Raw genomic sequence first — 55,512 nt, forward strand, 5'->3', positions numbered from 1 at the left:
GGCCCGGCCAACTGAACACGGATTCCACCAGCACCGCGCCGCTCAGGATGGAGCCGAGCTGCAGGCCGAGCATGGTCATCAGCGGCAGCAGGGCGTTGCGCAGGGCGTGAAACAGCGTGATGCGCGTTTCCGTCGCCCCTTTGGCGCGCGCCGTGCGGATGAAGTCCGCGCCGAAATATTCCAGCATGGCGGTGCGCACCAGCTTGGTGTAGACGGCGAGATAGAAGGTGGCCAGCGAGAGCGCGGGCAGCACGGTGTGCCTGGCCACGTCCCACAGATATTCGAAGCCGCCCAGATCGGCGCCGATGTCCGTCATGCCGCTGGAAGGCAGCCACCCCAGCCTGGCGGAGAAGAGCACGATCGCCATCAGGCCCAGCCAGAAGGTCGGCAGCGCGTAGGTGACCAGCACGAAGACCGAAACGGCGCGGTCGGCGGCGCGATGCACGAAGCGCGCGGAGATCACGCCCAGCACCACCCCCGACACGACCGCGCAGCCCATGGCGGCGATCATCAGGAGCAGCGTGGCGGGCAGCCGCTCCAGAATCAGTTGCAGCACCGGCATGTTCTGCCGGAAGGAAAAGCCCAGATCCAGCATCGCGGTGTTCTTCAGGTAATACGCGAGCTGGACCGGCAGGGGTCTGTCCAGGCCGAAACTGGCGCGCAACTGCGCCATGTATTCGGGCGTGGCGGCACCCGCCTCGCCCGCGAGGACGTCCACGACGTCCCCCGGTGCGAGCTGCAGGATCAGGAAGTTCAGCAGGGCGATGCCGAATACGACCGGCACCACCTGCCAGATGCGGCGACGCAGGAACCTGGCGACGGCGGGAATCCGGTTTCTCGTCATGCGTGCTCTTCCCGATCCTTCCGGCGGCGTCTATTTCCTGGGTTCCAGCCAGGCGTCCGCGTAGGAGGAAAAGAGGCCGTCCGCCTGCAGCGCGAGTTTCTTGAAGCGCGCCGAGGACACGGTGATCCACACGGGTTCGACCAGTTCCAGCAGCGGCACGTCTTCCTGCACGATCTGCTGCCATTCGCGGATCTGCGCCTTGCGCCGCTGCTCGTCCGGCTCCTTGGCGGCCTGTTCCATGATGGCGTCCAGGTGCGGGTTGGAGTAGCCGGAGCCGTTGGTCCACGGCACACCCTTGCGGATGTTCTGCGTCCAGAAGATGCGCTGCACGCCCAGCGTGGGGTCGGGCAGGCGATGCATGCTGGACACCAGGATGTCGTAGTCCTGATCGGTGAACACGTGGCGCAGCATGGTGGCGAAATCCGGCGCCTGCAGTTCCACGTCCACGCCGACCTTGGCCAGGGCCTGCTTGATGAATTCCGCCGTGCGCGTGCTGAGCGGGCTGCCGGCGGCGCCGTCGTGGATGAGGCGCAGCCTGAAGCGCTTGCCGTTCGCGCCGGCCTTGTAGCCGGCCTCGTCCAGCAGTTGCGCCGCGCGCTTCGGGTCGAAGGCGTACTGGCGGGTGTCGGGCGTGTAGTACTTCGTCACGGACGAAGGCACGGGGCCGGTGGCGATCTTGCCGTAGCCCAGATACACCACCTTCAGCAGCGCGTTGCGGTCCACGGCATGGGCGAAGGCCTGGCGCACGCGCTTGTCGTTCAGGGGCGCGCTGCGCACGTTGAACTGGGCGAAGGCGATGGTCGCCAGATAATTGCCGTCGATCAGGTTGATGGTGTATCTGGACTTGTCCTCGAACTGCCTGAGGCTGGTCACGGGCAGGGCGTTGCCCACCACCACGTCCACTTCGCCGGACTGCAGGGCCACCACGCGGGCGGACACGTCGGGTATGAACTTGACGATGATGCCGTCGAGGAAGGGCTGGCCCGCCTTCCAGTAATCGGGGTTGCGCTCCAGGCGGATGTGGCTGCCCTTCACCCATTCCTTGAACACGAAGGGCCCGGTGCCCACGGGCTTCTGGTTGTACGGGTTGTTGACCACGTCCGTGCCTTCGTAGAGGTGCCGGGGCAGTACCGGCGCGCCGTAGGCATTGATGTAGTTGAGCAGGTAGGGCGCGGGCGCGGAGAGCGTCAGGATGATCCTGTGCGAGTTGGGCGTTTCCACCTTGGTCACGTTGCCGAAGGCGGATCTGCCGAAGGGGTGCAGTTTCTGCCAGACCTCCTTCAGCGTGTACGCCACGTCGGCAGCGGTGAAATCCTTGCCGTCGTGCCATTTGACGCCCTTGCGCAGATCGAAGCTCACGGTGAGGCCATCGGGCGAGACCTCCCACTGGGTCGCCAGCGACGGGACGGGTTGCAGATCGGCGTCGAAGGCGATCAGGCCCTCCTGGATCTTGCTGGCTACCTCGCCGATGAACATGGTGGTGTTGATGCCGGAATTGAGGCCCACCGGCTCGGTCGGGATGTTGACGTTCAGGATGCCGCCGCGCACCGGGGCGTCGCCCACGGTCTGCGCGATCGAAGGGTGGGAGGCGGCCACGCCGAGGGCGAGGCCCAGCACGGCTGCCAGCTTCAGAAACCGCCGGGATTGCATGGATGATCTCCGTTCAAGTTCGAGGGTGCTTCGATGCCCTTGCGGGCCAGGGCTATTTCTTCGGTTCCAGCCAGGCATCCGCCCAGTTCGAGAAAAGGCCGTCGCCCTGCAGCGCGAGTTTCCTGAAACGCACGGTGGAAACCGTGTACCACTGGGGTTCGACGAGTTCGAGCAGCGGCACGTCTTCCTGCACGATCTGCTGCCATTCGCGGATTTGCGCCTTGCGCTTCGTTTCGTCCGCTTCCCTGGCGGCCTGCTCCATGATGGCGTCCAGCCTGGGGTTGGAGTAGCCGGAACCGTTGGTCCACGGCACGCCCTTGCGGATGTTCTGCGTCCAGAAGATGCGCTGCACGCCAAGGGTGGGATCGGGCATGCGGTGCATGCTGGAGACCATCAGGTCGTAGTCCTGCTCGGTGAATACCCGGCGCAGGAAGGTGGCGAAATCCGGCACCTGTATTTCCACGTCCACGCCGACCTTGCCCAAGGCCTGCTTGATGAATTCCGCCGTGCGCGCGTTCTGCGTATTGCCGGCGGCGGTGATGATGCGCAGCTTGAAACGCCTGCCGTTCGCGTCGGCCTTGTAGCCGGCCTCGTCCAGCAATTGCGCCGCGCGTTCCGGATCGGGCGGATAGCGGCGGGTATCGGAGGTGTAGTAGTTCGCGATGGACGAAGGCACGGGGCCGGTGGCGACCTTGCCGTAGCCCAGATACACCACCTTCAGCAGCGCATCCTTGTCGATGAGGTGCGCCAAGGCCTGGCGCACGCGCTTGTCGCTCAGGGGCGCGTTGCGCACGTTGAACTGCGCAAAGGCGATGGTCGCCAGATAGTTGCCTTCGATCAGGTTGAAGGCATATTTGGAGGCGTCGCCGAACTGGCCCAGGCTGGTCGCGGGCAGTGCGGAACCGACGGAGACGTCCACTTCTCCCGACTGCAGGGCCACCACGCGGGCTGCCGCGTCGGGAATGAACCTGAAAACGATGCCGTCGAGATAGGGCTGGCCCTTCTGCCAGTAGTCGGGGTTGCGCTCCACGCGGATGTGGCTGCCCTTGACCCATTCCTTGAACACGAAAGGTCCGGTGCCGACGGGCTTCAGGTTGTAGGGGTTGTTGACGATGTCCGTGCCTTCGTAGAGGTGCTTCGGCAGCAGTTGGGCGCCGTAGGCATTGATGTAGCTCAGCAGGTAGGGCGCGGGCGCGGAAAGCCGCAGGACGATCCTGTGGGGGTTGGGCGTCTCCACCTCCGTCACGTTGCCGAAGGCGGATCTGCCGAACGGATGCAGCTTCTGCCAGACTTCCTTGAGGGTGAATTCCACGTCGGCGGCGGTGAAGTCCTTGCCGTCGTGCCATTTGACGCCCTTGCGCAGATCGAAGCTCACGGTGAGGCCGTCGGGCGAGACGTCCCACCGGGTCGCCAGCGCCGGGACGGGTTTCAGATCGGCGTCGAACGCCACCAGGCCTTCCATGATCTTGCTGGCGACTTCGCCGATGAACATGGTGGGGTTGATGGCCGAGTTGAGGCCGACCGGCTCGGTCTGGATGTTGGCGTTCAGAATGCCGCCGCGCACCGGGGTATCGCCCACGGTTTGCGCGGTCGCGGGACCGAATCCGGCCATGGCAAGGGCGAGACCCAGTATGGCCGCGATTCTTGGAAGGGTTGCAGATCTCATCGTGGAACTGACTCCGGTTGGGAACTCCGCCTTGGGCGTGAGCAGGGTGATGCAGCAATCGGCGCATGATCCGCGGAGCGTTTTGCCCTGCCGGAGCGGCAGGCAGGACGCCCGCCGCTCGGTGCTCGCTCCGCGGATTCGTCTGGCGCGGCCTACCGGCCGGGCGGTACCCAGGGCTTCAGCCCCAGGTGCTCGCGCAGCGTCGTGCCCGTGTATTCCCGGCGGAAACGGCCCCGTTTCTGCAGTTCGGGCACCAGGTGGTCGGCCACCGCTTCGAGGCCGCTCGTCTGCACGTCGATGTTCAGGTTGAAGCCGTCGGCGGCGCCGTTGTCGACCCACTCCAGGATGTCGTCCGCCACCTGCTCGGGCGTGCCGACCACGGTCCGGTGGCCGCCGGTGAGGTTGCTGTACAGCACGTTGCGGGTGGTGAAGCCCTGCGCCTTCGCTTCGTCGATGACGATCTGGCGGTGCCAGCGCGCGGCGAGCGGCACCCTGGCGGCGGCCGCCTCGATCTTGTCGTAGGGCAAAGGCTTGTCCAGCTCGAAATCGGCGGGCTGCAATTCGAACTGGCTGGCCAGCACTTCCAGCAGGTAGCGGGTGTCCAGTTGTTCGTCCAGATCCTTCTTGCGCCGCTTCGCTTCCGCCTCGGTGCCGCCGAGAATGGGAAAGAGGCCGGGGACCACGAGAAACTGCGACACGTCGCGGCCGAAGGACCTGGCGAGCGCCTTGGCATCCGTGTAGAACGCCCGGCCGCTCTCCAGCGTGCGCTGTCCGGTGAACAGCGCATCGGCGTAACGCGCGCCGAAGGCCTTGCTCTCGGCGGATTGCCCGGCCTGGAAGATCACCGGGCGCTGCGCGCCGGTCGGCGTCTGCAGCACGCCGCTGGAGCTGAAATGCTCGCCCTTGTAGTCGATGGGGCGCAGGCGGTTCCTATCCACGAAGACATGGTTCGCGGCGTCCGCCACCACGGCCTCGGCGGGCAGGGAATCCCAAAGCCGGGTCACGATCTCGGTGAATTCGCTGGCGCGCCGGTAGCGTTCTTCCTGCTCGAAGCCCTGTTCCAGCCCGAAGGTCCTGAGTACCGCCGGCGCCTGGCTGGTGGTGATGTTCCACGCGGCGCGGCCCTTGCTCACGTGGTTGATGGAGGCGATCTGCCGGGCCACGGTGTAGGGATGGCCGAACAGGCTGGTAGTGGTGGAAACGAGGCCGATGTGCCGCGTCGCCTGGCTCAGGGCGGAATGCAGCACGATGGGGTCGAGGGCGCGCCACGGGCGTTGGAACGGCTCGTCCCACGGGTAGGCGCTGCCCAGCGCGCCGACGTTGTCGGCCAGGAAAAGAGCGTCGAGCTTGCCGCGCTCGGCGACCCGGGCGATCTCGATGAAACGGTCGATGTCGGTGGACAGGGTTCGGGGGTCGGGCAGGGTTTTCCACGCGGCGTCGTGACGGCCGGATGCCAGCACGTTTACCCCCAGGACGATTTCCTTGCGGGAGGACATGGGTCGGGTTCTCCAATGGACGATTGGGAGGAGTGCCCTCCGATGCATGGATCGGAGGGCCTCGGCTTTTCTCTGGGGGATATGGAAGGAATTCGTCATTCCCGTGGCAGCGGGAATGGCGTTGGGAAAGTGTCCGCGAACTCTTCCTGCCTACGGCCTGATGGAGTACTCGGCCACCCTGGCATGCTTGGGCAGCACCTTGCGTTCGGACAGCCAGTCGGCGGCGCGCTGGAAATCGCCGAGGAACTGCGCGTCGTCCGCTTCGTAGAAACGATGCAGCCGCTTCAGGCCGACGAGATGGTCGCGCACGCCGTCGCTGTACTTGCCCGCTTTCTGGGCGATGATCTCGGATTCCAGCAGGTTCTCGTTCGCCCATTTGCCCTCGGCGGCATAGGCGTCGATCACGGCGCGCACCAGCGCGGAATTCTCCGTGACGAACTTTCTCGACGAGACGAGCGTGCCGAAATCGATGTAGAAAGGCAGGTCGGCGCCTTCGAAGAAGATGTCCTTGCCGCCGAACTGTTCGCGGGCGATGTCCACGCCGGGCGACCACATCGACCAGGCATCCACCTTGCCCTGGCCGAAGGCGGGCGCGGCATCGGGCGGGTTCAGGTAGACGAACTGCACCTGGTCGCGGCTCAGTCCGTTCTTCTCCAGTGCCGCCACGACCAGGAATTCCCCCAGGCCGGAGCGGTTGACGGCGATCTTCTTCCCCACCAGATCGTGGACGGTATCGATGCCGGAGTTCTTCTTCACCAGGATGGCCGTGCTGCGCGGATGCTGGACGTTGTACTGGACGAACACCAGCGGCGAGCCGGCCAGGATGGCGGCCAGGGCCGGCGTGGTGCTGCCGTAGAAGGCGAAATCGGCGCTGCCGCCGACCACGGCCTGGAGCGTGGGGGCGTGGTTGGGGAAAGGACCGATCCATTCGGCCTTGATGCCCTGCGCCGCCAGCGTCTTTTCGAACACGCCGCGTTCCTTGGCCAGCAGGGACAGCGCGCCGCTCGGTCCCCAGGTGAGGCGCACGGTATCGGTGTTGCGCGTGGCCGCCCTTGCCGCCAGCGCGCCTTGCGGCAGTCCGAGCAGTCCTGTGGCAGCGCCGCCGAGCAGCAGTCCGGTGCCCTGGATCAGTTTGCGGCGCGAAGGGTTGATGCGGTCCCGGGTCATGCTTTTCTCCTGTTCGGAATAGACAATGAAGACTCAGACATGGGCGGCGTCCGGCACGTCCACGCCCAGTTCGTGCAGCAGCCGGGCGCGCAAGGGACCGCGCCCGGCTTCCGTTTCCCTGGCCACGTCCAGGGAAATGGCAATCTTCCCGCTGCGCATCACCAGGATGCGGTCGGCGATGGCGATGGCCTCGTCCACGTCGTGGGTCACCAGCAGCACGCCGGGATGGTGGCGTGCCACCAGTTCGCGGATCAGCACGTGCATCTTGATGCGGGTGAGCGCGTCCAGCGCCGCGAAGGGCTCGTCCAGCAGCAGCAGTCCGGGCTCGCGCACCAGCGCCCGGGCGAGCGCCACCCGTTGCGCCTGGCCGCCGGAGAGATTGAGGGGCCAGTCGTTCTCGCGTCCCGCCAGTCCCACTTCGCCCAGCGCGTTCTGGGCCAGCACCCGGCCGGTGGCCGTGTTCATGCCCAGCGCCACGTTTTCCCACAGGGGCAGCCAGGCCATCAGGCGGTGTTCCTGGAAGACCACCGCGATCTCGCCGGTGCTCTCTATCGTTCCGTCGTCCGCTTCGTCGAGGCCGGCGAGCGCCCGCAGCAGCGTGGTCTTGCCGCAGCCGCTCTCGCCCAGCAGGGCGACGAACTCGCCGGTTCCGATCGCCAGATCGAGTCCGTCGATCACCACGCGCTCGCCGTACTGGCGGCGCAGGCCGCGTACCACGACGGCGTGACTGTTGGGAGAGAACTCGCCCATCAGCGCTTCCCTTTCGCGTAATTGGGATGCCAGGCAAGGAGACGGCGCTCCAGCCAGCGGGCGAGGCTGTCGCCCAGCGCGCCGAACGCGGCATAGATGATCAGGGTCAGGACGATGACGTCGGTCTTGAGAAACTCCCGCGCATCCATGACCAGGAAGCCGATGCCCTTGTCGGCGGCAATGAGCTCCGCGATCACCAGTGCCATGCAGGCCGTGCCGAGCGCGTAGCGCACGCCGGTCAGGATGGAGGGCATGGCGCCGGGCAGGATGATCCTGGAAATCTTTCCCCACACGCTCAGCCCGGTGACCTTGGCGACTTCCAGCAGCTTCGGATCGACCTGGCGGATGCCCAGCATGGTGTTGATGTAGATGGGAAACACCACCGCCAGCGTGACGAGGAAAATCCTGCCGCCTTCATCGACGCCGAACCAGATGATGACGAGCGGCAGCAGGGCGAGAAAGGGAATGGCGCGGACCATCTGCAGGGAACGGTCCAGCACCGCCTCGGCGAGACGGGAAAAGCCCACCAGCACCCCCAGGGAGAATCCGAGGGCGCTGCCGAGGATGAAACCCGCCAGGGCCCGCAGCAGACTCGCGCCCAGGTGGATGAAGAGATCGCCGTCCTGCGCCAGTTCCCAAGTGGTCCTGGCGACGACGCTGGGGGCGGACAGAATCTGCGGTGCGATGTAGCCGAGGCGGGAGAGAAACTCCCATGCCGCGACGACCGTTATCGGCACGAGCCATGAAATGAGGAAGAACGCCCGCTCGCCCAGCACCTTGTTCCGGGTGCACGGCGCAGGGTGCCGGGACTTGCGGGCCGCAGCCGTGCCCTGAGGCGCGGAGGGGGCTTCGGCTTCGGCCAGATCGTTGAAAGCGCCGGCAGCCAGCGTGCCTGTCGTTTTCATGCTGCATGCTCTCGATTCAGCGGGCGGGCATGCAGTCTCTTATGGCAAAAGTCGGCGATGCAAAAACAAAGTTCTTATATGCATAGCAGCCCGGGCATTCATATGCTTAGCAGGCCGATGGGGAACTCGGTATTTCAAGGAATCGGCCTTTTTTTCGGCCGGCCGTGAACGGTTTCGGAGTCTCCGTTTTTCAACAACGAATTTCTTATATGTACAGCGAGCCGGTTTTCATATGCTTAGCGGCTGGCGAGAAAACCGGCATTGCATGCACGGGGTTCAGGCGGTCTTGCGGTAGTCGTACAGATACTCGTCCAGCGGCACGTCGAGCAGGTTGTTGAACAGGTTGTTGGCCACCATCAGCCCGCCGAAGGCGATCAGCAGCACCAGGGTGCGGGTGTCGTGGCGTTCGGCCAGGCGGCGCCAGGCGTCCGCGTCCACGCCGTGGCCGTTGGCGAGGAAGGTGCGGGCCAGCGACTGCAGCAACTGCTCCTCCTCGGTGGGCACGAACGCCTCGGGCGGGATGCCCTTGTCGATGAGCAGGCGGCGGAAGAAGGTGGAGCACACCAGGCAGTCGGTGCCCGCCGAGATGGTGTGGCAGAAGATCCACACCGCGCGCTCGCCGAAGGCGGGGATCAGCAGGTCGCGCAGCTTGTACCACTCGATGTAGGCGTCGAAGGCTTCGGGGGCGTGCAGCAGGGTGCGCTGCATGTTGGTGACGCGCCCGTCGCGGGCGATCTTGGCGTCGTAGGAGACTTGCTGGCGCGGCGTCAGCGCGTCCGGGGAGAGGGGTTCGATGAGTTGCATGGCTGGACCTCCGATGGAAGGGAAAACGGCCGCTACAGCACCTTGGCCAGAAAGGCCTGGGTGCGCGGGTCGTGGGGGCGGTTGAAGAAGTCGGCGGCCGGGGCGTGTTCGACGATCAGCCCGGCGTCGGTGAAATAGACGTGGTCGGCCACCTCGCGGGCGAAGCCCATCTCGTGGGTGACCAGCACGCAGGTCATGCCCTCGGCGGCCAGTTCGCGGATGGTCACCAGCACCTCGCTGACCGTTTCCGGGTCCAGCGCGGCGGTGACCTCGTCGAACAGCATCACTTCCGGGCGCATCGCCAGGCTGCGCGCGATGGCCACGCGCTGCTGCTGGCCGCCGGAGAGTTCGCCGGGGTAGGCGTCCTCCTTGCCCTGCAGGCGCACCTTGGCGATCAGCGCGCGGGCGCGGGCCTCGACCTCGGCGCGCGGTTCGCGCAGCACGTGCAGCGGCGCCATCATGATGTTCTTCAGCACGGTCTTGTGCGGGAACAGGTTGTACTGCTGGAACACCATGCCCACCTTGCGCCGCAGGGCCAGGCGGTCGGTGGCGGGGTCGTGCACGTCCAGGCCGTCCACGTGGATGCTGCCGCCGTCGATGCGGGCCAGGCCGTTGATGCAGCGCAGCAGGGTGGATTTGCCGGAGCCGGAAGGGCCGATGATGCACACCACCTCGCCGCGGGCCACGTCGAGGCAGACGCCGCGCAGCACCTCCACGCCGTTGAAGGATTTGCGCACCTCGCGGCAGCGGATCAGCGGGGGGCGGCGCGTGGCCGCGGATGGATTCATGGCAGGCTGGGCGCCGGCCTGCGTTCGAGCAGGCGGGTGAGGCGCGCGATGGGGTAGCAGTAGGCGAAGAACCACAGCAGCAGGTAGCCGTATACCGGCAGCAGCAGGTCGTGGCGGTCCTGGTTGGCGAGCAGTTCGCCGGCCACGGACATCACCTCGTGCACGCCGACGATGTTGCACAGGGGGGTGGACACCACCACCAGCGCGTACAGATTCATCCAGCTCGGCAGCATGCGCCGCAGGCACTGGGGCAGCACGATCAGCCACACCGTCTGGCGGCGGCTGAAGCCCAGGGATTCGGCGGATTCCCACTGCCCGGGTGGAATGGACTGCACCGCGCCGCGCACGATCTCCGAGACGTTGGCCGCCGCGCCGATGGCGATGCCCAGGATGGCCTTGGCCCAGTCCGGAAAGGGCAGCGCGACGCCGAACAGGCGCAGCTGGAAGGGCAGCAACAGCATGCAGTAGAACAGCACCACCAGCCACGGCGCGTTGCGGAAGAAATGGGTGAGGAAATGGCAGGCGCGCCGCCACGGCGCGAGGCCCGACAACTGCCCCAGGCCGACCGCCAGGCCGAGCAGGCTGGCGAGCAGCATGGCGGCCACGCTGATCAGCACGTTCATCAGGAAGCCGGAGGCGATCGCCGGCGTCCATTGCCACAGCAGCAGCCAGGCCGGCGCGGCGCCGTCGGCCGCCGCGGCGGTGCCGGGGAGCAGCGCGGCCGGCAGGACGAATGCCCGCGCGCTCAGCATCCCAGCCCCGGCACGCGCAGGCGGCGCTCGATGCGCGCCATCAGCGCGTTGAAGCCGCTCACCAGCAGCACGTAGGACACCAGCACCACGTTCATCATCTCCGGCACGTTCAGCGCGTCGGACCAGATCTGGTTGCTCACGTAGAGGATTTCCGGCACGGCGATGGCGTAGGCCACGCTGGTCATCTTGATCAGGTTCACCAGGTTGTTGCTCAGCGCCGGAAAGCTGATGCGCAGCGCCAGCGGCAGCACCACGTACAGGTAGGCGCCCAGGCGGGTGTAGCCCAGGCTTTCGGCCGCTTCCTCGGTCTGGCGCGGCACGGCGTCGATGCCGGCGCGGAAGGTCTCGGTGTTGAAGGCGCCGGTGTAGAACGAGAAGCACACCACCGCCCAGGTGAAACCGCTGATCAGCGGTTCCGCCTGGCCGTGGGCGTTGTGCGCGGCGATGTAGGGGCCGAGGCCGAAGAACAGGAAATACAGCTGGATCATCGACGGCGTGTTGCGCACGAGTTCCACGTAGGCATTCACCAGCGCGCGCACGCAGCGCCAGCGCGAGCCTTGCAGCCAGGCGCCGACGGCGCCGATGAGCACGCTGGCGACGATGCACAGGGCCGCCATCTCCACGGTCAGCAGCACGCCGCGGAAGAAGCGCGCGGCGTCGAAGGGGTCGTAGAACACCACCAGGTTGATGCCGGTGCGCTCGTGCAGGTCGGCGAACCACCGCGCCAGCGCCTCCATCATCGCCGCGGCGTCTCCAGCGCGTCGCGCAGGCGGTAGTACTGGTACACGGCGCCCACGCCCAGCGCACGCAGGGCGTGGCCGGGAATGGGGCGCAGGGGCTGGAAGGGCATCGCCAGCTCGTCCGCCGGCCGGCCGCCGAGGAAGGCAGCGAGTTCGCGCCCGAACACCGTGCCCAGGCCCAGCCCGCGCCCGTTGCAGCCCAGCACCGCGAACAGGCCGGGCTCCGGTTCGTGCAGCTTCCAGGCGCTTTCCCGGTTCATCGCCATCCAGCCGCTCCACCAGTAGTCCACCGCCACCACGCCTTCCAGTTGCGGGAAGAGGGCGTGGATGCGCGCCAGGCTGGCGGCGATGCCGGGTTCCCGCTCGGCGCCGAACAGCGGCCCCTGGCCGCTGAAATGCAGGCGGCCGTCCGGATGGAGGCGCACGCCGGACATCAGCCGCCGGGTGTCGGTGAGGCCCTGCCCGCCGGGCAGGATGGCGCGCCGCAATTCCCCGGGCAGCGGTGCGGAGACGAACTGGTAGGCGCGCAGGGCGACGATGCTGCGCCACAGGTCGGCCCGCAGGCGGTCGCTGTAGCCGTTGGTGCACAACACCACGCGTTCGGCGCGGATTCGGCCGCCGCCGCACGCGGCCAGCCAGCCGCCGCCGTCGCGTTCCAGGGCCCGCACCCGCGTGCGTTCGTGGATCGCCGCGCCGGCGTCCGCCGCGGCGCGCGCCAGGCCGCGCGTGTAGGCGAGCGGGTCGATGGTGCCGGCGCGCGGGTCGAACACCGCGCCGCAATACACGCCGGGGCCGCTGCCGATCATCGCCGTGGTGCGTGGGGCGTCCAGCAGTTCCACGCGGTGGCCCAGGCGCGCCAGGTCGTCCACCCGCCGCGCCAGCCGTTCCAGCGCCCGCGGCGAGTGCGCGGCCTGCAGGCCGCCGCTGCGCACCGGCCGGGCGTCCATTCCATATTCGTCGACCAGGCCGAACACCAGGTCCGGCGCGGCGCGCGAGGCTTCAACGATGCGCGGGCCGTAGTGCGGCCCGTAGACCCGCAGGATCTCCGCCGGCTCCAGCCGGGTCGCCGCCGGCACGTGGCCCGAATTGCGCCCGGAGGCGCCCCAGCCCACGCAGTGCGCCTCGGCCACCCGCACGCGCTGGCCCTGCCGGGCCGCGTGCAGGGCCAGCGACAGGCCGGTGACGCCGCCGCCGACCACCAGCAGGTCGGCCTGGGCGTCGCCGTTCAGCGCCTCGCCGCCCGCATCGTCATCGGGACGGCCATAAGGGGTGCGCGGCAGGGCGGCGGCGTCTTGCGAGGGCAGGTACATGTCAGTTGCTCCACCGCGCGTGGCGCGGCCCACGACGCATGAAACGTGGTGGTTTTGCTCCCTCTCCCCTTGCGGGGGAGGGAGAAAGGTGGCAATCTGCCCGTCCCCCGTCAGGGGGCCCGGACTTTCGGCGGATGTCGTCCAGTTTCATTTCAGCGGAAAGCGTGCGGGTTGGCGGGCATCACGGCGCTCACTTGCTGCCGGCGGCGTATTTCTTCTCAAGCTCCGCAACGTATCCGCTGCGCTTGCCGGGGAACCATTTCTGCTCCAGTTCGCGGATGTAGCCGGCGCGATACCATTCCTGCGAAAGCTCGGTCAGCAATGCATGGAAGCGCTCCTCGCCGTGGCGCACCGCGATGGCGACGGGCTGGGGCAGGATCGATTCCAACGGCAATTCGTAATTGGCCCATTGGGGCTCTTCCAGGCGCTGGGTCAGCGCGTTGTCGTCATACACGAAGCCGATGCAATTGCCGTTCTGCAGGGCCGAATAGGCTTCCGGCGGCGATTTGAAGGCGATCACCTCGGCGCCGTATTCCTGCTGCACGTGGCGGTTGAAATACGCCCCCTGGTTGGCGCAGATCTTCCTGCCCTTGAGTTCCTTCCAGTCGCGGATGCCGGCGGATTTCACCAGCATCACATTGGCCGCCGAGGCGTAATAACCCGGCTCGACGATGGCGACGACCTTGCGCCGCTCCGGCGTGTCGTTCATCGCCGCGATCAGCACGTCGATCTTTCCCTGTTCGAGAAACTGGATTTGATTGGCGGCCTCGGTGGGGATGATTTCCAGCCCGACCTTCAGGCGTTCCGCCACCTTGCGCGCCAGATCGACGGAAAACCCTTCGAATTCGCCCGCCGCATTGCGCACGCCGAAGGGCTTGTAATTCGATTTGCCGCCCACCACCAGCTTGCCGCGCTGCTGGATGTCGTCGATCGCATCCGCCTGCGCGGGCGTGGCGAATTGCAGGCCCACGGCGGTCAATAGCAATGCGCTGATGCGGCCCAATGCGTGAACGTTCATTTGCACTCCTTCATGGCGGGCAGCGAAACGCCCTTATAGAAAAAACGGAATAAGCTTCTCAATAGAAATTATTACTTGGTTTTTTATCAACTATATATTCTCGCAATCGGCTCAACAATCGCCATTTGTGGCGATTAATCCATGACAAAAAATCATGTTTCGGAGCGAGCATGCCGAGTTTGAGAAAAAGGCTTCCGCCGCCCAACAGCATCGTCACGTTTGAATCCGCCGCGCGTCACGGCAGTTTCACGTCGGCCTCGGAAGAATTGCGCGTGACCCAGGCCGCCGTGAGCCGGCAGATCCGGCGCATCGAGGATTACATCGGCCAGGCCCTGTTCAAGCCGGCGGGGCGCGGGCGGGTGCTCACGCCCGCCGGGCGCGAGCTTTTCGAAGCGGTCTCCATCGGCCTCGGCCACATCGCCGGCGCGGTATCGAGGATTCAGGAAAAAAGCGCGCGCTCCTGCGTCACCATCGCCACGCCGCTGTCCTTCGCCAACCTGTGGCTGATTCCGCGCATCGCCTCGTTCCGGCGCGCCTATCCGGACATCGAGATCCGCTTCGTCACCACCGACGGCGACCTCGACCCCGCCGGCGCGGGCCTGCCCCTGGCGGTGCGCTACGGCGACGGCAAGTGGCCGCACCTGGCGGTGACGCCCTTCCTGGAACTGGAAGTGTTCCCGGTGTGCACCGCCGGCTACCTGAAGGAATGCGGGCGCCTGGAAAGCGTGGACGACCTGCTGGGCAAGACCCTGCTGGACCGGGAAACCGAAAACGCCTTCGCGATCCGCTGGAGCACCTGGCTGGAGGCCATGGGCGCCGCGCCCGAGCAGAGCCCGCGGCGCCTGTACTTCAACAGCTACGAGACGGTGATCCGCGCGGTGCTCACCGGCCAGGGCGTGGCGCTGGGGGTGGACGTGCTGCTGGAGGAACACCTCGGCCAGTCCATGCTGGTGGCGCCGCTGGATTGCCGGCTGCGCTGGCCGCAGGCCTACTACCTGGTGTCGCCCCACGGCGCCGAACTGACGCGGGAAATGTGCATCTTCGCCGACTGGCTGCTCAGCGAGGCCCGCGCCGCGCGCAGCGCCAGGCATTAGGCGGCGGGGCTGCTACTGCTGCGCCTGCTGCTGCGCTTCGCGGGCGGCGCGCTCCATGTCGCGCACGAAGTAGATGAAATCCATCTCCGCCGCCGGGGCGCCCAGGCGGGTGGCCACCGCCGAGATCTGCCCGCGGTGGTGGGTGAAGTGGTTCATCAGATGGGTGAGGATGTCGGCCAGCGTGGCGTGGTGCACCTCGCCGCCGCTGCGGGTGTAGCGCACCATGCCGTCGAACTCGGCCTGCTGCCGCTGCGCCAGCCAGTGGCGGAAGTGGCGCAGCTCGTGCTGCAGCCCGTGCTTGAGTTCCGTCCAGCGCGGCTCGCCGATGCGGTGGAAATCCACCGCCGGGCTTTCGCCGCGCAGCTGGGCCGCCCACAGGCGCAGCACCACCAGCAAGTGGTCCACGGTGTGGTGGATGCTGCCGAAGAACAGGCCCTCCTGCGCTTCCAGGGCCTCGGGCTGCAGGCGGGCCAGGCTGTCGAACAGCACCTGGTTGGCCCACAACTGGTAGTCGGTCTGCCGGATGAAGTGGCTGCGCCAGTCCGTCGCCATGCTTCGCCTCCCGCGCCCGGACGCCGCGCTAAACGGATTCGTTCAGCAGGCGTTCGAGCAATGCGTGCAACTTGTCGAAGTCGGGTTCGCCGAGATACTTCTGCACGATCTGCCCGCGCTTGTCGATCAGGAAGGTCGTCGGGGTGAGGCGCACGCCTTCGAAGGCCCGCGCCACCTCGCCGCGGGCGTCCAGCGCCACGGTGAAGGGCAGGCCGGTGCGCTCCGCGTAGGCCTTCACCTGGGCGGGCGGGTCGTAGTCCATGGCCACGGCGATGGTGCGGTAGCCGCGCGGGGCGAACTTCTCGTGGGTGCGCACCAGTTCCGGCATCTCCTTGACGCAGGTGGTGCAGGTGGTGGCCCAGAAATTCACCAGCACCACCTGGCCGCGCAGGTCGGCGGTGCGCAAGGTTTCGCCCTGCAGCGTGGTGAAGGCCACGTCCGGCGCGGCCGGTTTCCGGGTGAACACGAAAAAGCCCGCGATGGCGAGAACCAGAACCGCGATCGCGGCGATAATCTTGACCTTCATGTGCCTGACCGAGAGAGGTGCGTCATGGGTCCGATTCTGCGAGCTTTCGCCCTGCTTGTCATCTGCACGCCCTTGTGGGCGGCCGGCGGCCTTGCCAGCCTGGCCGGCTTCAGCGAGCAGAACAGTGCCACCGGTCTGCGAGAGGCCCTGACCCAGGGGGCCGGGCGCGCGGTGGACCTGCTCGGCCGCCGCGACGGCTTCCTGGCCAATCCCAAGGTGAAGATTCCCTTGCCCGAGGCGCTGGAGAAGGCCGAGCCCCTGTTGCGCATGACCGGGCGCGGCAAGGATCTGGACGAGCTGGTGACCGCCATGAACCGGGCCGCCGAGGCGGCCGTGCCGGAGGCGCGCAGCCTGCTCGTCAATGCGGTGAAGCAGATGAGCGTGCAGGACGCCAAGAACATCCTCACCGGCGGCGACGATTCCGGCACGCGTTACTTCCGCCAACACACGGAAGGCCGGCTCACGGAACTCTTCCTGCCCGTGGTCAAGCGCAGCACCGACCGCCTGGCGCTCGCCGGGCAGTACAACGCCCTGGCCGGCCAGGCCGCCACTTTCGGCCTGTTGAAGGCCGAGGACGCCCAGATCGAGGGCTACGTCACGCGCAAGGCCCTGGACGGCCTGTACCTGCTGATCGCCGAGGAAGAGCGCGCCATCCGCGCCAACCCGGTGGAAGCGGCCGGCACCTGGGCCAAGCGCATCTTCGGCGCCCTCAAGTAAGGCCCATGGCGGCCCTGCTCAACGCCCCCCAGCGCGAGGCCATCCGCTATCTGGACGGCCCCTCGCTGGTGCTCGCCGGCGCGGGCAGCGGCAAGACCCGGGTCATCACCCACAAGATCGCCCATCTGATCAACGAATGCGGCTTCGAGCCGTACAACATCGCCGCCATCACTTTCACCAACAAGGCCGCCAAGGAGATGCAGGAGCGCGTCGCCCACCTGATGGGCGGGCGGGCGCCGCGGGGGCTCACGGTGTGCACCTTCCACGCCCTGGGCGTGCGCATCATCCGCCAGGAGGCGGTGCACTGCGGGCTGAAGCCCCAGTTCTCCATCCTGGACGCCGCCGACACGGTGCAGATCGTCGCCGACGCCGCCAAGGACGGCGACAAGGGCATCGCTAAGCAGATGCAGTGGCAGATTTCCGCGTGGAAGAACGCCATGGTCACCCCGGCCGAGGCCGCGCAACTGGCCGACAACGAACTCGCCGCGGCGGCGGCCGCGGCCTACGTGGAGTACGACCGCACCCTGCGCGCCTACCAGGCGGTGGATTTCGACGACCTCATCGGCCTGCCGGTGCAGCTCTTCGAGAACAACGAAGAGGTGCGCGAGCGCTGGCAGCATCGCCTGCGCTACCTGCTGATCGACGAATACCAGGACACCAACCGCGCCCAGTACCGCCTGCTGCGCCAGCTCTCCGGCGAGCGCGGCATGTTCACCGCGGTGGGCGACGACGACCAGGCCATCTACGCCTGGCGTGGCGCGGACGTGGAGAACCTGCGCCTGCTGCAGCAGGACTACCCGAAGCTCAAGGTCATCAAGCTGGAGCAGAACTACCGCTCCTCGCGCCGCATCCTGGAGGCGGCCAACACGCTCATCGCCAACAACGAAAAGCTCTTCGAGAAGCGCCTGTGGTCCGAGCACGGCCCGGGCGAGCAGATCGCCGTGCATGGCTGCCGCGACGCCGAGGCCGAAGCCGAATGGGTGGCCATGAAGATCAATGCCCACCGCTTCGAGGCCCGCACCGCCTACAAGGACTACGCCATCCTGTACCGGGGCAACCACCAGGCGCGCGGGGTGGAGCAGGCCCTGCGCAACGCCGGCATTCCCTACGTGATCTCCGGCGGGCAGAGCTTCTTCGACAAGGCCGAGATCCGCGACCTGATCGCCTACCTGCGCCTGCTGCAGAACGAGGACGACGACCTCGCCTTCATCCGCGCCATCACCACGCCGCGGCGCGGCATCGGCGCCGCCACGCTGGAAACCCTGGGGCGCTATGCCGGCGAGCGCCACGTGAGCCTGTTCGCCGCGGTGGCGGAGGAGGGGCTGGCCGAACACCTGGCCGTCCGCCAGCTCGAAGCGGTGCGGGAATTCACCGCCTTCATCGACAAGCTCAAGTACCGCGTGACCCGCGAACCCGCCGGCCGCCTGTTGGAGGATCTCCTCGCCGCCACCCGTTACGAGGCCTGGCTGTTCGAGCACCTGGACAGCCGCGAGGCGGAAACCAAGTGGAGCAACGTGCGCGACTTCGTCGGCTGGCTCACCCGCAAGGGCGACGAGGACGGCAAGAACCTGGTCGAACTCGCCCAGACCATCGCGCTCATTTCCATGCTGGACAAGGACGACCCGGACTTCGACGGCGTGCAGCTCGCCACCCTGCACGCCTCCAAGGGCCTGGAATTCCCCCACGTTTTCCTGATCGGCGTGGAGGAGGGCCTGCTGCCCCACCAGGCCAGCCTGGACGAGGACAAGGTGGAGGAAGAGCGCCGTCTGATGTACGTGGGCATCACCCGCGCGCAGCGCAGCCTCACCCTGACCTGGTGCGAGCGGCGCAAGATGGGCAAGGAATTCCGCCCCTGCCAGATCAGCCGCTTCGTCGCCGAGATGGGCGGCGACGTCAAGCTGAGCCACCGGCGCAGCAACGATCCCCTGGGCAAGGAAGAAGGCCGCAACCGCGCCGCGGCCCTGCTCGCCATGCTGGAACGGCGCTCGTAGGAGCGGGCTTGCCCGCGATGCGGCCTGCGGGAAAACAAACACCCCATCGCGGGCAAGCCCGCTCCTACCGGCGCGCAGGCGGGCACGGGCTGGGCGCGCAAAAAAGGCAGCCCGCAGGCTGCCCCTCTGTTGCCGTGCGACCGGTCGCCGCTTACTCCACCGGCGGCTCGGTGAAGCCGGCGCCGGCGGTGTTGGCCAGATAGGCCGTCGCGCGCACCACTTCCGCATCGGTCAGGTCGGTCGCGCCACCCTTGGGCGGCATTGCATTCAGGCCGTTGGTCACCGAGGCCACCAGCGCGTCCAGGCCCTTGCCCAGGCGCGGCGCCCACTGGCCGGCGTCGCCGGTCGTCGGCGCGCCCAGCACGCCCGTGGCGTGGCAGGCGGTACACACGGCGTTGTAGATCTGCTCGCCGGTGCGCGAACCGGCGGCGACCTTTTCCACCTTGAGTTCGATCCTGGCGACCGGGGCGATGGCCGAGGCGGTCACTTCCGGGTCCACCTCGGGCGGCTTGCCACAGCCAGCCAGCAGCGAAGCTGCGACCACGGCAACGACAGGCAGGGCGAGGCTAAGAGGCCGCTGGGCGGCGCGAGTAGCGCAATGTTCCGACATGCTTGGTCCTTTGACTGGCGGGAGACAAAGGCCGAATTATAGCGGTGCCGCCGCCGCTTGTGGCGTCGCATCATGGACTTCGCCCGTGTTCCGGTATATGCTTGCGCGCCTCGCTGGGGAGGTATTCCCGGCATTCCCGCGCCCGTAGCTCAGCTGGATAGAGTACTGCCCTCCGAAGGCAGGGGTCGGACGTTCGAATCGTCTCGGGCGCGCCAGACACTGGATGGGCTAGCGATGTCGCTAGCCCATTGTCTTTGGCCCTCTGCAAGAGCTTCAGGAATCGTCGAGGTCGGCAACGCTCCAGGAGCGCCCATGGATTCGTCCATCCCGTCGTACGAACTCGAACCGGCCGCTGTCTGGCGCCATTTCGCCACCCTCAGCCGTATTCCCCGCATGTCCGGGCACGAGCAGGTCCTGCGGGACGAGATCGCGGGCTGGGCGCGGCAGCACGGGCTGGGTGTGGCGGTGGATGCCACCGGCAACCTGGTGATCTCCAAGCCCGCCACGCCGGGCCGCGAGGACAGGCCGGGTGTCGTGCTGCAGGGCCATCTGGACATGGTCTGCCAGAAGAACGCGGCCAGCACCCACGACTTCTCCCGCGACCCCATCCACGCCGAACTGCGCGACGGCTGGCTGGTCGCCGACGACACCACGCTGGGCGCGGACAACGGCATCGGCGTCGCGCTGGCGCTCGCAGCGCTGGAAGCCGGCGACATCGCCCATCCGTCGCTGGAAGTGCTGCTGACCGTGGACGAGGAAGCCGGCATGACGGGCGCGCGCGGCCTGCGGGCCGGGGCCCTGCGCGGCCGGCGGCTCATCAACATCGATACCGAGGACTGGGGCGAGTTCTACCTGGGCTGCGCGGGCGGCGCCGATGTGGTGGTGGACGCGCCGCTGGAATCCGAAGCCGCACCGGCGGGCTGGCAGGCGCTGCGGGTCACGGTCGAGGGCCTGAAGGGCGGTCATTCGGGCGTGGACATCCACCTGCAGCGGGGCAACGCCATCAAGCTGCTGGTGCGTGTCCTGCACGGGCTCGCGGCGGACGGTGTGCCTTTCGCCCTCGCGGCCATGGAGGGTGGCACCGCGCGCAATGCGCTGCCACGGGAAGCGGGCGCGCTCATCCTGGTGCCCGATGGCAACGGGGCCGGCCTGCGGCAAGCGCTGACGCGCACCGCCGCCGAGATCGCCGAGGAACTGGCCGGCGTGGATGACGGCTTTGCGCTGCGCGCCGAACCCGATCCAGCCCGCCCGGAGCACGTGCCGGACGCCGCCACCGCCCGCCGCGTGCTGGCCGCGTTGCACGCCGCACCCCATGGCGTGCGCCGCATGAGCACGCGGGTGGCGGGCGTGGTGGAAACCTCCGACAACCTCGGTGTGCTGCGGCTGGATGCGCAACGCCTGCAGGCGACGCTGATGGTGCGTTCGCTGCTGGATGCGGGTACGCGGGCGCTGGCGGACGAGATCGTCGCCCTGTTCGATCTGGCTGGCCTGCCTGCCTCCGTCAGCGAACCCTACCCCGGCTGGGCGCCGAACCCGGATTCGGCGCTGCTGGCGAGTTTCCTGCAGGTCTACCGGCGCGAGTTCGGCGGCGAGGCAGCGGTCAAGGTGATCCACGCCGGCCTGGAATGCGGCATCTTCACCGCCACCTGGCCGGACATGGACATGATCTCCTTCGGCCCGACCATACGCGGCGCCCACGCACCGGGCGAGCGGGTCGAGGTGGAGAGCGTCGGGCGCGCGTGGCGACTGCTGGCGGCGGCGCTGGCAGAACTGTAGTTCCCCGCCGCCACGCGGAACTCCCTCACCCCAGCCGCGGCCGGTTGGGCAGTTCGTCGATGTCGTGCCCGCCCTCGCGGCGCGGGAAGTGCCGTTCCAGTTCGGCACCGACCACATCGACCGCCCGCGCCAGACCGTCCTCGTAGCGGCCGGCGCGGAAGTCCGCGCCCATGTCCCCCAGCAGCGCCGCCCATTCCTCCGCCGGCACGTGCCGCGCCAGGCCGCGGTCGGCGACGATCTCGATGCGGTGCTCGGCCAGTTGCAGGTAGATCAGCACGCCGTTGTTCAGTTCGGTGTCCCACACGCCCAGCCTGCCGAAGCGGGAGAGCGCCCGTTCGCGTACCACGCTGCCGATGTCCAGGCCGGTGCGCCATTGCCGCCACAGGTCGGCCAAGGGCAGGCTGGCTTCCACGTAGATGCAGATTTCGCCCAGATGGCGGGCCTCGCTGGCGGCGATGCGTGCTTCCAGCCGGTGCAGCGCGTCCTCGCCCACGGCGCGGCGGGCGTCGCCGGCGTCCAGCCACAAGTGGCGGATGAGGCGGGTCAGGATCGTCATGGCCGCTTCCCTTACCAGCGTCCCGAGGCGCCGCCGCCGCCGAAGCTGCCGCCGCCGCCCGAACCGAAACCACCGCCGCCGAAGCCGCCTCCGCGTCCGCCGCCGCCCCAGATGATGGGGCCGCCCCGGCCGCCACCGCCCCGCCCGATGCCGCCGCCACCGCCGCCCGAACCCATGCCCAGCACGAAGATCAGCGCCAGCATGCCGCCGATCACCGCCAGCAGCAGGCTGCCGGTGAGCAACTTCACGAGTACGCCGGTACCGCCCGCGGTGACGAGCGTGCCGAGCTTGCGGCCCAGCATTGCGTTGAGCACGCCGCCGACGATGGGCACGCCGACGAAGAGGAAGACGGCGAGGTCGGCGAGGGACAGCGTTCCGCCCGCCTGGGTGTCGTCGGCTTGCGGCAGCGGCAGTTCCTCGCCGCGCACCAGCTTCATCAACGCTTCCACGCCCGCATCCAGCCCGCCGGCGAAGTCGCCCTGGCGGAAGGCGGGCAGGATGAGGCGGTCGATGATGCGGAAAGCGGCCAGATCCGGCACCGCGCCTTCGAGGGCGCGCGCCACCTCGATGCGTACCGCGCGGTCGTCCTTAGCCACGACCAGCAGCAGGCCGTCGCCCACGTCGCGGCGGCCGATCTTCCAGGTGTCGGCCACGCGGAAGGCGTAGGCGGCGATGTCCTCGGGCGCGGTGGTGGGCACCAGCAGCACGACGAGCTGGGTGCCGCGCTCCTTCTCGAAGGCGGCGAGTTTGTCGTCCAGCGCCTGGCGCCGGCCGGCGTCGAGCGTGCCGGTCTGGTCCATGACCCGCGCGGTGAGGGCGGGCACGGGTTGCAGGTCCTGCGCGACAGCCGGGAAGGACAGCGCGAAGCCGGCCATCAGCCACAGCAGCAGGCCGGCGAGCCAGCCGGCCGGCTGCGGGCGAGCGTGATGGGTCATTCGGTTCGGCGAACGCGAATCAGCGCGCCGGTTGCGCCGGCTGGCCGCCGAAATCCACCGTCGGCGGGCGCGAAATCTCGGCCTCGTTGGCGACGGTGAAGCCCGCCTTGGGCTTGTAGGAGAAGACCATCGCCGTCAGGTTGGTCGGAAAGCTGCGCGCCAGCACGTTGTATTCCTGCACGCTCTGGATGTACTTGTTGCGGGCGACGGTGATGCGGTTCTCGGTGCCTTCGAGCTGCACCCGCAGATCCTGGAAGGCCTGGTTGGCCCTGAGATTGGGGTAGGCCTCGGCCACCACCAGCAGGCGCGACAGGGCGCTGCCGAGCTGACCCTGGGCCTGCTGGAAGCGCTCCATCGCCTGCGGATCGTCGAGCATTTCGGGCGTCACCTGGATGGCGGTGGCGCGGGAGCGGGCCTCGATGACGCGGGTCAGCGTCTCCTGCTCGAAACTGGCCTCGCCCTTCACGGTGGCGACGAGGTTGGGGATCAGGTCGGCGCGGCGCTGGTACTGGTTGAGCACCTCCGCCCAGGCGGATTTGCTCTGTTCGTCCAGACGCTGGAAGTCGTTGTAGCCGCAGCCGCTGACCAGCGCGACGGTGGCGGCAAGGGCGAGAAACCGGAAAAAACGGGAACAGCGGCGGCAGGCGGGCATGTTCGTCCTCCGTGGGGTGAGGGCCGGGGCGGGATCAGGGAGCCATTCTGGACGCGCTACTTTAGCAGCGTCATCGCCGGGTGCGGCAACCGGTGTCCGGCGCCTCCCTGCGCTGTATGGATTCAGGTGCACCCACAGGATAAGGGCTGCGTTCAGCGGATAGTGCCCCGGGGGGTGAGCCTCTAGCTTAGAGGCCACTAGAAGCCTTCAAGGCTCGATTCGCCAACCCCGACCCGACAGAGCAGCCATGGACCGCATCGCCGAGCAGATCGCCTCTTCTTCCCCACCCGCCCCCGCGGCCCGGCCCGCCGCGCCCGGCGAGGACCGCCGCCGTGGCCGGGCGGTCGGCGGCTACGTGGTGTCCGCGCTGCCGTGGCTGATCATCGCCGGCCTGCTGTGGGCGGGCCTGTTCGTCAAGCCGCAGCCGGTGGGCGCCAGCCTGCAGCCGCCGGTGCTGGAGCGGCGCGACCACTACTACGGCCTCGCCGCCGCGGACGGCCTGCTGCTGGCGGCGGGCTCGGGCGGCAAGATCCTGCGCATCGATCCGGCTTCGGGGCGGATCAAGCGCGTGCCCACGCCCACCGGCGAAACCCTGCAGGACGTGGCCACCTGGGACGGTACGCGGGCGGTGGCTGTGGGCAACGACGGGGTGATCCTGGTGTCGGCCGATGGTGGCGCCACCTGGACCCAGGTGGCCGACGTGCCCCGTTCCGAGATCGCCAACAAGTTCGCCCGCGCGCGCACCGCCCCCGGGGGCGTGGCGGTGGCGAGCGGGGAGATGGGCGCCCTGCTGATGAGCCGGGATTTCGGCGCCACCTGGACGCGCCTCCGCGAAGAGGAAGACCTGGCCTGGAACGACGTGGCGCTGATCGGCGAGGCCGGCATCGTGGCCGTGGGCGAGTTCGGCCGCATCGTGGTGAGCGGGGACGGCGGCGCCACCTGGAACGAAATCCCGTCCCCGGCGGCGAGTTCGCTGATGGCAGTCGCCTTCCGTGACGGGCAGCACGGCGTGGCCGTGGGCCTGGAGGGCGTGGTGCTGACCACGCAGGACGGCGGTCTCACCTGGACCCGGGCGGAGGCGGACGTCCAGGTCCACCTCTTCGACGTGAGCTGGGACGCCGCGGGCGCGCGCTGGATCGGCGCCGGCGCGCTGGGAAGCTGGATCACCGCCGACGGCGAGGGCCGGCGCTGGCAGAGCGGGCGTCTGGACGAACGTGACCTGTCCTGGCACACGCGCGTGCTGCCGGCGGACGGCCAGGCCTGGTTCGCCGGCGCCAACGTCGGCCGCTGGGACGGCCGGGCCTGGGTGCCGCTCGGCAACTGAGCCCGCGGCCCCGCTCCGAATCACCCCTCATCAGAGAGCACAGAAATGATCGAACGCATCGCGGAGTTCTGTATCCGCAAACGCAGCGTGGTCGTCGGCGCGCTCGCCGTGGCGACGCTGGTCCTGTCCTGGTTCGCGCTCCATGTGGACGTGCGCACCGTGTTCGAGGACATGCTGCCCACGAAGCACGAGTACATCCAGACCCACCAGAAGTTCAAGGACACCTTCGGCGGCTCGAACATGGTCACGATCATGGTCGAGGTGGGCGAGGGCGACATCTTCACCCCCCGCGTGCTGGACAAGGTGCGCACCATCACCCTGGGCCTGCGGGAAGTGTCGGCGGTGAATCCGTACCAGATCACTTCCCTGGCTTCCAAGAAGCTCAAGGAAGTGCGCGCCTCCACCGACGGCATCGAAACCAAGCCGCTGATGTGGCCGGACCTGCCCGCCAACGCCACGGAAATGGCCCTGCTGCGTGAATCGGTGCTGCGCAACCCGCTGGTGTACGGCCCCTACGTCTCCAAGGACCTGCAGGCCACGCTGATCACCGTGGACTTCATCGACCGTGAAGTCGATTACGCCAAGGTGTTCGAGGAAATCCGCGCGCTGATCGCCACGGTGCAGGACGACTCGGTGCACATCCGCGTGGTGGGCGATCCCATCCTGTACGGCTGGGTGAACCACTACGTGCCGGAAACCGTCAACCTGGTCGCCGCGGCCATGGGCCTGACGCTGGCCATGCTCTTCGTGCTGCTGCGCACCTGGCGCGGCGTGCTGCTGCCCCTGCTGGCCGCGGTGGTGAGCGCCATCTGGGCGCTGGGCCTGTGCCGCATCCTGGGCGTGCATTTCGAGCCGCTGGTGATCGTGGTGGCGATGCTGATCACGTCGCGGGCCGTGTCCCACTCGGTGCAGATCGTCAATCGCTTCGACGACGAACTGGCGGTGCTCCCGCCCGGCGCGGGCTGTGCCCAACTGGCCGCCAAGGTGGCGCTGGCGGACCTCTTCCGCCCCGGCATGCTGGGCGTGATCGCGGACGCGGCCTGCATGGCGGTGGTGGCGCTGTCGCCCATCCCCATGCTGCAGAAGCTCACGCTGCTGTCGGTGGTGTGGGTGTCCACGCTGACCATCAGCGCCGTGATCCTCACCCCCGTGCTGCTCTCCTACATCCGCAAGCCCCACGGCACGGTGCATCCCATCGACTGCGCGCCGCTGCTGCGGAAGCTGCTGGACCTGGGCGTGTGGATGGCGACCTCCCGCTTCCGCTACGCGGTCATCGGCTGCAGCACCGTGGTGATGATCGTCTCCGGCCTCTACGCTTTCAACCTCAAGATCGGCGACGCCAACCCGGGCTCGCCCATCCTGTGGCCGGAATCCGCCTACAACGTGGATTCCGCGGCCATCAACGAGCGCTTCCACGGCGTGGACCGCATGTTCATCGTCGTGGGCGAGGACGGCAAGGAAGGCCTGGTGAAATCCAACGAGGTGCTGCAGGCCATGAACGGCTTCCAGCGCTTCATGGAGGCCCAGCCGGAGGTGGGCGGCTCGCTCTCCATCGCGGACGTGATCCCGGTGGTCAACAGCACGCTGCGCGAAGGCAACCCGCGCTACCTGGAGCTGGGCGACACCCAGGCGGTGAACGGCAGCCTGGTGGCCATCCTGGATTCCGTGTCCGAACCGGGCGACATGGACCGCTTCACCGACACCGCCTACGCCAACGGCGCCATCACCATGATGTTCCGCGACCGCCAGGGCGAGACCATCCGCACCGCGGTGGCGCGCATCAAGGAGTTCATCGCCCAGCACCCCCTCTCCGAAGGGCAGTGGCAGCTCGCCGGCGGGCTGATCGGCGTGATGGCGGCGGTGAACGAGGTGATCCTCTCCAGCCAGATCGAGCACATCGCGCTGGCGCTCTTCGTACTGGTGGTGATCTGCACCGTGGTCTATCGCTCCACGGTGGCGGGCATGCTGTTCATGGTGCCGGTGATCATCTCCAACACGCTCACCTTCAGCTTCATGGCCTGGAAGGGCATCGGCATGAACATCAACACCGTGCCCGTGGCCGCGCTCGGCATCGGCCTGGGCGTGGATTACGCCTTCTACGTGGCCGACCGCATCAAGGAAGAGATCGCCGCCGGCAGCACGCCGGAGAAGGCCATCCACGAAGCCCTGCACTCCGCCGGCATGGGCGTGCTGGTCACCGCGGGCGTGCTCATCTTCAGCACCCTGCTGTGGTGGGCGTCGTCGCTGCGCTTCCAGGCGGAGATGGGCCTGCTGATGGCGATCTGGCTCGCCGTCTCCGCCGCGTCGGCGCTGTTCGTCATGCCTTCCATCATCTACGTGTTCCGCCCGGGCTTCATCTTCGGCGACAGGAACCACCACGACCGCCCCGTGCTCGCCGGCCTGCGTCCCGCCGCGGCCGGTGCCTGAACCCCTCCCCCCCGACCCACTCCCCACAGAGAGCAACCATGAAGAAGAGAAACCGCAACCCGGGGCGCCACCGCGCCCTCCTCGGCACCGCCATCGCCGCCGGCCTCGCCTTCCCGGTCCTGCCGGTCCAGGCGCAGGAAGAAAGCAGCCTGAAGGTCGACGGCTACCTGCGCCAGGAATTCTCCTGGAACACCCGCAACTGGGAAGACACGCCCGACTACGACGACAGCGGCAAGCTGTCCATGGCGCGCACCACCGCCCGCCTCAACCTGGACTGGAAGGCCACGGAGGACGTTTCCGTGGTCGCCAAGCTGCGCGCCGTGGGCGAGGTGCAGACCGGCTTCCTGCGCCACCTGGAGAAGATGGGCGCGCACAACTACCGTGATGGCAACATCATGGAGCTGTACAACCGCAACCGGATCAGCGACGTGATCCGCGAGCTGTACGTGGACTTCCCGCTCGGCGAGCGCACCCGCGTGCGCCTGGGCAAGCAGCAGATCGCCTGGGGCGAGACCGACTTCTTCGCCGCCAACGACCTGGTGCACGGCTTCGACTGGACCTGGCGCTCCTTCCTGGAGCCGGCCAACGAGGAGTTGCGCAAGGCCAACATCATGGCCAAGGTGAACATCGACGTGCCCGAGCTGGAAGGCGGCATCGAAATGTTCATCCGCCCGGGCTGGGACCGCAAGAGCGACATCGGCACCGAGCTTGAGATCTACGGCGGGCGCTGGTCCAGCCAGCCCTGGGCGGGCGTGGACTTCCGCAACATCGACCCCTACGACTTCGAGAACGACAAGGGTGACGTGCGCGACGTCACCGGCGGCATCCGCTGGAGCGGCCTGGCGGGGGACATCAACTACTCGGTCTCGTACCTCAAGACCTACTGGCCCGCCGCCATCATGAACGGCACCAGCAAGTTCAACGGCATCCCCGGCTTCAGCGACGTGGAAACCGAAGGCCGCGCCGACACCAACGGCATGTTCGGCGACATCATCTACCCGAAGGTGGACGTGTTCGGCTTCACCGCCAGCGGCTACTCGGAATGGGCCGATGCCGTGTTCAGCACCGAAGTGGCCTACGTCAAGGACGCCGCCTACAACTTCTCCGCGATTCCGGGTTCGCTGGCGACGCAGAACGTCGCGCCGGGCTTCGATGGCGTCAAGTACAAGGACGTGCTGGCCTGGATGGTGCGCATGGACAAGAACCTGGCCTTCACCCAGTCCCTGCTGGGCACGGAAAAGCCGGCCTTCTTCTCCGTGCAGCTCTTCGACAAGTGGATCCAGGACTACGACAAGGACGAGCGCCTGCTCTACTCCGTGGGCTGGGGCGGCAAGGCCAAGGAACACTCCTTCCTGCTCACCGGCATCCTGGGCCTGTCCTACGACAACGGCCGCATCCGCCCCGAGCTGGTGGTCGGCACCGATCTGTCCAACGGCGGCGGCTTCGCCGTGCCCTCGGTGACCTTCGAACTGGCCAGGAACTGGCGCTGGAAGGTGGAGTACGACAAGTTCTGGGACGACGAATGGCGCGACGGCAGCAAGTGCGCCCCGCCCAATGCCGGCAACTGCGACAGCACCACCCTGTTCGGCTACTACCACAAGCGCGACCAGTTCTACACGAGCCTGACCTATCTCTTCTGATCCCCCCGGAGCGACTCCATGAACGCCATCAAGCAACCCCTGCTGCGCGCCACCGCTGTGGCCCTCGCCGCGGCCGCCTGCGGCCTCGCCCATGCCGCCGAACTGCCGGCCGGCACCGTGATCTCCGCCGCCAACATCGACCAGGTGAAGAACGACACCTTCGAAGGCCACACCATCGCCAGCCTGCTCACCGAGAAGATGGAATGGCGCATCCGCAACAACGGCATGCAGATCCCGCTCGCCAAGTCCAAGGAAATCCCCCTTGATCCCAAGTGGGTCAAGGCCTCGCAGGCCAATGCCGGCAAGACGAAGATCAACGCGGAAAGCTGTCAGGTGGACGGCTGGGAAGCGGGCCAGCCCTTCCCCGACATCGACATGAAGGATCCGGCCGCCGCCGAAAAGGTCATCTGGAACTGGCACCTGGGCCAGCTCACGGGCGACATCGCCTCCGCCCCCTTCTTCACCCAGGTGCTCATCGACGGCGCCAAGGGCGTGCACGCCGAGCCGGTGGCGGAATTCACCCGCTACGCCATGAAAGGGCGCCTTTCCGGCGACGGCGCGGTGGAAGGCGACGGCAGCGAGCGCGGCCGCCAACTCCTGTTCTTCAAGTCCCCCTCGGACATGAAGGGCCTGGGCACCTTCACCATCATGTACGACAACGCCAAGGTGCCCGACGTGTGGGCCTACATCCCGGCCGTGCGCCGCGTGCGGCGCCTGTCCGGCGGCGCCTGGATGGACCCGGTGGGCTCCTCCGACCAGCTCCAGGACGACCTGGAAGTCTTCAACGCCCGTCCCTGCTGGTACGCGGGCTACAAGATGCTGGAAAAGCGCTGGGTGCTGGCGGTGGCCAACAGCAAGACCCCGCTGTGGAACCGCAACGGCAAGAGCTTCGCGGAGAAGTACCCCGTGCTGGAGGACAAGGCCCCGTTCTGGAACATGAACAACAACGGCTACGAGCCGCGCGAGGTGTACGTCATCGAGGCCACCACCCCGTCCGAGCACCCGTACAGCAAGAAGATCCTGTACGTGGATGCCAAGTACCCGCGCATCTATTACGGCGAGGCCTACAACCGCAAGGGCGAGTTCTGGAAGATGATGGAATTCCACTCCTACCCGGCCAAGGGCGAGGACGGCTTCATCGACATCCGCACCGCCGCCGGCGCCGTCATCGACTTCCAGCGCAACCACGCCACCGTGTCCCTGGTGGACTCCACCACCTGGAAGACCAACCAGCCGGGCAAGAGCGCCAAGGACTTCACGCTGCAGACGCTGCAGGCGGCGGGGCGGTAAGTCCGTAGCATCCACCCCGGGGCGTGGCGGCGGCCACGCCCCTTCTCTTCATGCCAACGAGGCTCTGCCATGAGCGATGACACCGTACGCGATCTGGTGAGCAGCCTGTTCGAGAAGATCGGACAAGGCGCAGCCCCTGCCGAGATCGCTTCCCTGTTCAGCGAAGACGTGGACTGGTTCATCGCCGGCGATACGGAAAACGTACCCTGGATAGGCCGCAAGGCCGGACGGAAGGGCGTTGCGGAATTCTTCCGCCAGATACGCGAACTGATCGCCCCGGAACGCTTCGAGGTCAGCGACGTGCTGGTCAAGGGCTCCCGCGCGGTGGTGCTGGGTACGCTGGCATCGCGGGCGAGAAGCACCGGCAAGCTGATGGAGACGGAGTTCGCCTTCGACCTGACCGTGAAGAACGGGCTGATCGTCCGCTATCGCATGTTCGAGGACAGCTTTGCGGTGGCGCGGGCCGTCGTTCCCTGAAGGCCCGGGCCGGTCAGGCCCGCCAGGTTTTCCCGCGGCCGTCAGGCATCCGCCGCCCAGCGCTGCAATTCTCCCGGCCAATCGAGAATCAGCCGGTCGGCCGTCATCAATGGCGCATTCCGGCAGATTGCCGTGGCTGCGATGAAGCGGTCGGCAGGGTCGCGGTGAAAGCCCTCCAGTTGCGTCGCCAGCAAGGCAATACGGCCGTCGACGGGGATTTCCGTCAGGCCGGCCTGGAGCCAGTCGCTGCGCCACCGTTCGACCGGCACGGGCAGTGCGATGCGTCCGCGTTGGGCGAGCATGGCGACTTCCCAGAAGCTGATCGCGCTGACGGCCACTTCCCCCGCGCGCCAGTCCGCTTCGATCCGGCGCCGTGCCTCTGCGCCCAGGGAAGGATCGTTGCGATCCATCCATAGCAGCGTGTGGGTGTCGAGGATCATGCCAGCGCTTTCCAGTCCTCGTCGTCGATGGGCGCAAGGATGTCGCCGTGAATTTCCAGCGACGGATGCAGGCCTAGGGGAGACGGGACCCGTCCGCCCGAAAACGGACGCAATTCGGCCACGGGCCTGCCGTTCTTCGTGATGACCCAGGCTTCGCCCGTTGCGGCTACGGCATCCATGAGGGCGAGGCACTTGGCCTTGAATTCGGACGCTTGAATGGTGGGCATCGTCTTATCCGGCAAAAATGACCATATCGGTGACTATAGTCATCGATATGGTCATCGTCAATCCGGATGCCCTTGCCTCAGCCCGCGCTCATCCCCCCGTCCACCGCCAGCAGCGCCCCCGTCACGTAGGACGAAGCCGCCGACAGCAGCCACAGCACCGCCGCGCTGACTTCGGCCGGCTGGCCGATGCGGTGCATGGGCACGCCGTCGTCGTACATGTGGTCGTCGCTGCCGGTGACGCGGTCGTAGCTGGGCGTCTTGATCGGGCCGGGGCAGACGGCGTTGACGCGGATGCCGCGCGCCGCGTAGTCCAGCGCCGCGGCGCGGGTGGCGCCGACGATGCCGTGCTTGGCGGCGACGTAGTAGGCCAGGTGGGGCATGGCCTTGAGGCCGAAGATGGAGCTGTTGTTGACGATGGCGCCGCCACCCGTCGCCAGCATCGCGGCGGCCTCGTACTTCATCATGTAGAGCACGCCCTTGAGGTTGATGTCGATCACGTCGGCGATGTCGGCGTCGGGCGTTTCATGCACGTCGGCGAATTCCCGCTGCAGGCCGGCGTTGTTGAAGGCGCCGTCGAGCCGGCCCCAGGTGTCCAGTGCGCACTGCACCAGGGCGGCGCAGTCCGCGGGGCGGGAGACGTCGGTGGCGCGGAACACGGCCTGCCCGCCCGCGGCGCGTATCGCTTCGACCACGGTCCCGCCTTCCGCCGTCCGGCGGCCGCCGATGGCCACGCGGGCGCCCGCGCGGGCCAGCGCCAGGCAGGCGTCGCGGCCCATGCCGCTGCCGCCGCCGGTGACGACGATCACCTTGCCGTCCAGATCCGTCATGACTTCATCTCCCTGAAACCGAGAAAAAGCCCGCCCGCCGGGCGGCGAGGCGGGTCGAAAAGGGCTGTCGCCCTCGCATCACATCGCGGAAGGAATGCGCCCCAGCACGGCTTCCAGGGCCATGCCGACGGACAGCAGGCGGCGGTCGGTGCCGTCCGGGCCGTCCAGCTCCATGCCCACCGGCAGGCCGGTCGCGGGGCCGAGGCCGATGGGGAGCTGGATGGAGGGCAGGCCGGCGCTGGCCGAGGGTTCGGTGTTCTGGATCAGCAGGTGGAAGTTCTCCGGCAGGCTGATCTCGGGCCGCGCGACGGGGGCGACCACGGGCGTGGTGGGGAACACGAAGGCGTCCAGGCGGTGGCGGGCGAAGAGCTCGCGGTAGTGCGCCTTCAGGGCAGGGCGGCCGTGGCGGACGGCTTCGTCGTAGAGGGGCCGCGCGGGCACGGGCTTGCCGCCGGGGCCGAAGGTCCGGCGTTCCAGGACGAATTCGCCGTAGATGCCTTTCACGTCCGGGCTGGCGATCCCGTCGAAGAGCGCCTCGATGGAAATGCCCGGCCCCTGGTCGCGCAGCCAGGCGACCATGTCGTCGTAGGCCTCGTACAGCACGACGGGAAAGCCGATGGGCTCGTTCAGTTCCAGCAGGCGGGCTTCCGGCACCTCGATGAAGCTCACGCCGACGGCTTCGAGCTTCTTCACCGCGGCCGCGGTGAGGGCCTGGGTGTCCTCGTCCAGGTTGGCCCAGAAGCCGGGCGCCACGCCGAGGCGCAGGGTATCGAGTCTTACGGAATGCAGCGCCGCCTCGCCGGTGACGATGCCGTCCAGCAGCGCCACGTCGGCCATGCACAGGGCCATGGGGCCCACGGTGTCGCGGCTGTTGGAGATGGGGATCACGCCCTCGCCGGAATAGCGCCCCCACGACGGACGCAGGGAGGCGCAGCCGTTGAGCGCGCAGGGGATGCGCATGGAGCCGCCGGTGTCGGTGCCCAGCGAAGCCAGCGCCATGCGCGCGCCCAGGGCCGCGGCGCTGCCGGAGGACGAGCCGCCGGCGATGCGGGTGGCGTCGTAAGGGTTGCGCACGCCCACGCTGCCCGGGTGGTGGAAGGCGTGGTTGTAGCCGGTGGCGCCGAAGGCGAGTTCGTGCATGTTGGTCTTGCCCAGCACCACGGCGCCGGCTTCGCGCAGCCGGCGCAGGGTGGGGGCGTCGCTGCGGGGCACGAAGTCGGCCAGCGCGGGCGTGCCGGCGGTGGCCGGCAGGCCGGCGGCGTGGATGTTGTCCTTGACCACGATGGGCAGGCCGGCCAGCGGCCCCTGCGCCTGGCCGGCGGCGCGCGCCGCGTCGGCCGCGCAGGCGGCGGCGAGCGCCCGCTCGGCGTCCAGCGTGATGAAGATGTTGAGTTCGGGGTGGGCCTCGGCGCGAGCGATGCAGTCGCGCATCAGCGCTCCGCAGCTCAGTTCGCCGGCGGCGATCTGCGCGGCCGCTTCGGCCAGCGTGGGGCCGGAGGTGCTTCGATGAGGATTCATTGTTCGTGCTCCATCTCGGATTTGCGGGGTTTGTGTGGGAGCGGCGCTTGCGTCGGCTCCCTCCCCTTCAAGGGGAGGGCTGGGGTGGGGATGGGTTTGTCGGCGTACTGAACCGAAACCCATCCCCCTCCTGACCTCCCCCTTGAAGGGGGAGGAACGGGAACCGTTCGTCCATTGTGGTCAGTCCGTCGCCGGCCGCGCCTTGTGCCAACTGGTCACGCTCTGCACCGCCACGCCCACGCGCAGCAGCGTCGCTTCGCCGCCCTTTTCCGCGATCAACTGGCAGCCCACGGGCAGGCCTGCCGCCGTGCTGCCGCAGGGCAGCGACAGCGCGGGGTGGCCGCTGACGTCGATGGGCGCGGTGTACTGGATCAGTTGCTGGTTCAGCTCCGGCGATTCGGCCAGCGCGGCGAGCGTTTCGTAGGTGGGCGCGGCGAAGGGCTGGACCGGGGCGAGCAGCGCATCCACGCCGGCCAGCACCTCGTTCATGCGGCCGGTGAAGGCGAGCGCGTCCAGGATGGCCTGCTGGTAGCGCATGCCGCTGGTCGCGCGGCCCACGTCGATGAGCCTCGACAGCGCCGGGCCGTAATCGGCCGCGCGGCTCGGGTAGGTAGCCGCGTGCGCCACGGCGGTCTGCACGCCGCACAGCACTTCCCATTCGCCGGCGATGTGCCAGGCGGTGTCCGGCACGCGGATGTCCACGATCTCGGCGCCCAGCCCGGCCAGCGCCTTCACCATCGCTTCGGTCGCCGCCAGCACCTCGGCGTCGGAGCCGTTGGCGTTCCAGGCGCGGTCGATGCCGATGCGCATGCCGGCGATGCTGCCGCGGGCGAAGGGCTCGACCGGCGCGAGGAGCGAGGTCGGGTCCAGCGGATCGTGGCCGGCGATGATCTCGTACAGCAGCGCCGCGTCACGCACGCTGCGGGCCATGGGGCCGACGTGGTCCATGGTGGCGGCGAGCTCGAAGGCGCCGTGGCGGCTCACCCTGCCCCACGTGGGCTTGAGGCCGGAGAGGCCGTTGGCCGCGGACGGAAAGCGGATCGAACCACCCGTGTCCGTGCCCAGCGCGGCGAAGCACAGGCCGGCGGCGGTGGCGACGCCGGAGCCGCTGGACGATGCGCCGGTCCAGTGGTTCGCGCCCCAGGGGTTGACCGGCGGCGGCAGGGTCGGATGCGGCGTGGCGAAGGCGCCTTCGGTCATCTGCAGCTTGCCGAGGATGATGGCGCCGGCTTCGCGCAGGCGGCGCACGACCGTGGCGTCCTCGTCCGGCACGAAATCGGCGAACACCGTGGTGCCGGTGGCGGTGGCGACGTCCTTGGTCCAGAACAGATCCTTCACCGCGACGGGCACGCCATGGAGCGGGCCGCGGTAGTTGCCGGCGGCGATTTCCGCCTCGGCCCGCGCGGCGGCTTCCAGCGCTTCGGCTTCCATGGTGCGGGCGTAGGCGCGCAGGTCGCCGTCCAGAGCGGCGATGCGCGCGAACATGGCGCGCGTGAGTTCCACCGGCGACACCTCCCCCGTGCGCAGCAGCGGGGCGAGGTCGGCGATTTCGGCGTAATGCAGTTCGTTCATTGCTCGTGTCCCTCGACGAAGGCGAGCGCGGTCCGGTTGAACTCGTCCGGGCACTCGGTCTGCAGGTGGTGGGCGGCCTTGCCGACCACGTGCAGGCGGGCGTCGGCGAAGCGGTTCAGCATCAGCATGGGCACGTCGATGCCGCCGAACCAGTCGTGCAGGCCCCAGAAGATCATGGTGGGCACGGTCACGCGGGGGAGCAGGGCGGTGAGGTCGTCGGGCTGGCCGAAGAAGCCCGGTGTTTTGATGAGTTCCAGGTAGGCGGGGTTGATGCTCGCTTCGTAGCGCAGGCGCACGTTCTCCGCGTCCACCTTGCCGTCGTCGTGGAATTCCAGCCGCGCGATCAGCGCGCGCATCTTCTCCGGGCTGGGGCCGCCGTCGCCGAAGTAGCCGGGGAAGATGTCGCGGGCGTGCTTGGTGGTCAGCGGCATGGGCGCGATGACGCCGTGGCCCACCGGCTGGGAGCCGATCATCACCATGCGGCCGATGCGCTCGCCGTGCTCCACCGCCAGCGCGGTGGCCACGCAGCCGCCGAAGCTCTGGTTCACCAGATGGGCCCTGGCAATGCCCAGCGTGTCCAGGAAGCCCAGCAGCTTCTTCGCGTGCCAGGTGAAGACGGGGCCGTCCACCACCACCATGTCGGACTTGCCGTACTGGGCGAAGTCCAGGAAATAGCAGCGGTGCTTCGCCGAAAACGCCTTGGCGGACAGCCGGAAGTTGCTCCAGCCGGTGCTGCCCGGCCCGCCGCCGTGAGTAAAGACGACCGGCGGCGCATCGTCCGGCCCGTCGACTTCGACGTAGTGCAGGCGCACGCCATCGACGGTGACGTAGCGGCTCGTGCCCTCGACCCCGTCCACATACAGTTTGTCTTGCTCGCTCATGGGTTCGCCTCGCTCAGAATGAAAAAGCCTGATCCTTGACCGCCTCGGGCGAGGGATAGGCGACCTTGCTGTGGGTCAGCCCCAGATCGAGGAAGAGTTCGCACAGCTTGTAGGCGACCACGCCGGGGTTGAGCACCGGCACGGGCAGGCGTTCGGCCAGGTAGGCGTGGGACTGGTGCATGGTGGTGGAGCCCAGCACGATGGCATCCGCGCCGTCTTCTTCGATGGCCTTGCGCGCCTCGGCTTCCAGCCTGGCGAACACGACTTCCTCCTTGCCCGTCAGCAGCGCTTCGGTGTCCGGCCGCACGTCGATGGAGCGGATGGACGCGAGCCGCGATTCCAGCCCGTATTCCTTCAGCGTCTTGCGGTAGAGCGGGAACCAGCGCGGCCACATGGTGAGGATGGAAAAGCGGTGGCCCAGCATGGACGCCAGGTGAAAGGAACTCTGCCCCGGCGCCAGCACCGGAATGGAGAGCCGCGCCCGCAGCGCGGCGAGGCCGGAATCGCTGACGGTGTTGATGCACACCGCGTCGAAGCCTTCGTCCTGCGCGCGCATGCCGGCCTCGATCACCGCCATCTCCATGATGGCCATGTCGTAGTAGCTGTCGGCCAGCGTCATCGTGCGGCCGGCGCCGACGAATTCCACGTCGATGTCGGGCCGGCGCACGCCGGGCGGCAGTTGCGATTCCACCAGCGGGCGGGTGGCCTCGCTCATGGGCACGGGGAAGATCATCTTGAGTTTCTTGGGCATTCTGTTCTCCAGTTGAGCGGGCACGGCCTGCTCCTCCCCCTTCAAGGGGGAGGCTGGGAGGGGGATGGGTTTCAGTTCAGCGCCCGACGAAACCCATCCCCACCCCGACCCTCCCCTTGAAGGGGAGGGAGAAAACCCTCACAACCCCATCTCTTCCCGCTTGCGCGTCAGCGTGTCGATCAGCACGTACATGATCTTTCTTGCGCACGGCAGCAGGTCCGGGATGTAGGTGGCGCCCATGCCGCCCAGCCCTTCGGCCACCGGCTCGGTGGCGCCCTGCGCCGGCCACGGCCAGCCGATGCGCACGGTGGGCACGCCGTAGCGGCGCAGCGCGGCGCCGTCGGTCTGGCCGCCGAGCAGGTCGGGCTTGCCGTGGGGGCGGCCTTCGATGAACTCCCAGCCGCGCTTGGCGGACTGGACGATCCAGTTGGCCTCGTCGGTGGTGCCGCCGGGCACCGAGCCGTACATCTCCCAGTCCAGCACCAGATCGGGACGGCGCCGCTGCAGGTCGGCGACGAAGGCGGCGAACTGGGCCTTCACGTCCGCGGGCGAGGTGCGCGGGCTGATGCGCACGTCGAAGAAGATTTCGGTGATGGCGGAGGGGAAGGCCGGGCGCTCCGGATTGCCCGAGCGGATGCCGGAAATCCAGCCGTGGGGCGCGACCACGCCGGAGGTGTTGCGCTCGGCGTATTCGACGATCCACTTTTCCAGTTCCTGGATCACGTCGGCGGCCGGCACGACGGAGCTGCGGAAGCCCGGCGTGCCGCGCGGCACGCCCGCGTAGCCCAGGGTGCCGTGCACGCGCAGCTTGAACCAGCCCATGCCCGGCTCCTCGTGGTACACCCAGTTCCACGGCTTCATCACCACGGCGAAGTCCGCCGCGGCGCCGCGGTTGAGCAGGTGCAGCACGCCGTTGGACATGCCTGAGTGCTGGCGCGCGGAGATGTCCACCGGCATGCCGCCGTCGCCCATGCCCAGCAGCAGGTCACCCATCAGCGGCACGCCCGATTCCACCAGCGCGGTGGCGATCTCGGTCAGCGTGGCGACCATGGCCTTCGGGTTCGATGCACCCAGGCCGTACACCCAGTCGTCCACGATCTGGGCGCGCGGCCGCATGTCGGCCTCGTCCTTGCTGCCGGTCCATTGGCGCTCTTCCTCGTCCAGTTCCAGGTGGGTGTCGATGGGCGAATACAGCATCACCGCCGCCCCGCCGCCGCTGCCGCGGCGCTCGGCGAAGACGTTGCCGCTGGTCTCCGTCATGGGCATGTAGCGGGAGTTGAAGCCCACCTTGCCCAGATGACCGACCATGAACTCGCTCGCCGCGCGGGCGAGGCCGGTGGGGCTGTGGATGTCGGTGACGGCGAAGAGCAGCTTCTGCAGGCGCCGGGCGTCGATGCGGGCGCAGGCCTGTTCGTACCAGGCGAGTTGCTGGGCGGAGAGGGGATTCGGGACCGTGGGGATGGGGGTGTAGTCGCTCATTTTTCGTGGGCTCCGGGTTCAGTGGCTGGCGACGAACTGCTCGGCGAAGATGTTCTCGGGTTTCACGCCCAGTTCGGTGAGCCGCGCGGTGGCGGCATCCATCATTCCCGGGGGGCCGCACAGGTAAGCGACGGTTTCGGGATCGGTCACGTCCTCGGCGGTGAGGGTGGAAACCGGGCTGCCGGAGACGAGCCCCTCGGTGGCTTCGCGGTCCACGCAGACGCGGGTTTGCAGCGTCGGCAGCCACTGGCGGCGCAGTTCCAGTTCGTCCAGGTAGAAGAGCTGGTCCGGCGTGGCGCAGCCGAAGGCGAGCAGCATGGGCGGCTTGCGGCCGCCGATCTGGTGGATGCGGTCGATCATCGAAAGCACCGGCGCCAGCCCCGTGCCGCCGGCCACGAAGATGTGGGGCGCGCGCTTCTTTTCCCGCAGGAAGAAGGCGCCGTAGGGGCCCTTGAGCTTGACCACGTCGTCCACCTTGGCGCCGCAGGTCAGCCAGGTGGACATCGCCCCCTGGGGCAGCAGGCGGATCAGCAGCTCGATGTTGGGCAGGGCGGATTCGATGCTCACCGGAGAATAGCTGCGCAGCACTTCGGCGCCCGGCACCTCGATCTGCACGAACTGGCCGGGGCGGAAGGAAAGCCAGCTCCCTTCGGCCAGTTCCAGCGACACCTTGACCACGTTGGAGGCCACGGGCTCGATGGCGTTGACGAAGGCGTGGGCTTCCACTTCGGGCTGGCTGCCTTCCTCGCTGCCGTAGCCCAGGTCGAAGGTGCAGTCGCCCCGGGCCTGCGTGACGCACAGCAGGCGCTGGCCGCCGGCCAGCTCGTGGGGCATCAGCGTGGAACTCGCGCCCGGCCTGATCGGCGCCTCGCCGTCGGCCAGGTGGGCAAGGCAGCTCGAACAGCTACCGCTGCGGCACTGGTGCAGCACCGGCACGCCCGCCTCCAGCGCCGCGTCGAGCACGGTCTGGCCGGCCCCTACCGCGACTTCGCGGCTCACCCCGTCAGCAAAGCGCAGGGTGACGGTATGGGTATCGCTCATGGATTCTCTCTGTCTGTGTTTGTCCGGGGTCTTGCGATGCTGTCCCGCATCCTTTGTGGCCGATCTTAGGAATGGCCGACCCGGCCTGCGCTCCCGTGCCCGAGGGGTTTATCCCGCCAGTGCACGAAATTCGGCGCGGGATGGATGCGCGGAGGGAAAAGGAAAACGCCCGGGGACGGCCGGAACGGGCCGATCCCCGGGCGGTGTCCGGTGCCGGACTGCGGGCGGACTCAGCGCGCCAGCGTCTCCGACGGGCTTTCGCCGAAGCGGCGCTTGTAGTCGGTGGTGAAGTGGCCCAGGTGGTTGAAGCCCCACTGGTAGGCCACCGCCGTCACCGTGCTGCGGCCGGGCTCGGCGCGCTGCAGGTCCTCGCGCACGTGGCTGAGCCGGATCTCCTTCAGATGGAGCATGGGCGAGGTCTGCCGGTACTTGCGGAAACCGTTGTACAGGGAACGGGTGCTGACCCCGACGTGTTCGGCGATGTCGCCGATGGTGATCGCCTCGTGCGCCTGCGCCTCGATGAATTCCTCGGCCCGCCGCACGAAGGCCGGCGCGAGGGTGCGACAGTCTTCGCGCAGCAGGGCCGAATGATTGTTGGGCTGGCAGACGAGGAGCATGGCCACGATCATCTGCTCGATCTGCGCCGTCAGCAGGGTCGAGGTCAGGCCGTCGTCGTCCGCCCGCAGGCCTTCGAGCAGCCAGGCGATGGTCCGCATCCAGCGCATGCCTTCGGGCGTGTCGAGGGGCATCGCGGTGTCGAATTCCACGCGGCCGCGCAGCCGCCCGCCCAGGTGCTGGCTGCAGTGGCGCTCCAGCAGGTCGCGGTCTATCCGCACGATGAGCTTTTCCGTGCCTTCGCCGTGGCGGATGCGCACCGGGCGATGGGCGTTGAGCACGCTGCCCACGGCCGAGGAGGACAGCGTGAGCTCGCCCGCGCTCTCGATGCGCTCGCCGCCGCACAGGGGCATCTGCACCAGATAGAAGGTGTCGAGCTGACCGGCGTCTATCGTCACTTCGCCGCCGTAGCTCATGTGGCCGATGCCGATGCCCCTCAGCTTGCGGTAGGACATGCGCGCATCGACCGGCTTGCGCGCGTCCACGCTGCGCAGGTCGTTCTCGCAGAACACGCGCGTGCCCCACATGCGCGCCTCCTCCAGGTCACGCGTGTGGAAGCGTTCGAAGCTGCGCATCGCTGCGTGGTCGCCGCATCCGGTGTTCCATCCATTGAGTTCCACGTCTCTCCTCCTTGCTCTCTGCGGGGTGCGTGCCGTGCCCGCTTGCTGCGGGTCTGGACCGGCCGCCCTGTCTGTTTGTCACTTCGTCAGATGCTGGTGCCCCCAGGCGCTGGTCACGTCGTAGGTGCGCACCACGTGACTGGCCTCCTCGACTTCCAGCCCGCCCCAGCCGTATTCGATCTGCGCGCCGGACGGACTCCGGACGTAGAAGGAGAACATGCGGTCGTTGATGTGGCGGCCCAGCGCGCGCGTCTGCAGCGCGCCGTGGCGATGCACGCGGTCGAGCGCGTGGCCCACGTCGTCGAACTCGCGCACCTGCAGCATCAGGTGGCCGAGGCGGCGGCCGATGGGCAGAAAACCGATGGCCAGGCTGTGATGGCGCTCGTTGCAGCGCATGAAGACGAAATCGCCCTGGCGGCCGCCGTAGTCGCGGGTGGAGACGTAGTCGCTGATCGTGAACCCGAGCAGGCCGCAGTAGAAGCGCTGGACCTCGGCCACGTTCTCGACCACCAGCATCACGTGGCCCAGCCCCTGCGTATCCGTGACGAATCCGCCGTGCGCCACCGGCGCGTGGAAAGGCTGCTGCGGGCGCACCAGCGAGCCGAAACTCAGCTCCACCGCGAGCCCGGCCGGATCGACGAAGTGGCGCAGGGCCTGCACGCCGCGCGCGCGGCATTCCTCCGCCGTGCCGCCGCGCACCGCATGGCCGGCCTCGGCGAGCCGGGCGTGCATCGCTTCCACGTCTTCCAGGCAGTCGGCCTCCAGGCCCAGCACCACGATGTCGTTGCGCGGCCCCGTCGTCAGATGGATGCGCCACGGGCGGTCGTCCACCCGCAGCCAGGCTTCGCGGTCGTTGCTGCCCTGGACCACTTCGCAGGCCAGCACGTCGCGCGCGAACACGACCCACGCCCCGACATCCTCGGTCTCGATCTGGATGTAGGCCAGCCGTTTTACTTGTACTTGTGTCATCTCCTCTCCTCCTTGCCGTTCAGGCGTCGCTGCCCGCCCGCCGCCAGGCCAGGATCGCGGTCCTCGCCTCGGGCGTACCTTCCTCGATGCGCGCGACCAGCGTGATGGCGTCCGCGCCGTCGCGGATCACCTTGCGGCGCTGCGCCGTGCCCTGCCAGTTGGGGAAGATGCACAGCTCGATGTGGTGCGTGACCGTTTCGCCGTCGTAGCTGTAGCGCCCCGCGTAGGTGAGGTATTCGTCGTAGGCGCGGGCCTTGTCCGCGTCGGCGGCATCCCACTGGCCGCCGCTGCGGAAGGGCGTGCGCGGCTTGCGCGAGATCACGCAGAACATGGTGTCCGTGCCGTGCCCGTATTCGATGAAGCCTTCCAGGTCCTCGCCGAACGGATGCACGAGGCGGCCGTCGTCGTATTCCTGCCGCCAGGAAACGATCTCCCAGCGCCCCTCGATGTCCTTGGTCATTCGTGGTTCTCCGTATGCGACCGCTCAGGCGAGCGGCAAAGGTTCGTCCGCGCCCGCTTCGCCGAGGAAGTCGCGCACCAGCCGGGTGAAGCGCGCCGCCTGCTCGATCTGCGTCCAGTGGCCGCAACGGCCGAACACGTGCAGTTGCGCGCGGGTCAGCAGGCCGGCCAGCGCAACCGAGCTCTGCAGCGGGATGACACGATCCTCCCGGCCGTGGATCAGCAGCGCTTCGTGCGGGATGCGGCGGATGTCCTCCTCCGCGCTGGAAAGCGCCTTGACCCAGCGCTGGCGCGGGGCCGGGAACATGGCCGCGAAGGCTTCCTGGAAGCCGGGCTGGATGCTGGCCTCGTAGCGCAGGCGGGCCAGGTCGTCGGTGACGAGGCTGCGGTCGAAAGCGAAGATGTCCAGCAGGCGCTTCATGTTCTCGGGCGAGGGCTCGTAGCCCCACACCGCCTCCAGCCCGTCGGTGATGGGGAAGTCCAGCCCGGCGCTGCCCATCAGCACGATGCGCCGCAGGCGCTGCGGATGGCGGATCGCCAGCTTCAGCGCGAGCGCGCCGCCGAAGGAATTGCCGACGATGTCGGCCTGGGGCAGATCGAGGGCGTCGAGCAGCCCGATGGCCTGGTCCACCCAGACGTCCACGTCGTAGCGCTGGCCCGGCGGCCGTTCGGTGAAGCCGAAGCCCACCATGTCGGGAATCAGCACCCGGCGTTCTTCGGCCAGCGGCTGCATGACGGTGCGCCAGTTCACGTAGCCGCTGACGCCCGGCCCGGAGCCGTGGATCATCAGCAGCGGGAAACCCTGGCCGAGGTCGTGGTAGTTGGTGCGCACGCCGTGGATGGCGATGCTGCGGCCCAGCTCGGGATTGTTCTGGTTCATCCCTGTCTCTCCTGTGGGGGTTCTGCCTGTCTCGACTGAAATATCGAGATTTATATAAAAAGAAAAGTTTTAATTAGATTGTCTTCGAATTGACACGCTGTCAACAAGTTGTGCGATGCTATGATTTCCTATCCCATGACATTCCGTCCGACGATGCAGCCCGATCCCCGCCCCGTGGCCGGTCCCACGGACCTCGACGACGCCCCTTCCACCCTGATCGAGGCGGCCTACCGCCAGATCCGGCGCGACATCGTGCTGGGCGTCCATGCCCCCGGCGCGCGGCTGCGCGTCGAACATCTGAAGGCCCGTTACGGGGCGAGCTCCGGCACGCTGCGCGAGGCGCTCGCGCTGCTGGTGGCCGACGCGCTGGTGGTGGCCCAGGGGCAGCGCGGGTTCTCGGTCGCGCCCATGTCGCTGGCCGACCTGGAAGACCTGTCGTACGTGCGTTCCCTGGTCGAGGCGGAAGCCGCCAGCCAGAGCCTCGCCCGCGGCAACGACGAATGGGAGGCGCGCCTGGTCAGCGCCTTCCACAAGCTCTCGCTGACCGAGGAAAGGCTGGCCGCGCGCACGTCCGAGGTGTACGAGGAATGGGAGCGGCGCAACTTCGAGTTCCACGAGGCGCTGGTCGGCGCCTGCGGCTCGCCGCGGCTGCTGGAAGCGCGCGCGCGGCTGCACCTGCAGGCCGAGCGTTACCGGCGGCTGTCGGCGCTCGACGGCCCCCGCCCCGGTGCGGTCCATGCCGAGCACGAGCAGATTTTCAAGTTCGCGCTCGCCCGCAACGCGCCGGCGCTCGCCGAGGTGCTCCGGCGCCACGTGCGGCGCTCGCTGGACGTGATCCGCGACAGCGGCCTGCTCGGCGGCAAGCCGCTGATCGGCGGAAGGGCAGCCTGAGCGCGGCGCTCAGCCGCGCTGCGCGCCAACCAGCACGAAGAATACGCGCGCCGGCTGCTCGCTGCGGTTGCGCCAGGCGTGGCGCGTGCCGATCTGCACGATGACGTCGCCCTGGCGCAGGCAGCGGGTCACGCCGCCGTCGAGTTCCAGCCAGATTTCCCCCTCGACCACGACGCCGTAATCGATGGTGTCGGAGCGGTGGAAGCCCGGCGCGTCCGGCTCGAAGCACTCGGCCAGGCCCGGCAGGCGGCGGGCGATCTCGGCGCCGGCCGCCGCCGGATCGCCGCCCTGCCCGGCCGATGCCGGCGGAAACGTCACCAGCATGGCCACCGTGCCGCCCTGCGTGGGCACGACGCTGGTCAGCGCGGCGGCGCTGTCGGCGGGGCCGGGTTCGATATGCGGCAGCGGCGCGGCTTCCCACGCGATGCCGACCTCGAAGCCGGGTGTGTGCTCGAAGGCGCCGCCCACGAGCGGGCCGTCGAGGACGATGCGGGACTGTCCGGCGCTGTCGTGGCCGGTGACGATACGGGTCGCGTTCATCGGTGCAGGATGTGGAAGTTGGTGAATCCGTTGGCTTGGTTCTCGACCGCCTCCAGCGCCTCGTTGAGCTGCTCCAGCGGATAGGCGCGCGATTCCAGCACGCCCAGATCCACCAGCCCGGCGTCGATCAGCCTGGCCATCTCGTCGCCCTCGGACGGGGTGAACCACAGGGAGCCGATGTACTGCCACTGGGCGCACATGAAGGGGTGCGGGTCGATGGGAATCGGCCCGGCGACGCCGCCGATCTGCACGATGCGCCCGCCGCGGGCGACGCCCTGCATGGCATCCACCGACAGCTCGGCCGGCGCCTTGGCGCCCAGCGTGTCGAGCATCGCATCGACGCCGCCCGGCACCAGTTCGCGCACGCGCGCGGCGATGCCTTGTCCGTCCAGCCGCAGCGGCAACACGCGCTTGGGATCGAACGCCGCCAGCCGCGCCAGCAGGGCCGCGTCGCGCGCCACCACCACCACGCGGGCGGCGCCGAAGGCCAGTGCCAGCAGGGTCGCGCCCACGCCCAGGGTGCCGGTGGCGCCGAGGATCAGCGTGCTCTGCCCGGGGCGCAGCGCGCTCTTGCGGATGGCCGAGTAAGCCGTGCCGAGGTAGCCGAAGCGGGTCGCATGGGCGGCGCCGATGCTGTCCGGCAGGCGCACCAGATTGGTGGCCGGCGCGGTCATGTATTCGGCGTAGCCGGCGTAGGGGTACTGCTCGAACAGGGCCTGCGATCCCTTGCCGAAGCCGAAATACCCGGAAAAGGTGTAGTCCTCGCAGCGCGTGGGTTCGCCCTGCCTGCAGTAGCGGCACTCGCCGCAGGACAGGCCCGGGTTCGCGTACACCCGGTCGCCCGGCTTGAAGGACTTCACTGCCGAACCGACGGCCGCCACGGTGCCGGCCGCGTCCAGCCCGAAGATGGCCGGCAGCGCCGGCAGCGGCAGGAAGGGATACCAGGTGGGGAAATGCGTCACCACGTTGCGCAGGTTGGGAATCAACCCGCAGGCCTCGACCTTCACCAGCACGTCGTGCTCGCGCGGTTCGGGGATGGGCATCTCGTCGATGGAAAACTTGCCGCCTATCTCGTGCAGGCGGGCGGCTCTCATGCTTGTCATCGTCTCTCTCCTTTGGTGTTGTTGGGGGATCATGCTCTGGCGGCCGTGGGCACCTTGCCCTGTGTGCGGGCGAGATTCAGGGCGGTGTCCTCGATCATGTCCTCCTGCCCGCCGACCATGCCGCGCCGGCCCATCTCCACGAGGATTTCCCGCGCCGGCACGCCGTACTTCTTCTCGGCCCGCTTGGCGAAGAGCAGGAAGGAGCCATAGACACCCGCATAGCCCAGCGTCAGCGCATCGCGGTCGATGCGAATCGGGAAGTCCATGATGGGCACCACCAGATCTTCGGCCACGTCCTGGATCCTGAAGACATCCACACCCGTCTCGATCCCCATCAGCTCGCACACCGCGATCAGCACTTCCATGGGCGTGTTGCCCGCCCCGGCGCCCAGGCCGGCGGCTGCGGCGTCGATACGGGTCGCACCGGCTTCGACCGCAGCGATGGAGTTGGCCACGCCCATCGCGAGGTTGTGGTGGCCGTGGAAGCCGAGTTCGGTTTCAGGCTTGAGCGCGTCGCGCACGGCACTGATGCGCGCCTTCACCGTATCGGGCAGCAGATGGCCGGCCGAGTCGGTCACGTAGATGCAGTTGGCGCCGTAGCCTTCCATCAGCTTGGCCTGCTGCACCAGGCCTTCGGGGCTGTTCATGTGGCTCATCATCAGAAAGCCGACGGTGTCCATGCCGAGCTTTCTGGCGAGGCCGATGTGCTGCTCGGACACGTCCGCTTCAGTGCAGTGGGTGGCGACGCGGATGGTTCTGACGCCTAGCTCGTGCGCCATCTTGAGGTGATCCACGGTGCCGATGCCCGGCAGCAGCAGCGCCGAGACTTTCGCGTGTTTCATCAGCGGGATCACCGCGCCCAGGTATTCCTCGTCGGTGTGGGCGGGAAAGCCGTAATTCACCGAGCTGCCGCCCAGGCCGTCGCCGTGGGTGACTTCGATGAGCGGGATGCCCGCGTCGTCCAGCCCCTGGGCGATGGTCTTCATCTGGTCCAGCGTCATCAGGTGGCGCTTGGGGTGCATGCCGTCGCGCAGGGTCATGTCGTGGACGGTGATCTGCTTGCCTTTCAGGTCCATGGGAGTTCCTTTACGCGGTGGCAGTGGTATCGAGGGAAAGACGGCCAGCGAGGATTTCCTCGGCGAACATCTCGGCGGTGCGGGCGGCGGCGGCGGTCATGATGTCGAGGTTGCCGGCGTACTTGGGGAGGTAGTCGCCCAGGCCTTCGACCTCCAGATAGATGGAGACGCGATGGCCGCGCGGTGTCGTATCAAACACCGGGCCATTGACGAGCTTGTAGCCGGGCACGTACTTCTGCACTTCGCGGATCATGGCGTGGATGGACTCGGTGATCGCGGCCTGATCCGGTTCGGTCTCGGTGAGGCAATGCACGGTGTCGCGCATGATCAAGGGCGGCTCGGCGGGGTTGAGGATGATGATGGCCTTGCCGACCTTGGCGCCGCCGACCTGCTGCACCGCGCTCGCGGTGGTGCGGGTGAATTCGTCGATGTTCTTGCGGGTGCCGGGGCCGGCGGACTTCGAGGACACGGTGGCGACGATTTCGCCGTAGGCGACCGGTTGTACGCGGGAGACCGCCGCGACCATGGGGATCGTGGCCTGGCCGCCGCAGGTGACCATGTTGACGTTCATCTCGCCGCGACCGACGTGATCCTTCAGATTGACCGGCGGCACGCAGTAGGGGCCGATGGCCGCGGGCGTGAGGTCGATCATCAGCACGCCCAGTTCGTTGAGCTTGCGGCTGTTCTCGGCATGGACGTAGGCGCTGGTCGCGTCGAAGGCGATCTGGATGCCGTCGGCTGCGACGTGCGGCAGCAGGCCATCGACGCCTTCGGCGGTGGTCTTGAGGCCCAGTTCGCGGGCGCGGGCGAGACCTTCGGAAGTCGGATCGATCCCGACCATCCACACCGGTTCCAGCACCGGACTCCTCTTCAGCTTGTACAGCAGATCGGTGCCGATGTTGCCCGGGCCGATCAAGGCGCACTTGATCTTGCTCATTCGTTCTCTCCTTGGGGAATACCGTTCTTTTTCAGGCGAAGCTCGCCTCGACGTGGCCGAGGCCTTCGATATCGACGGCGAAGTTCTGGGGCCGTGCGGGGTCCACGGCGACCATGGGGCCGAGCGCGCCGGTCAGCACGATGTCGCCGGCCTGCAGCGGCCGGCCGACGCGGACCAGCATGTCCGCCAGCCAGATCGCGGCGTTGAGCGGGTTGCCCAGGCAGGCGCGGGCGTTGCCTTCGGACACCACGCGCTCGCCTTCCACCATGCGCATGCCGCATCGCGCCATGTCGAAGGCGCCGGGCTTGACCGGGTTGCCGCCGAGCACGAACAGGCCCGAAGAGGCGTTGTCGGCGATGGTGTCGAACAGCCCGATGCGCCAGTCGGCGATGCGGCTGTCCACGATCTCGACCGCCGGCAGGCAGAACCCCACCGCCCGCAGCACGTCGGCGTAGGTGTGGCGCTCGAATTCCAGCGCGCGGCCGAGCACGAAGGCGATTTCCGCCTCGACCTTGGGCTGGATCAGCCGGCCGCGGGCGACCGGTTCGGCGTCGCCCACCGCCATGTCGGCGAACAGCATGCCGAAATCGGGCTGGTCGACGCCGAGTTGGCGCTGCACCGCCGGCGAGGTGAGGCCGATCTTGCGCCCCACCAGCCGGCGGCCGGCCGCCAGCGCGCGGCGGGTGTTGTGCGCCTGGATGGCGTAGGCGCGCTCCATGGATGGGTCGGCGACGCCCTCGCGCAGGGGTGCGATGGGTTGTCCGTGGGCGATTGCCGCGTGCAGGCTGTCGGCCGCCGCGACGATGTCGGGGGATGTGTCGCTCATTCGGGAATCCTTTCTGTGCGGATCAGTGGGTGGCACGGCCGTAGCCGGAGATGGCACCGAAGCCGGCCAGCCATTCGGGGATGGGGCGGTAGTAGCGTTCGCTCGCGTCCCACCGGGCGCCGCTGGCCGCGTCCATGGCTGCCGTTGCCGCCACCCAGGTTCTGAGTTCGTGGGCGGAGGCGCCGGCGGCTTCGGTCACGGCCTCGTTGCGCTGGGCGTCGATGGCGGACCAGTCGCGCGCGCACAGGTCGCGGATCAGCGCGCGATCCCATGCCGGGGCGAGGGGATGCAGTTCGCTTTCTCCTGCGGCGAAGGCGCGCGCGGCGGCGACGGTGCGCTGCTGGCGGGCGTCGCGCGCTTCCGGCGTGGGGTTGCGGCCGGCGACGATGCGCTCGATCACCTCCGGGTCGGTGGCCGTGGCGATGCGCGGAATCGGCGGGTTGTGGGACATGCCGCCGGAGGCGACGAAGAGCGCGCGCTGTCCGCGTCCGCGGGCAAAGTCGCCGATGGCCGCGCCCAACTGGCGGGCACGGCGGAAACTCGCCAGCGGCGGCGCCACCGCGTTCATCATGATGGGCACGACCGGGTAGCGCGTCAGCCCGCCCAGCACTTCCTGCAGGGTCTGGGCAAAGCCGTGGTCCACCTGCATGCGGTAGGAAAAGGCGATGTCGATGTCACGGGCGATGACCGCCTCGGCGCAGGCTTCGGCGATGTCCCGCGGCACCGACAGAGGGCCGGCGGGCGTGGTGTAGTCGCCCACCGAGGTGGCGGCCATGCCGATGCAGAACGGGGGCATGAGGTCGAGGAAGAAGCCGTTGTAGTGGTCGGGCGCGAAGAGGTAAATCACTTGCGGGTCGAAGCGTTCGACCTCTTCGGCCACCGCCTCGACCAGCGCCGCGACTTCTGCGACCACCTCTGCGGGCGGATCGAAGTAGCCCTTGATGGGCGTGTGCGACATGCACTGCAGCATGGTGCTCATCTCGTGTCTCCTCCGGATGGCACTCAGTTGCCGATGCGCACGGCTTCGGGGACGTTGCCGCCGAGCAGGAAGGCCAGGTGGATGCGGTTGAACACCTGCGGGTCCTCGAATTGCGGCCAGTGTCCGCAGCCTTCCATCACCGTGAACAGCGCGCCGGGGATCATGGAAGCCATGCGGCGGCCTTCGTCCACGTTGGCGGTGGGATCGTCGGAGGTCCACAGCACCAGCGTCGGCGCCTGGATGCGGCCGTAGTCCTCGGCGCGCAGGATGTTGCGCTGACGCACGTCCATTTCCTGCAGGATCATGTTGTGCTTCATCGCGCCGGCCATGCCGGGGCGCGCGTAGATGGCCTGGCGGGTGGCGACCAGATCGTCGTAGGCCTTGGACTTGTCGGCCATCAGCCATTCCACGCGGGCCTTGATGAAGGCCCAGCTCGGGTCGGTGGCCGCCTGCAGCGACAGGGTCTTGAGGCGCGCCATCACCACCGGGTCGGCCTGCGAACCGCCGGCGGTGTTGAGCACCAGGCGTTCGACCCGGTCCGGATGGTCGATGGCCATGCGCGCCGCGACCCAGCCGCCCAGGGATTCGCCGGAGAAGCTGGCGCGCTCGATCTTCTGCGCGTCCATGAAGCGCAGGATGTGGTCGATGTAGGCCGGGATTTCGAGGTCGCGGGTGGCGAGGTCGGACCAGCCGTGGCCGATCATGTCGATGGCCCAGGTGGAGAAGTGGCGGCCGTGGGACTTGAGGTTGCGCACATAGGCCTCGGCATGGCCGCCGACGCCGTGCAGCAGGATCAGTGCCGGCTGCGAGGTCTGGCCGCAGTGCAGGTAGCGCGTGGCGATGCCGCCCGCGTCCACCCAGCCCTGGCTGAAACTGGTCTGTCTGAGCTCGGCCCAGATGCTTTGATAGGTGCTTTCCAAGATTGGGGCTCCGTGGGGATGGGGCCGTGCAGCGCCTGCCGAACGATTGGCATGGCGAGGCCAGCCCGCCGTCGAGGATGGTTTTATTCCTCCCCCTTGAAGGGGAGGGAGCGCGTCCGCCTCAGTCCTCGATCTGATCGACGAAGTAGCGCGGCGGCTTGCCTTCCGCGGTTTCCTTGAAGCGGATGGAGTGGTTCTTGGTCGAACCGGCCACGCCCTTGCCCGGCTTGGCGATGCCCCGGTTCCAGCGCGAAGCCATCTTGCGCCAGGTGATGGGCGAGATGTCCGTGGCCACGAGTTGTTCGTCGTCCCAGCCGGTGCCGTCGGCGTAGAAGTTCTGCATCGCCTCGCGGGCGTACAGGTCGCAGTCGTTGAAGCCGTGCAGGCACAGAGGCTTGTAGACGCGCTCGAACTTGTAGTCGAAGTCCTTGCGGTCCTTTTCGGTCGGGCACACCTTCACCAGCACTTCCCAGTATTCATGGGTGTCGTCGGTGATGGGCACGTACCATTCGTACTGCACCACATGCTCGGTGGGCCAGTTTTCCACCATCAGCACGCCCGGCAGCACCACCGAGGTGCGGTAGAAGCGGCCCTTGATGCCTTCCACCTTCAGGCCCAGTTCCTCGTTTTCCAGCACCGGCGCCCACTTGTCGGTGAAGAGCCACTGCATCAGGCCCTTGGGGCCGTTCTCGTCCTCGACCACGGCGATGCAGTCGTCGGACGTGGGCAGGATGCCCAGCGGCAGCACCCAGTCCATGGCGTGGACGATGGTGTTGTCCTTGTGCACCAGGATGTGGGCGTTGTCGAAGCCGTTCTCGCAGGCGATGCGCCAGTTGCCGAAGCCGGTGCGGTGCATGCCGTGGGCCACGGCGTTCTCGTCGAGCACGCTGGGGGCGGACGGCCACAGGGGGTGCGGGAAGCGTTCGCTGTTCTCGGGGAAGCGGAAGGGCAGATCGTGGGCGAGCGGCGGCACGTCCTCTTCGGGGAAGTCGTCCTCGCGCACGAACACGAACACCATGCCGGCGACTTCCTCGGTGGGGTAGGTGGTGATGCCGGTGGTGCCCACCAGCTTGTCGTCGGGGTTGGCGACGATGGTGGAGAGCTTGCCGTCCTTCAGGTCGAAGGTGAAGCCGTGGTACCAGCAGGAGATCGTCTTCTTGTTGAAGCACATGGGCTTCTCGGACAGGCGCACGCCCCGGTGCAGGCACTGGTCCTTGAGCGCGAACACCTTGCCGTCGACGCGGCGCAGCACGATGGGGATGCCACAGATCTGGATGCCCTTGACCTCGTCCTCGGCGAGTTCCTTGCTGAACACGGCCGGGTACCAGTGGTTGATGAAGCCCCACGCCGCGTCCTTGTACGGCTGGTACTGGCTCTGGGTCTTGGCGTTGTTGGTGCGCGCGTCGCTGATGCCGTGGCCCTTGGCGACGGTGCGGCGGCGGATGATGGTTTCGTCTGCCATCGGTATTTCTCCTTGATGAATTGAGGGGCTTCCCGGCCCCGTCCATGTCCTGGTTCCGTTCCCGGCGCACACCGGGGCGCGTCGGGTTCTTACGGTGTGATCCTAGGAACAACCCCGGCGGGGGGCGCTCCCGTGCCTACCGGCTTTATCCCGTCAGTGCACAAATCGGAGCGCCCTGCCGGCACGCTCAGGCGATGCCCGGTTCCGCCGCGACCGAGGCGTAGCGGCCGTGGCAGAAGAGCAGCGGTTCGGGCGGCGCCGCCGGCAGCGACAGGCGCAGCACCCGGCCCACCAGGATCAGGTGGTCCCCGCCCTCGTAGCGGTGCTCGGTCTCGCACTCGAACACCGTGTCCACCCCGGCGATCAGCGGCACGCCGCCGATGCCCCCGTCCAACGCGAGGGCGGCGAACTTGTCGGTGGCCGCGCGGGCGAAGCGATCCGACAGCGTCCGCTGATGGGCCGCCAGCACGTGCACCGCGAAGTGCCGTGCCTCGGCGAAGGCCCCGAAACTCAGGGCCCGGCGGTCCAGGCTCCACAGCACCAGCGGCGGCGACAGGGAGACGGTGTTGAAGCTGCTGGCGGTCACGCCCACCGGCCGGCCGTCCCCGTCGCGGGCGGTGATGACGGTGACGCCGGTGGCGAACTGGCCGAAGGCCTGGCGCAGCAGGCGGCTGTCGATCATGGCGGTCTCCTCAGAAGCGCAGGCCATAGGACACCGACAGCCAGTGCTGCCCCATGTAGAGATCGGTCATGCCGTCGGGGCCGTTGCCCGTGCCGCGGGTCGTTTCCTTGAAGGAGCGGGTGTAGGCCACCGACAGTTCGTCGCCGTCGCCGAAGGTATGGGTCGCCCCCGCCGTGACGTGGCGCCGGTTGGCCGCGGGGGCGAGCACGCCCAGGTAGGTGTCGCGGCTGTCCAGCAGGCGGCTGCCGTGGTTGTAGCCCGCCCGCAGGGTCCATGCCGCATCGAGCGCATAGGCCGCGCCGAAGCGCCATATGGTCTGGTCCTTCCAGCCGAAGCCCGGACCGTGGTCGCTGCCGGGCGCGCCGGTGGCGCTGCCGACGCCGTCGTTGCCGTAGGCGCGCACGTCGCTCCACAGGATGCGCAGCACGTCCGCACCCAGGGTCAGCGCTCCCCGCGTCCAGGCGAGGCCCAGGCCGTAGTTGGCGGGGATGTCCATGTCGCCCTTCTCCGGCAGCAGGCCGGCGAACTTGTCCATCCGCCCCATGTTCACCTTGCTGGCGTACGTGGCGCCCAGGGTCAGGCCCGGTGCCAGCGTGCCCTGCCAGCCCAGGCGCAGGCCGGCGCCCCAGGAGTGGTCGCGCCCTTCCGGCAGGCCGATGCTGGCCGGTCCTTCGATGTCGAGATCCTGGCGGGCGAGCACCACGCCGAGCCCGAGCGCGTGGGCATCGCCGACGCGGCGCGCGTAGCTCAGCGTGATCACCATCTGCTGGAGCGCGGAGCGGGGCGACGCCATGCCGCCGACGTTGTCGCCGCTGCCGTAGTCGGTGCCGACGCCGTTGCCGACCACGCTCACGCCCACGCTGCTGACGCCGTCGATCATGCGGTTGTAGCCGAATTGGGGAATCACGTAGAGGGACGTGTCCTCGCTGCCGGAGTGGTCGATGCCGGCAAAGCGGGCGCCGTTGTCCACCTTCAGCAGGGCGAGGCCGAGATCGACGCGGTCGCCGACGGCGACCATGCCGGCGGGGTTGGTGGCGCCGGCCACCGCGTCCTGCGGCAGCGCCACGCCGACGCCGCCCATGCCTTCGGACTTGACGCCGTAGCCGTGCGGGAAGGTGCCCTGGGTCGCCGTGGCGGCGCCGCCGTGCAGCGCGCCGGCGAGCAGCAGCGCCAGGCTGGGGAGTTCGATACGCTTCATGGCCGCGGTCCTCATGCCGTCACCTCGAAGGAAGCGAGAAAACGGTCGGCCTCGGCCTCGTCGTAGTACCACGGGGCCAAGCCCTTGGGATCGTCGAAGGCGTTGGCGATGCGGGCGGCGAGTTTGGGGTTGCAGCCGCAGGCGGCGAAGACCTTGAGCAACTGGGGCGGTGGCGGCAGCAAATGGGTGTTGGTGAAGCGCGCCACCCACTGGGCGTAGTCCCAGTAGGTCTCGAAGGTGGCCTTCATCCAGTCTTCGTCGAAGGCCGCCGCGCCGCGCCGGGCGATGGCGTCGAGATAGACCATCGCGCACTTGCTGGCGTTGTTGGAGCCCTGGCCGGTGATCGGGTCGTTGAGCACCAGCACGTCGGCCATGCCCATGACCGCGCGGCCAGACGGCAGACGGCCCACCACCTTGCGCACCGTGGGTGTGATGCGGCCGACCAGGGTGCCGAGGTCGTCGGTGAGGCGCAGATTGCTACAGCGTTCGGCTTCCCACGGGAAATAGGTGCGGATCAGTTCGACCGCGAGTTCGAGGTGCTGGGCCGGCGTCTTCACCTCGTCCCAGCGGTCCATTGGGCCGCCGGGGATGCACTCCAGGTTGATGATGTCGCACGGGCCGGTGTGGGTCAGCGCGGGGAAGTTCACGTATTCGCCGATGCCGGGGTTGATGCTGATGTTGAGCGCCGACCAGTCCTTGCGCGGCTTCATGTCGTGGACGTAGGTGAGCGAGATGGTGCGCTGCGGGCGGTCGAACACGCTGCGTTCGGCATCGCGCTCGAAGAGCTTGCCGATCTCGCCCTTGCCGGTGGAGACCACGACCAGGTCGGACTCGTCCGCGTAGCGTTCCAGCGCCGCCAGGTCCGCGTCCTCGATCAGCAGGCGGCCGCCGCGGCGCTCGAACTCGGCCATCCACGCCGGCATCTTGATGCGCTGGTCCACCGACTGGCCCGGCGCCGACATGGGCGAGCGCCAGTCGATCAGCAGCTTGCCGTCGCTGCCGCCGGCGCGCATGTGCACGCCGGTGATGGGCGGGCATTCGTCGTCCCACATCGCGAGACCGAGTCCGCGCTCGTAGCCGACCGCCATGTCGTACATCGACTGGCTGGACATGACCCGGCCGGCGGCGATCTGGTCGGCCGTGCGGTTGGAGACGATGGTGACGCCGTAGCCTTGCGCGAGGAGGCCGATGCCCAGTTGCAGGCCGGCCTGGCCCGCGCCGATGATGGTGATCTTTCGCATTTTTTTCTGCTCCGTCGTGGGGGGTTGGGGGTGTCTTCGTCAGCGAAGGCACAACCAATTTGACGGAGGCAGGGCGCGGGAAATATGCGCAGACTGCAGCGGCTATGCAGGGATTGCAGAAATGTGAAGCGACACCAAAGTGGTGCGGGAATGTGGCCGACGAGGCACCACAATGGCGCGCAAATCACTGAATCAGCGGGATTTCGCCAGCGTCTCGTGGGGCGACTCGCCATATCTGCGGCGATAGTCGATGGCGAAGCGGCCGAGCTGGAAGAAACCCCAGTGCATGGCGAGCGCGGTCACGCTGGCCGGCCGCGCGGGGTCGAGCAGGTCGGCGCGCACCCGCTCCATGCGCAGATCGCGCAGATGGCGCATGGGACTCACGCCGAGGAACTTGCGGAAACCGTCGTACAGCGTGCGCCCGCTGACGCCGATGCGCTGCGCCAGCATGTCCACGGTGATCGGCTGCTCCGGACAGGCGCGCATGTATTCCTCGGCCTGGCGGACGTGGCGCGGCAGCACGGTGCGGGCGGGACAGGGCGCCGCGGCGACGAAGCTGCCCGGCAGCCAGTTCAGCGCGGTGGTCAGCAGCAACTGCTCGATCTGGCTGCGGACCAGCGGTTCGTCGGCCAGCGCGGGATTGCATCGCAGCTCGTCGAACATGTGGCGCGCGGTCCTCACCCAGGCATGGACCATGGGCGATGCGAGATCGGCAACGGGCAGGAAGGAAACCGTGCCGGCCGCTTCGCGCCCGGTCAGCAGCGAGGCGTGCCGTTCGAGCGCTTCCCGCTCGATGCGCACGACGAACTTGCTGCAGTCGGCGCTCCAGTGCATGTCGAGCCGGCTGTCGGGCGCGTGGATGGTGGCGTGGCGGGGGTCGCACAGCAGCTCGGCGCCATCCACCCGCATGCGGTCGTGGCC

General features: G+C 68.2%; 55 protein-coding genes and 1 tRNA gene (2 of these 56 only partly in view). 11 read left to right on the forward strand and 45 right to left on the reverse strand.

Annotated elements, in window-relative coordinates; translation table 11 throughout:
* The 14 genes from E6O51_RS08145 to E6O51_RS21830 all read right to left on the reverse strand — a co-directional run.
* A protein-coding gene (locus E6O51_RS08145; RefSeq protein WP_136384480.1) for an ABC transporter permease crosses the window boundary here: on the reverse strand, positions 1-844 show its 5' portion. The gene continues 146 nt to the left of window position 1, outside the view; only the first 844 of its 990 coding nucleotides appear in the window; it begins with the start codon at positions 842-844; its stop codon lies off the left edge, out of view.
* A 30-nt stretch (positions 845-874) separates the two neighbouring features.
* Positions 875-2,494 carry an ABC transporter substrate-binding protein gene (locus tag E6O51_RS08150; RefSeq protein ID WP_168735221.1) on the reverse strand — a complete coding sequence of 540 codons (1,620 nt, stop codon included), beginning with the start codon at positions 2,492-2,494 and terminating at the stop codon, positions 875-877.
* A 52-nt stretch (positions 2,495-2,546) separates the two neighbouring features.
* Complete coding sequence (locus tag E6O51_RS08155) at positions 2,547-4,160, reverse strand: ABC transporter substrate-binding protein (protein WP_136384482.1); 1,614 nt, start codon at positions 4,158-4,160, stop codon at positions 2,547-2,549.
* Positions 4,161-4,312: 152 nt separating this feature from the next.
* Positions 4,313-5,656 carry an NtaA/DmoA family FMN-dependent monooxygenase gene (locus E6O51_RS08160; protein ID WP_168735223.1) on the reverse strand — a complete coding sequence of 448 codons (1,344 nt, stop codon included), beginning with the start codon at positions 5,654-5,656 and terminating at the stop codon, positions 4,313-4,315.
* 150 nt (positions 5,657-5,806) lie between these two features.
* Positions 5,807-6,823 carry an NrtA/SsuA/CpmA family ABC transporter substrate-binding protein gene (locus E6O51_RS08165; RefSeq protein WP_136384484.1) on the reverse strand — a complete coding sequence of 339 codons (1,017 nt, stop codon included), beginning with the start codon at positions 6,821-6,823 and terminating at the stop codon, positions 5,807-5,809.
* Positions 6,824-6,856: 33 nt separating this feature from the next.
* Positions 6,857-7,573 (reverse strand): ABC transporter ATP-binding protein, encoded by a 717-nt coding sequence (locus E6O51_RS08170; RefSeq protein WP_136384485.1) that lies wholly within the window; start codon positions 7,571-7,573, stop codon positions 6,857-6,859.
* Positions 7,573-8,478 carry an ABC transporter permease subunit gene (locus E6O51_RS08175; protein ID WP_136384486.1) on the reverse strand — a complete coding sequence of 302 codons (906 nt, stop codon included), beginning with the start codon at positions 8,476-8,478 and terminating at the stop codon, positions 7,573-7,575. Before E6O51_RS08175 ends, E6O51_RS08170 begins: the two co-directional genes overlap by 1 nt.
* A gap of 276 nt (positions 8,479-8,754) precedes the next feature.
* A complete protein-coding gene (locus E6O51_RS08180; protein WP_136384487.1) occupies positions 8,755-9,282 on the reverse strand; it encodes a hypothetical protein in 528 nt (175 codons plus the stop codon).
* 32 nt (positions 9,283-9,314) lie between these two features.
* On the reverse strand, positions 9,315-10,070 hold the full coding sequence (locus tag E6O51_RS08185; protein ID WP_136384488.1) for an amino acid ABC transporter ATP-binding protein: 756 nt from the start codon (positions 10,068-10,070) through the stop codon (positions 9,315-9,317).
* Entirely contained in the window at positions 10,067-10,822 is a 756-nt protein-coding gene (locus tag E6O51_RS08190) for an amino acid ABC transporter permease (RefSeq protein WP_136384489.1), read from the reverse strand. The genes E6O51_RS08185 and E6O51_RS08190 overlap by 4 nt, the downstream gene beginning before the upstream one ends.
* The gene (locus tag E6O51_RS08195) at positions 10,816-11,562 is read right to left on the reverse strand and encodes an amino acid ABC transporter permease (protein ID WP_211091358.1); all 747 of its coding nucleotides are present in this window, start codon (positions 11,560-11,562) and stop codon (positions 10,816-10,818) included. Before E6O51_RS08195 ends, E6O51_RS08190 begins: the two co-directional genes overlap by 7 nt.
* Entirely contained in the window at positions 11,559-12,872 is a 1,314-nt protein-coding gene (locus E6O51_RS08200; protein WP_136384490.1) for an NAD(P)/FAD-dependent oxidoreductase, read from the reverse strand. The genes E6O51_RS08195 and E6O51_RS08200 overlap by 4 nt, the downstream gene beginning before the upstream one ends.
* Positions 12,873-13,062: 190 nt before the next feature.
* Positions 13,063-13,890 (reverse strand): transporter substrate-binding domain-containing protein, encoded by an 828-nt coding sequence (locus E6O51_RS08205; protein WP_136384491.1) that lies wholly within the window; start codon positions 13,888-13,890, stop codon positions 13,063-13,065.
* Positions 13,891-13,948: 58 nt separating this feature from the next.
* Complete coding sequence (locus E6O51_RS21830) at positions 13,949-14,107, reverse strand: hypothetical protein (protein ID WP_168735217.1); 159 nt, start codon at positions 14,105-14,107, stop codon at positions 13,949-13,951.
* Between E6O51_RS21830 and E6O51_RS08210 the strand changes: the two genes are divergently transcribed.
* On the forward strand, positions 14,061-14,984 hold the full coding sequence (locus E6O51_RS08210; protein WP_136384492.1) for a LysR substrate-binding domain-containing protein: 924 nt from the start codon (positions 14,061-14,063) through the stop codon (positions 14,982-14,984). The two genes, E6O51_RS21830 and E6O51_RS08210, sit on opposite strands and share 47 nt — an antisense overlap.
* Positions 14,985-14,996: 12 nt before the next feature.
* On the opposite strand, the gene E6O51_RS08215 is transcribed toward E6O51_RS08210, so the two are convergent.
* Complete coding sequence (locus E6O51_RS08215) at positions 14,997-15,536, reverse strand: DinB family protein (RefSeq protein ID WP_136384493.1); 540 nt, start codon at positions 15,534-15,536, stop codon at positions 14,997-14,999.
* A gap of 28 nt (positions 15,537-15,564) precedes the next feature.
* The gene (locus tag E6O51_RS08220; RefSeq protein ID WP_136384494.1) at positions 15,565-16,062 is read right to left on the reverse strand and encodes a TlpA disulfide reductase family protein; all 498 of its coding nucleotides are present in this window, start codon (positions 16,060-16,062) and stop codon (positions 15,565-15,567) included.
* A gap of 24 nt (positions 16,063-16,086) precedes the next feature.
* Between E6O51_RS08220 and E6O51_RS08225 the strand changes: the two genes are divergently transcribed.
* Both E6O51_RS08225 and E6O51_RS08230 read left to right on the forward strand, forming a co-directional pair.
* Complete coding sequence (locus E6O51_RS08225) at positions 16,087-16,779, forward strand: DUF4197 domain-containing protein (RefSeq protein ID WP_136384495.1); 693 nt, start codon at positions 16,087-16,089, stop codon at positions 16,777-16,779.
* Between the two features lie 5 nt (positions 16,780-16,784).
* Positions 16,785-18,770, forward strand: a complete 1,986-nt coding sequence (locus E6O51_RS08230; RefSeq protein WP_136384496.1) for a UvrD-helicase domain-containing protein — start codon at positions 16,785-16,787, stop codon at positions 18,768-18,770.
* A 151-nt stretch (positions 18,771-18,921) separates the two neighbouring features.
* Here the strand turns inward: E6O51_RS08230 and E6O51_RS08235 are convergent, their stop codons facing one another.
* Positions 18,922-19,380 carry a c-type cytochrome gene (locus E6O51_RS08235; RefSeq protein WP_136384497.1) on the reverse strand — a complete coding sequence of 153 codons (459 nt, stop codon included), beginning with the start codon at positions 19,378-19,380 and terminating at the stop codon, positions 18,922-18,924.
* 138 nt (positions 19,381-19,518) lie between these two features.
* Between E6O51_RS08235 and E6O51_RS08240 the strand changes: the two genes are divergently transcribed.
* Together E6O51_RS08240 and E6O51_RS08245 are read left to right on the forward strand one after the other, a co-directional pair.
* Positions 19,519-19,595 (forward strand) — tRNA-Arg (locus E6O51_RS08240).
* 97 nt (positions 19,596-19,692) lie between these two features.
* The gene (locus E6O51_RS08245; RefSeq protein ID WP_168735224.1) at positions 19,693-21,156 is read left to right on the forward strand and encodes an aminoacyl-histidine dipeptidase; all 1,464 of its coding nucleotides are present in this window, start codon (positions 19,693-19,695) and stop codon (positions 21,154-21,156) included.
* Positions 21,157-21,181: 25 nt separating this feature from the next.
* Here the strand turns inward: E6O51_RS08245 and E6O51_RS08250 are convergent, their stop codons facing one another.
* The 3 genes from E6O51_RS08250 to E6O51_RS08260 are packed head-to-tail and all read right to left on the reverse strand — an operon-like array spanning position 21,182 to position 23,299.
* On the reverse strand, positions 21,182-21,712 hold the full coding sequence (locus E6O51_RS08250) for a TPM domain-containing protein (protein ID WP_136384499.1): 531 nt from the start codon (positions 21,710-21,712) through the stop codon (positions 21,182-21,184).
* A gap of 11 nt (positions 21,713-21,723) precedes the next feature.
* A complete protein-coding gene (locus E6O51_RS08255) occupies positions 21,724-22,647 on the reverse strand; it encodes a TPM domain-containing protein (protein WP_136384500.1) in 924 nt (307 codons plus the stop codon).
* Between the two features lie 19 nt (positions 22,648-22,666).
* Positions 22,667-23,299 carry a LemA family protein gene (locus E6O51_RS08260; protein WP_136384501.1) on the reverse strand — a complete coding sequence of 211 codons (633 nt, stop codon included), beginning with the start codon at positions 23,297-23,299 and terminating at the stop codon, positions 22,667-22,669.
* A gap of 247 nt (positions 23,300-23,546) precedes the next feature.
* Here E6O51_RS08260 and E6O51_RS08265 point away from each other — a divergent pair, with 247 nt between their 5' ends.
* The 5 genes from E6O51_RS08265 (at position 23,547) to E6O51_RS08285 (ending at position 30,457) form a co-directional block, all read left to right on the forward strand.
* Positions 23,547-24,623 carry a WD40/YVTN/BNR-like repeat-containing protein gene (locus tag E6O51_RS08265; RefSeq protein ID WP_168735225.1) on the forward strand — a complete coding sequence of 359 codons (1,077 nt, stop codon included), beginning with the start codon at positions 23,547-23,549 and terminating at the stop codon, positions 24,621-24,623.
* A gap of 45 nt (positions 24,624-24,668) precedes the next feature.
* On the forward strand, positions 24,669-27,050 hold the full coding sequence (locus tag E6O51_RS08270) for an efflux RND transporter permease subunit (RefSeq protein WP_136384502.1): 2,382 nt from the start codon (positions 24,669-24,671) through the stop codon (positions 27,048-27,050).
* A gap of 38 nt (positions 27,051-27,088) precedes the next feature.
* Positions 27,089-28,690, forward strand: a complete 1,602-nt coding sequence (locus E6O51_RS08275) for a DUF1302 family protein (protein ID WP_136384503.1) — start codon at positions 27,089-27,091, stop codon at positions 28,688-28,690.
* An 18-nt stretch (positions 28,691-28,708) separates the two neighbouring features.
* Positions 28,709-29,980 carry a DUF1329 domain-containing protein gene (locus E6O51_RS08280; RefSeq protein WP_136384504.1) on the forward strand — a complete coding sequence of 424 codons (1,272 nt, stop codon included), beginning with the start codon at positions 28,709-28,711 and terminating at the stop codon, positions 29,978-29,980.
* 69 nt (positions 29,981-30,049) lie between these two features.
* Complete coding sequence (locus tag E6O51_RS08285; RefSeq protein WP_136384505.1) at positions 30,050-30,457, forward strand: nuclear transport factor 2 family protein; 408 nt, start codon at positions 30,050-30,052, stop codon at positions 30,455-30,457.
* Positions 30,458-30,498: 41 nt separating this feature from the next.
* On the opposite strand, the gene E6O51_RS08290 is transcribed toward E6O51_RS08285, so the two are convergent.
* From E6O51_RS08290 to E6O51_RS08350, 13 genes are all read right to left on the reverse strand, one after another.
* Positions 30,499-30,897 carry a type II toxin-antitoxin system VapC family toxin gene (locus E6O51_RS08290; protein ID WP_136384506.1) on the reverse strand — a complete coding sequence of 133 codons (399 nt, stop codon included), beginning with the start codon at positions 30,895-30,897 and terminating at the stop codon, positions 30,499-30,501.
* On the reverse strand, positions 30,894-31,124 hold the full coding sequence (locus tag E6O51_RS08295; protein WP_136384507.1) for a type II toxin-antitoxin system Phd/YefM family antitoxin: 231 nt from the start codon (positions 31,122-31,124) through the stop codon (positions 30,894-30,896). The genes E6O51_RS08290 and E6O51_RS08295 overlap by 4 nt, the downstream gene beginning before the upstream one ends.
* Positions 31,125-31,201: 77 nt before the next feature.
* Positions 31,202-31,951, reverse strand: coding sequence for an SDR family NAD(P)-dependent oxidoreductase (locus E6O51_RS08300; protein WP_136384508.1), 750 nt, complete (start codon positions 31,949-31,951; stop codon positions 31,202-31,204).
* A 78-nt stretch (positions 31,952-32,029) separates the two neighbouring features.
* Positions 32,030-33,469, reverse strand: a complete 1,440-nt coding sequence (gene iaaH, locus E6O51_RS08305; RefSeq protein ID WP_136384509.1) for an indoleacetamide hydrolase — start codon at positions 33,467-33,469, stop codon at positions 32,030-32,032.
* Positions 33,470-33,649: 180 nt separating this feature from the next.
* Complete coding sequence (locus E6O51_RS08310; RefSeq protein WP_136384510.1) at positions 33,650-35,041, reverse strand: amidase; 1,392 nt, start codon at positions 35,039-35,041, stop codon at positions 33,650-33,652.
* Positions 35,038-35,922 carry an alpha/beta fold hydrolase gene (locus tag E6O51_RS08315; RefSeq protein WP_136384511.1) on the reverse strand — a complete coding sequence of 295 codons (885 nt, stop codon included), beginning with the start codon at positions 35,920-35,922 and terminating at the stop codon, positions 35,038-35,040. The genes E6O51_RS08310 and E6O51_RS08315 overlap by 4 nt, the downstream gene beginning before the upstream one ends.
* A gap of 13 nt (positions 35,923-35,935) precedes the next feature.
* Entirely contained in the window at positions 35,936-36,673 is a 738-nt protein-coding gene (locus E6O51_RS08320) for an aspartate/glutamate racemase family protein (RefSeq protein ID WP_136384512.1), read from the reverse strand.
* 138 nt (positions 36,674-36,811) lie between these two features.
* On the reverse strand, positions 36,812-38,152 hold the full coding sequence (locus E6O51_RS08325) for a M20 family metallopeptidase (protein WP_136384513.1): 1,341 nt from the start codon (positions 38,150-38,152) through the stop codon (positions 36,812-36,814).
* A gap of 18 nt (positions 38,153-38,170) precedes the next feature.
* Entirely contained in the window at positions 38,171-39,193 is a 1,023-nt protein-coding gene (locus E6O51_RS08330) for an FAD-binding oxidoreductase (protein ID WP_136384514.1), read from the reverse strand.
* A gap of 230 nt (positions 39,194-39,423) precedes the next feature.
* On the reverse strand, positions 39,424-40,428 hold the full coding sequence (locus E6O51_RS08335) for an AraC family transcriptional regulator (RefSeq protein WP_136384515.1): 1,005 nt from the start codon (positions 40,426-40,428) through the stop codon (positions 39,424-39,426).
* 78 nt (positions 40,429-40,506) lie between these two features.
* A complete protein-coding gene (locus tag E6O51_RS08340; protein WP_136384516.1) occupies positions 40,507-41,397 on the reverse strand; it encodes a VOC family protein in 891 nt (296 codons plus the stop codon).
* A gap of 19 nt (positions 41,398-41,416) precedes the next feature.
* Positions 41,417-41,857 (reverse strand): lipocalin-like domain-containing protein, encoded by a 441-nt coding sequence (locus E6O51_RS08345; RefSeq protein ID WP_136384517.1) that lies wholly within the window; start codon positions 41,855-41,857, stop codon positions 41,417-41,419.
* Positions 41,858-41,881: 24 nt separating this feature from the next.
* On the reverse strand, positions 41,882-42,736 hold the full coding sequence (locus E6O51_RS08350) for an alpha/beta fold hydrolase (RefSeq protein WP_136384518.1): 855 nt from the start codon (positions 42,734-42,736) through the stop codon (positions 41,882-41,884).
* 174 nt (positions 42,737-42,910) lie between these two features.
* Between E6O51_RS08350 and E6O51_RS08355 the strand changes: the two genes are divergently transcribed.
* Positions 42,911-43,627: an FCD domain-containing protein gene (locus tag E6O51_RS08355; RefSeq protein ID WP_230976733.1), complete on the forward strand. Its 717-nt coding sequence runs from the start codon at positions 42,911-42,913 to the stop codon at positions 43,625-43,627.
* A 9-nt stretch (positions 43,628-43,636) separates the two neighbouring features.
* Here E6O51_RS08355 and E6O51_RS08360 read toward each other — a convergent pair whose 3' ends face one another.
* From E6O51_RS08360 to E6O51_RS08415, 12 genes are all read right to left on the reverse strand, one after another.
* Positions 43,637-44,167, reverse strand: a complete 531-nt coding sequence (locus E6O51_RS08360) for a cupin domain-containing protein (protein WP_136384519.1) — start codon at positions 44,165-44,167, stop codon at positions 43,637-43,639.
* Positions 44,164-45,270, reverse strand: coding sequence for an alcohol dehydrogenase catalytic domain-containing protein (locus E6O51_RS08365; protein WP_211091359.1), 1,107 nt, complete (start codon positions 45,268-45,270; stop codon positions 44,164-44,166). The genes E6O51_RS08360 and E6O51_RS08365 overlap by 4 nt, the downstream gene beginning before the upstream one ends.
* A gap of 29 nt (positions 45,271-45,299) precedes the next feature.
* Positions 45,300-46,346, reverse strand: a complete 1,047-nt coding sequence (gene dmpG, locus E6O51_RS08370) for a 4-hydroxy-2-oxovalerate aldolase (RefSeq protein ID WP_136384520.1) — start codon at positions 46,344-46,346, stop codon at positions 45,300-45,302.
* Positions 46,347-46,356: 10 nt separating this feature from the next.
* Positions 46,357-47,283: an acetaldehyde dehydrogenase (acetylating) gene (locus E6O51_RS08375; protein WP_136384521.1), complete on the reverse strand. Its 927-nt coding sequence runs from the start codon at positions 47,281-47,283 to the stop codon at positions 46,357-46,359.
* 31 nt (positions 47,284-47,314) lie between these two features.
* Positions 47,315-48,109: a 2-keto-4-pentenoate hydratase gene (locus E6O51_RS08380; protein ID WP_136384522.1), complete on the reverse strand. Its 795-nt coding sequence runs from the start codon at positions 48,107-48,109 to the stop codon at positions 47,315-47,317.
* A 22-nt stretch (positions 48,110-48,131) separates the two neighbouring features.
* Entirely contained in the window at positions 48,132-49,088 is a 957-nt protein-coding gene (locus E6O51_RS08385; RefSeq protein ID WP_136384523.1) for a 3-carboxyethylcatechol 2,3-dioxygenase, read from the reverse strand.
* Between the two features lie 23 nt (positions 49,089-49,111).
* Positions 49,112-50,008, reverse strand: coding sequence for an alpha/beta fold hydrolase (locus E6O51_RS08390; protein ID WP_136384524.1), 897 nt, complete (start codon positions 50,006-50,008; stop codon positions 49,112-49,114).
* 121 nt (positions 50,009-50,129) lie between these two features.
* The gene (locus tag E6O51_RS08395; protein WP_136384525.1) at positions 50,130-51,470 is read right to left on the reverse strand and encodes a Rieske 2Fe-2S domain-containing protein; all 1,341 of its coding nucleotides are present in this window, start codon (positions 51,468-51,470) and stop codon (positions 50,130-50,132) included.
* Positions 51,471-51,657: 187 nt separating this feature from the next.
* Positions 51,658-52,152, reverse strand: coding sequence for a flavin reductase family protein (locus E6O51_RS08400; protein ID WP_136384526.1), 495 nt, complete (start codon positions 52,150-52,152; stop codon positions 51,658-51,660).
* A gap of 10 nt (positions 52,153-52,162) precedes the next feature.
* On the reverse strand, positions 52,163-53,350 hold the full coding sequence (locus E6O51_RS08405) for an OmpP1/FadL family transporter (protein WP_136384527.1): 1,188 nt from the start codon (positions 53,348-53,350) through the stop codon (positions 52,163-52,165).
* Between the two features lie 11 nt (positions 53,351-53,361).
* Positions 53,362-54,591, reverse strand: a complete 1,230-nt coding sequence (locus E6O51_RS08410; protein WP_211091360.1) for a styrene monooxygenase/indole monooxygenase family protein — start codon at positions 54,589-54,591, stop codon at positions 53,362-53,364.
* A 192-nt stretch (positions 54,592-54,783) separates the two neighbouring features.
* On the reverse strand, positions 54,784-55,512 hold the 3' portion of the coding sequence (locus E6O51_RS08415) for an AraC family transcriptional regulator (RefSeq protein ID WP_136384528.1). It continues 252 nt past the right edge of the window; the window shows 729 of its 981 coding nt (coding positions 253-981); its start codon lies off the right edge, out of view — the gene reads right to left on this strand; the stop codon is at positions 54,784-54,786.

The organism is Pseudothauera rhizosphaerae (assembly GCF_004801305.1).
GTDB lineage: Bacteria > Pseudomonadota > Gammaproteobacteria > Burkholderiales > Rhodocyclaceae > Pseudothauera > Pseudothauera rhizosphaerae.

Bases quoted from the DNA above. Each gene is read 5' to 3' on its own strand.
- E6O51_RS08150 (WP_168735221.1), bottom strand. From the start codon at position 2,494: ATGCAATCCCGGCGGTTTCTGAAGCTGGCAGCCGTGCTGGGCCTCGCC.
- E6O51_RS08155 (WP_136384482.1), bottom strand. From the start codon at position 4,160: ATGAGATCTGCAACCCTTCCAAGAATCGCGGCCATACTGGGTCTCGCC.
- E6O51_RS08160 (WP_168735223.1), bottom strand. From the start codon at position 5,656: ATGTCCTCCCGCAAGGAAATCGTCCTGGGGGTAAACGTGCTGGCATCC.
- E6O51_RS08165 (WP_136384484.1), bottom strand. From the start codon at position 6,823: ATGACCCGGGACCGCATCAACCCTTCGCGCCGCAAACTGATCCAGGGC.
- E6O51_RS08170 (WP_136384485.1), bottom strand. From the start codon at position 7,573: ATGGGCGAGTTCTCTCCCAACAGTCACGCCGTCGTGGTACGCGGCCTG.
- E6O51_RS08175 (WP_136384486.1), bottom strand. From the start codon at position 8,478: ATGAAAACGACAGGCACGCTGGCTGCCGGCGCTTTCAACGATCTGGCC.
- E6O51_RS08180 (WP_136384487.1), bottom strand. From the start codon at position 9,282: ATGCAACTCATCGAACCCCTCTCCCCGGACGCGCTGACGCCGCGCCAG.
- E6O51_RS08185 (WP_136384488.1), bottom strand. From the start codon at position 10,070: ATGAATCCATCCGCGGCCACGCGCCGCCCCCCGCTGATCCGCTGCCGC.
- E6O51_RS08190 (WP_136384489.1), bottom strand. From the start codon at position 10,822: ATGCTGAGCGCGCGGGCATTCGTCCTGCCGGCCGCGCTGCTCCCCGGC.
- E6O51_RS08195 (WP_211091358.1), bottom strand. From the start codon at position 11,562: ATGATGGAGGCGCTGGCGCGGTGGTTCGCCGACCTGCACGAGCGCACC.
- E6O51_RS08200 (WP_136384490.1), bottom strand. From the start codon at position 12,872: ATGTACCTGCCCTCGCAAGACGCCGCCGCCCTGCCGCGCACCCCTTAT.
- E6O51_RS08205 (WP_136384491.1), bottom strand. From the start codon at position 13,890: ATGAACGTTCACGCATTGGGCCGCATCAGCGCATTGCTATTGACCGCC.
- E6O51_RS08210 (WP_136384492.1), top strand. From the start codon at position 14,061: ATGCCGAGTTTGAGAAAAAGGCTTCCGCCGCCCAACAGCATCGTCACG.
- E6O51_RS08215 (WP_136384493.1), bottom strand. From the start codon at position 15,536: ATGGCGACGGACTGGCGCAGCCACTTCATCCGGCAGACCGACTACCAG.
- E6O51_RS08220 (WP_136384494.1), bottom strand. From the start codon at position 16,062: ATGAAGGTCAAGATTATCGCCGCGATCGCGGTTCTGGTTCTCGCCATC.
- E6O51_RS08225 (WP_136384495.1), top strand. From the start codon at position 16,087: ATGGGTCCGATTCTGCGAGCTTTCGCCCTGCTTGTCATCTGCACGCCC.
- E6O51_RS08230 (WP_136384496.1), top strand. From the start codon at position 16,785: ATGGCGGCCCTGCTCAACGCCCCCCAGCGCGAGGCCATCCGCTATCTG.
- E6O51_RS08235 (WP_136384497.1), bottom strand. From the start codon at position 19,380: ATGTCGGAACATTGCGCTACTCGCGCCGCCCAGCGGCCTCTTAGCCTC.
- E6O51_RS08245 (WP_168735224.1), top strand. From the start codon at position 19,693: ATGGATTCGTCCATCCCGTCGTACGAACTCGAACCGGCCGCTGTCTGG.
- E6O51_RS08250 (WP_136384499.1), bottom strand. From the start codon at position 21,712: ATGACGATCCTGACCCGCCTCATCCGCCACTTGTGGCTGGACGCCGGC.
- E6O51_RS08255 (WP_136384500.1), bottom strand. From the start codon at position 22,647: ATGACCCATCACGCTCGCCCGCAGCCGGCCGGCTGGCTCGCCGGCCTG.
- E6O51_RS08260 (WP_136384501.1), bottom strand. From the start codon at position 23,299: ATGCCCGCCTGCCGCCGCTGTTCCCGTTTTTTCCGGTTTCTCGCCCTT.
- E6O51_RS08265 (WP_168735225.1), top strand. From the start codon at position 23,547: ATGGACCGCATCGCCGAGCAGATCGCCTCTTCTTCCCCACCCGCCCCC.
- E6O51_RS08270 (WP_136384502.1), top strand. From the start codon at position 24,669: ATGATCGAACGCATCGCGGAGTTCTGTATCCGCAAACGCAGCGTGGTC.
- E6O51_RS08275 (WP_136384503.1), top strand. From the start codon at position 27,089: ATGAAGAAGAGAAACCGCAACCCGGGGCGCCACCGCGCCCTCCTCGGC.
- E6O51_RS08280 (WP_136384504.1), top strand. From the start codon at position 28,709: ATGAACGCCATCAAGCAACCCCTGCTGCGCGCCACCGCTGTGGCCCTC.
- E6O51_RS08285 (WP_136384505.1), top strand. From the start codon at position 30,050: ATGAGCGATGACACCGTACGCGATCTGGTGAGCAGCCTGTTCGAGAAG.
- E6O51_RS08290 (WP_136384506.1), bottom strand. From the start codon at position 30,897: ATGATCCTCGACACCCACACGCTGCTATGGATGGATCGCAACGATCCT.
- E6O51_RS08295 (WP_136384507.1), bottom strand. From the start codon at position 31,124: ATGCCCACCATTCAAGCGTCCGAATTCAAGGCCAAGTGCCTCGCCCTC.
- E6O51_RS08300 (WP_136384508.1), bottom strand. From the start codon at position 31,951: ATGACGGATCTGGACGGCAAGGTGATCGTCGTCACCGGCGGCGGCAGC.
- iaaH (WP_136384509.1), bottom strand. From the start codon at position 33,469: ATGAATCCTCATCGAAGCACCTCCGGCCCCACGCTGGCCGAAGCGGCC.
- E6O51_RS08310 (WP_136384510.1), bottom strand. From the start codon at position 35,041: ATGAACGAACTGCATTACGCCGAAATCGCCGACCTCGCCCCGCTGCTG.
- E6O51_RS08315 (WP_136384511.1), bottom strand. From the start codon at position 35,922: ATGAGCGAGCAAGACAAACTGTATGTGGACGGGGTCGAGGGCACGAGC.
- E6O51_RS08320 (WP_136384512.1), bottom strand. From the start codon at position 36,673: ATGCCCAAGAAACTCAAGATGATCTTCCCCGTGCCCATGAGCGAGGCC.
- E6O51_RS08325 (WP_136384513.1), bottom strand. From the start codon at position 38,152: ATGAGCGACTACACCCCCATCCCCACGGTCCCGAATCCCCTCTCCGCC.
- E6O51_RS08330 (WP_136384514.1), bottom strand. From the start codon at position 39,193: ATGAGCGATACCCATACCGTCACCCTGCGCTTTGCTGACGGGGTGAGC.
- E6O51_RS08340 (WP_136384516.1), bottom strand. From the start codon at position 41,397: ATGACACAAGTACAAGTAAAACGGCTGGCCTACATCCAGATCGAGACC.
- E6O51_RS08345 (WP_136384517.1), bottom strand. From the start codon at position 41,857: ATGACCAAGGACATCGAGGGGCGCTGGGAGATCGTTTCCTGGCGGCAG.
- E6O51_RS08350 (WP_136384518.1), bottom strand. From the start codon at position 42,736: ATGAACCAGAACAATCCCGAGCTGGGCCGCAGCATCGCCATCCACGGC.
- E6O51_RS08360 (WP_136384519.1), bottom strand. From the start codon at position 44,167: ATGAACGCGACCCGTATCGTCACCGGCCACGACAGCGCCGGACAGTCC.
- E6O51_RS08365 (WP_211091359.1), bottom strand. From the start codon at position 45,270: ATGACAAGCATGAGAGCCGCCCGCCTGCACGAGATAGGCGGCAAGTTT.
- dmpG (WP_136384520.1), bottom strand. From the start codon at position 46,346: ATGGACCTGAAAGGCAAGCAGATCACCGTCCACGACATGACCCTGCGC.
- E6O51_RS08375 (WP_136384521.1), bottom strand. From the start codon at position 47,283: ATGAGCAAGATCAAGTGCGCCTTGATCGGCCCGGGCAACATCGGCACC.
- E6O51_RS08380 (WP_136384522.1), bottom strand. From the start codon at position 48,109: ATGAGCGACACATCCCCCGACATCGTCGCGGCGGCCGACAGCCTGCAC.
- E6O51_RS08385 (WP_136384523.1), bottom strand. From the start codon at position 49,088: ATGAGCACCATGCTGCAGTGCATGTCGCACACGCCCATCAAGGGCTAC.
- E6O51_RS08395 (WP_136384525.1), bottom strand. From the start codon at position 51,470: ATGGCAGACGAAACCATCATCCGCCGCCGCACCGTCGCCAAGGGCCAC.
- E6O51_RS08400 (WP_136384526.1), bottom strand. From the start codon at position 52,152: ATGATCGACAGCCGCCTGCTGCGCCAGGCCTTCGGCCAGTTCGCCACC.
- E6O51_RS08405 (WP_136384527.1), bottom strand. From the start codon at position 53,350: ATGAAGCGTATCGAACTCCCCAGCCTGGCGCTGCTGCTCGCCGGCGCG.
- E6O51_RS08410 (WP_211091360.1), bottom strand. From the start codon at position 54,591: ATGCGAAAGATCACCATCATCGGCGCGGGCCAGGCCGGCCTGCAACTG.